Source organism: Dactylosporangium sp. NPDC049140 (genome assembly GCF_040648435.1).
The window spans coordinates 154409-208416 of sequence record NZ_JBEZDS010000004.1; the positions used below are offsets into that span (position 1 = coordinate 154409).

Annotated in this window: 61 protein-coding genes (1 of these 61 cut by a window edge); 36 read left to right on the plus strand and 25 right to left on the minus strand. The window is 73.6% G+C overall.

What is annotated here, in order from left to right; all coding sequences use genetic code 11:
- The first annotated feature begins 210 nt into the window (after positions 1-210).
- Positions 211-741 carry a YbfB/YjiJ family MFS transporter gene (locus AB0B76_RS09585; protein ID WP_360372732.1) on the plus strand — a complete coding sequence of 177 codons (531 nt, stop codon included), beginning with the start codon at positions 211-213 and terminating at the stop codon, positions 739-741.
- 491 nt (positions 742-1232) lie between these two features.
- Here the strand turns inward: AB0B76_RS09585 and AB0B76_RS09590 are convergent, their stop codons facing one another.
- Together AB0B76_RS09590 and AB0B76_RS09595 are read right to left on the minus strand one after the other, a co-directional pair.
- Positions 1233-3128, minus strand: coding sequence for an RICIN domain-containing protein (locus AB0B76_RS09590; RefSeq protein ID WP_360372149.1), 1896 nt, complete (start codon positions 3126-3128; stop codon positions 1233-1235).
- A gap of 50 nt (positions 3129-3178) precedes the next feature.
- The gene (locus AB0B76_RS09595; protein WP_360372152.1) at positions 3179-5095 is read right to left on the minus strand and encodes a discoidin domain-containing protein; all 1917 of its coding nucleotides are present in this window, start codon (positions 5093-5095) and stop codon (positions 3179-3181) included.
- Positions 5096-5454: 359 nt separating this feature from the next.
- Here AB0B76_RS09595 and AB0B76_RS09600 point away from each other — a divergent pair, with 359 nt between their 5' ends.
- The 10 genes from AB0B76_RS09600 (at position 5455) to AB0B76_RS09645 (ending at position 14572) form a co-directional block, all read left to right on the plus strand.
- Positions 5455-6111 carry a maleylpyruvate isomerase N-terminal domain-containing protein gene (locus AB0B76_RS09600; RefSeq protein ID WP_360372155.1) on the plus strand — a complete coding sequence of 219 codons (657 nt, stop codon included), beginning with the start codon at positions 5455-5457 and terminating at the stop codon, positions 6109-6111.
- 13 nt (positions 6112-6124) lie between these two features.
- The gene (locus AB0B76_RS09605) at positions 6125-6346 is read left to right on the plus strand and encodes a hypothetical protein (protein WP_360372158.1); all 222 of its coding nucleotides are present in this window, start codon (positions 6125-6127) and stop codon (positions 6344-6346) included.
- Positions 6347-6421: 75 nt separating this feature from the next.
- Complete coding sequence (locus AB0B76_RS09610; protein WP_360372161.1) at positions 6422-6973, plus strand: SigE family RNA polymerase sigma factor; 552 nt, start codon at positions 6422-6424, stop codon at positions 6971-6973.
- On the plus strand, positions 6973-8157 hold the full coding sequence (locus tag AB0B76_RS09615; RefSeq protein ID WP_360372164.1) for a hypothetical protein: 1185 nt from the start codon (positions 6973-6975) through the stop codon (positions 8155-8157). Before AB0B76_RS09610 ends, AB0B76_RS09615 begins: the two co-directional genes overlap by 1 nt.
- Positions 8158-8333: 176 nt before the next feature.
- On the plus strand, positions 8334-9731 hold the full coding sequence (locus AB0B76_RS09620) for a hypothetical protein (RefSeq protein WP_360372167.1): 1398 nt from the start codon (positions 8334-8336) through the stop codon (positions 9729-9731).
- Positions 9728-10864 carry a hypothetical protein gene (locus AB0B76_RS09625; RefSeq protein ID WP_360372170.1) on the plus strand — a complete coding sequence of 379 codons (1137 nt, stop codon included), beginning with the start codon at positions 9728-9730 and terminating at the stop codon, positions 10862-10864. The genes AB0B76_RS09620 and AB0B76_RS09625 overlap by 4 nt, the downstream gene beginning before the upstream one ends.
- A gap of 802 nt (positions 10865-11666) precedes the next feature.
- A complete protein-coding gene (locus AB0B76_RS09630; RefSeq protein WP_360372173.1) occupies positions 11667-11888 on the plus strand; it encodes a hypothetical protein in 222 nt (73 codons plus the stop codon).
- Positions 11889-12078: 190 nt separating this feature from the next.
- A complete protein-coding gene (locus AB0B76_RS09635) occupies positions 12079-13311 on the plus strand; it encodes a GNAT family N-acetyltransferase (RefSeq protein WP_360372176.1) in 1233 nt (410 codons plus the stop codon).
- Positions 13312-13669: 358 nt separating this feature from the next.
- Positions 13670-13948 carry a GlsB/YeaQ/YmgE family stress response membrane protein gene (locus AB0B76_RS09640; protein ID WP_345127949.1) on the plus strand — a complete coding sequence of 93 codons (279 nt, stop codon included), beginning with the start codon at positions 13670-13672 and terminating at the stop codon, positions 13946-13948.
- 81 nt (positions 13949-14029) lie between these two features.
- Positions 14030-14572: a GNAT family protein gene (locus AB0B76_RS09645; RefSeq protein ID WP_360372180.1), complete on the plus strand. Its 543-nt coding sequence runs from the start codon at positions 14030-14032 to the stop codon at positions 14570-14572.
- A gap of 1 nt (position 14573) precedes the next feature.
- Here AB0B76_RS09645 and AB0B76_RS09650 read toward each other — a convergent pair whose 3' ends face one another.
- Together AB0B76_RS09650 and AB0B76_RS09655 are read right to left on the minus strand one after the other, a co-directional pair.
- A complete protein-coding gene (locus AB0B76_RS09650; RefSeq protein ID WP_360372183.1) occupies positions 14574-16034 on the minus strand; it encodes a DNA polymerase ligase N-terminal domain-containing protein in 1461 nt (486 codons plus the stop codon).
- A 193-nt stretch (positions 16035-16227) separates the two neighbouring features.
- A complete protein-coding gene (locus AB0B76_RS09655) occupies positions 16228-17067 on the minus strand; it encodes an NUDIX domain-containing protein (protein ID WP_360372186.1) in 840 nt (279 codons plus the stop codon).
- Between the two features lie 184 nt (positions 17068-17251).
- Between AB0B76_RS09655 and AB0B76_RS09660 the strand changes: the two genes are divergently transcribed.
- A complete protein-coding gene (locus AB0B76_RS09660; RefSeq protein WP_360372189.1) occupies positions 17252-17755 on the plus strand; it encodes an FBP domain-containing protein in 504 nt (167 codons plus the stop codon).
- 52 nt (positions 17756-17807) lie between these two features.
- Positions 17808-18200, plus strand: coding sequence for a hypothetical protein (locus tag AB0B76_RS09665; protein WP_360372192.1), 393 nt, complete (start codon positions 17808-17810; stop codon positions 18198-18200).
- Between the two features lie 12 nt (positions 18201-18212).
- Here AB0B76_RS09665 and AB0B76_RS09670 read toward each other — a convergent pair whose 3' ends face one another.
- Both AB0B76_RS09670 and AB0B76_RS09675 read right to left on the minus strand, forming a co-directional pair.
- On the minus strand, positions 18213-19181 hold the full coding sequence (locus AB0B76_RS09670; protein WP_360372195.1) for a YafY family protein: 969 nt from the start codon (positions 19179-19181) through the stop codon (positions 18213-18215).
- A 3-nt stretch (positions 19182-19184) separates the two neighbouring features.
- Positions 19185-20075, minus strand: a complete 891-nt coding sequence (locus tag AB0B76_RS09675; RefSeq protein WP_360372198.1) for an SDR family oxidoreductase — start codon at positions 20073-20075, stop codon at positions 19185-19187.
- Positions 20076-20137: 62 nt separating this feature from the next.
- Here AB0B76_RS09675 and AB0B76_RS09680 point away from each other — a divergent pair, with 62 nt between their 5' ends.
- Together AB0B76_RS09680 and AB0B76_RS09685 are read left to right on the plus strand one after the other, a co-directional pair.
- Positions 20138-20923 carry a GNAT family N-acetyltransferase gene (locus AB0B76_RS09680; protein WP_360372201.1) on the plus strand — a complete coding sequence of 262 codons (786 nt, stop codon included), beginning with the start codon at positions 20138-20140 and terminating at the stop codon, positions 20921-20923.
- 19 nt (positions 20924-20942) lie between these two features.
- A complete protein-coding gene (locus tag AB0B76_RS09685) occupies positions 20943-21824 on the plus strand; it encodes a fructosamine kinase family protein (RefSeq protein WP_360372204.1) in 882 nt (293 codons plus the stop codon).
- 250 nt (positions 21825-22074) lie between these two features.
- Here AB0B76_RS09685 and AB0B76_RS09690 read toward each other — a convergent pair whose 3' ends face one another.
- Positions 22075-22677, minus strand: coding sequence for a YciI family protein (locus AB0B76_RS09690; RefSeq protein WP_360372207.1), 603 nt, complete (start codon positions 22675-22677; stop codon positions 22075-22077).
- 26 nt (positions 22678-22703) lie between these two features.
- On the opposite strand from AB0B76_RS09690, the gene AB0B76_RS09695 reads away from it, so the two are divergent.
- Positions 22704-23084 (plus strand): hypothetical protein, encoded by a 381-nt coding sequence (locus AB0B76_RS09695; RefSeq protein ID WP_360372210.1) that lies wholly within the window; start codon positions 22704-22706, stop codon positions 23082-23084.
- Positions 23085-23095: 11 nt separating this feature from the next.
- On the opposite strand, the gene AB0B76_RS09700 is transcribed toward AB0B76_RS09695, so the two are convergent.
- Entirely contained in the window at positions 23096-23638 is a 543-nt protein-coding gene (locus AB0B76_RS09700; RefSeq protein ID WP_360372213.1) for a hypothetical protein, read from the minus strand.
- Positions 23639-23755: 117 nt separating this feature from the next.
- Between AB0B76_RS09700 and AB0B76_RS09705 the strand changes: the two genes are divergently transcribed.
- Positions 23756-24211, plus strand: coding sequence for an ATP-binding protein (locus tag AB0B76_RS09705; protein WP_360372215.1), 456 nt, complete (start codon positions 23756-23758; stop codon positions 24209-24211).
- 104 nt (positions 24212-24315) lie between these two features.
- A complete protein-coding gene (locus AB0B76_RS09710) occupies positions 24316-24645 on the plus strand; it encodes an STAS domain-containing protein (RefSeq protein ID WP_360372218.1) in 330 nt (109 codons plus the stop codon).
- On the opposite strand, the gene AB0B76_RS09715 is transcribed toward AB0B76_RS09710, so the two are convergent.
- Positions 24619-25743 (minus strand): ROK family transcriptional regulator, encoded by a 1125-nt coding sequence (locus AB0B76_RS09715; protein ID WP_360372221.1) that lies wholly within the window; start codon positions 25741-25743, stop codon positions 24619-24621. The genes AB0B76_RS09710 and AB0B76_RS09715 overlap by 27 nt on opposite strands.
- A gap of 42 nt (positions 25744-25785) precedes the next feature.
- On the opposite strand from AB0B76_RS09715, the gene AB0B76_RS09720 reads away from it, so the two are divergent.
- On the plus strand, positions 25786-27021 hold the full coding sequence (locus AB0B76_RS09720; protein ID WP_360372224.1) for an MFS transporter: 1236 nt from the start codon (positions 25786-25788) through the stop codon (positions 27019-27021).
- Here AB0B76_RS09720 and AB0B76_RS09725 read toward each other — a convergent pair.
- The 7 genes from AB0B76_RS09725 to AB0B76_RS09755 form a co-directional block, all read right to left on the minus strand.
- Positions 27006-28109, minus strand: coding sequence for a hypothetical protein (locus AB0B76_RS09725; RefSeq protein ID WP_360372227.1), 1104 nt, complete (start codon positions 28107-28109; stop codon positions 27006-27008). The two genes, AB0B76_RS09720 and AB0B76_RS09725, sit on opposite strands and share 16 nt — an antisense overlap.
- 28 nt (positions 28110-28137) lie before the next feature.
- Entirely contained in the window at positions 28138-28350 is a 213-nt protein-coding gene (locus tag AB0B76_RS09730) for a hypothetical protein (RefSeq protein WP_360372230.1), read from the minus strand.
- 79 nt (positions 28351-28429) lie between these two features.
- Positions 28430-29608, minus strand: coding sequence for a DNA polymerase III subunit beta (locus tag AB0B76_RS09735; RefSeq protein WP_360372233.1), 1179 nt, complete (start codon positions 29606-29608; stop codon positions 28430-28432).
- Positions 29609-29645: 37 nt separating this feature from the next.
- The gene (locus tag AB0B76_RS09740; RefSeq protein WP_360372236.1) at positions 29646-31793 is read right to left on the minus strand and encodes a heavy metal translocating P-type ATPase; all 2148 of its coding nucleotides are present in this window, start codon (positions 31791-31793) and stop codon (positions 29646-29648) included.
- Complete coding sequence (locus AB0B76_RS09745) at positions 31790-32611, minus strand: hypothetical protein (protein WP_360372239.1); 822 nt, start codon at positions 32609-32611, stop codon at positions 31790-31792. Before AB0B76_RS09745 ends, AB0B76_RS09740 begins: the two co-directional genes overlap by 4 nt.
- A 2-nt stretch (positions 32612-32613) precedes the next feature.
- Entirely contained in the window at positions 32614-32817 is a 204-nt protein-coding gene (locus AB0B76_RS09750) for a heavy-metal-associated domain-containing protein (protein ID WP_360372242.1), read from the minus strand.
- Positions 32818-32934: 117 nt separating this feature from the next.
- Positions 32935-33795 (minus strand): AraC family transcriptional regulator, encoded by an 861-nt coding sequence (locus AB0B76_RS09755; RefSeq protein ID WP_360372245.1) that lies wholly within the window; start codon positions 33793-33795, stop codon positions 32935-32937.
- A 72-nt stretch (positions 33796-33867) separates the two neighbouring features.
- On the opposite strand from AB0B76_RS09755, the gene AB0B76_RS09760 reads away from it, so the two are divergent.
- Positions 33868-34737, plus strand: coding sequence for an NADP-dependent oxidoreductase (locus AB0B76_RS09760; RefSeq protein ID WP_360372248.1), 870 nt, complete (start codon positions 33868-33870; stop codon positions 34735-34737).
- Here the strand turns inward: AB0B76_RS09760 and AB0B76_RS09765 are convergent.
- Positions 34727-35647 carry an aminoglycoside phosphotransferase family protein gene (locus AB0B76_RS09765; protein WP_360372251.1) on the minus strand — a complete coding sequence of 307 codons (921 nt, stop codon included), beginning with the start codon at positions 35645-35647 and terminating at the stop codon, positions 34727-34729. The two genes, AB0B76_RS09760 and AB0B76_RS09765, sit on opposite strands and share 11 nt — an antisense overlap.
- Positions 35648-35714: 67 nt before the next feature.
- Here AB0B76_RS09765 and AB0B76_RS09770 point away from each other — a divergent pair, with 67 nt between their 5' ends.
- The 3 genes from AB0B76_RS09770 to AB0B76_RS09780 all read left to right on the plus strand — a co-directional run bounded on the left by AB0B76_RS09770 (position 35715) and on the right by AB0B76_RS09780 (position 36985).
- Positions 35715-36356 (plus strand): hypothetical protein, encoded by a 642-nt coding sequence (locus AB0B76_RS09770; protein WP_360372254.1) that lies wholly within the window; start codon positions 35715-35717, stop codon positions 36354-36356.
- Between the two features lie 92 nt (positions 36357-36448).
- A complete protein-coding gene (locus AB0B76_RS09775) occupies positions 36449-36661 on the plus strand; it encodes a PspC domain-containing protein (RefSeq protein WP_360372257.1) in 213 nt (70 codons plus the stop codon).
- 21 nt (positions 36662-36682) lie between these two features.
- Positions 36683-36985 (plus strand): hypothetical protein, encoded by a 303-nt coding sequence (locus AB0B76_RS09780; protein ID WP_360372260.1) that lies wholly within the window; start codon positions 36683-36685, stop codon positions 36983-36985.
- A gap of 202 nt (positions 36986-37187) precedes the next feature.
- On the opposite strand, the gene AB0B76_RS09785 is transcribed toward AB0B76_RS09780, so the two are convergent.
- Entirely contained in the window at positions 37188-39080 is a 1893-nt protein-coding gene (locus AB0B76_RS09785) for a lytic polysaccharide monooxygenase (protein ID WP_360372263.1), read from the minus strand.
- A gap of 227 nt (positions 39081-39307) precedes the next feature.
- Here AB0B76_RS09785 and AB0B76_RS09790 point away from each other — a divergent pair, with 227 nt between their 5' ends.
- From AB0B76_RS09790 to AB0B76_RS09810, 5 genes are all read left to right on the plus strand, one after another.
- Complete coding sequence (locus tag AB0B76_RS09790; protein ID WP_360372266.1) at positions 39308-40486, plus strand: FAD-dependent monooxygenase; 1179 nt, start codon at positions 39308-39310, stop codon at positions 40484-40486.
- Positions 40487-40560: 74 nt separating this feature from the next.
- Positions 40561-41328 (plus strand): hypothetical protein, encoded by a 768-nt coding sequence (locus AB0B76_RS09795; RefSeq protein ID WP_360372269.1) that lies wholly within the window; start codon positions 40561-40563, stop codon positions 41326-41328.
- A 19-nt stretch (positions 41329-41347) separates the two neighbouring features.
- Positions 41348-42286, plus strand: coding sequence for a serine hydrolase domain-containing protein (locus AB0B76_RS09800; protein ID WP_360372272.1), 939 nt, complete (start codon positions 41348-41350; stop codon positions 42284-42286).
- Positions 42287-42339: 53 nt separating this feature from the next.
- On the plus strand, positions 42340-43020 hold the full coding sequence (locus AB0B76_RS09805) for a DUF998 domain-containing protein (protein WP_360372275.1): 681 nt from the start codon (positions 42340-42342) through the stop codon (positions 43018-43020).
- The gene (locus AB0B76_RS09810) at positions 43017-43574 is read left to right on the plus strand and encodes a hypothetical protein (RefSeq protein WP_360372278.1); all 558 of its coding nucleotides are present in this window, start codon (positions 43017-43019) and stop codon (positions 43572-43574) included. Before AB0B76_RS09805 ends, AB0B76_RS09810 begins: the two co-directional genes overlap by 4 nt.
- Here AB0B76_RS09810 and AB0B76_RS09815 read toward each other — a convergent pair.
- Together AB0B76_RS09815 and AB0B76_RS09820 are read right to left on the minus strand one after the other, a co-directional pair.
- Complete coding sequence (locus tag AB0B76_RS09815) at positions 43564-44085, minus strand: GNAT family N-acetyltransferase (RefSeq protein WP_360372281.1); 522 nt, start codon at positions 44083-44085, stop codon at positions 43564-43566. The genes AB0B76_RS09810 and AB0B76_RS09815 overlap by 11 nt on opposite strands.
- An 8-nt stretch (positions 44086-44093) precedes the next feature.
- Entirely contained in the window at positions 44094-44654 is a 561-nt protein-coding gene (locus AB0B76_RS09820; RefSeq protein ID WP_360372283.1) for an XRE family transcriptional regulator, read from the minus strand.
- 74 nt (positions 44655-44728) lie between these two features.
- Between AB0B76_RS09820 and AB0B76_RS09825 the strand changes: the two genes are divergently transcribed.
- The 4 genes from AB0B76_RS09825 (at position 44729) to AB0B76_RS09840 (ending at position 48097) form a co-directional block, all read left to right on the plus strand.
- On the plus strand, positions 44729-45448 hold the full coding sequence (locus tag AB0B76_RS09825; protein ID WP_360372286.1) for a dienelactone hydrolase family protein: 720 nt from the start codon (positions 44729-44731) through the stop codon (positions 45446-45448).
- A gap of 166 nt (positions 45449-45614) precedes the next feature.
- Positions 45615-45896, plus strand: coding sequence for a hypothetical protein (locus AB0B76_RS09830; RefSeq protein ID WP_360372289.1), 282 nt, complete (start codon positions 45615-45617; stop codon positions 45894-45896).
- Position 45897: 1 nt separating this feature from the next.
- Positions 45898-46200, plus strand: coding sequence for a hypothetical protein (locus AB0B76_RS09835; protein WP_360372292.1), 303 nt, complete (start codon positions 45898-45900; stop codon positions 46198-46200).
- Positions 46201-46423: 223 nt separating this feature from the next.
- A complete protein-coding gene (locus AB0B76_RS09840; protein WP_360372294.1) occupies positions 46424-48097 on the plus strand; it encodes an AMP-binding protein in 1674 nt (557 codons plus the stop codon).
- Here the strand turns inward: AB0B76_RS09840 and AB0B76_RS09845 are convergent.
- Complete coding sequence (locus AB0B76_RS09845) at positions 48087-48677, minus strand: LysE family translocator (protein WP_360372297.1); 591 nt, start codon at positions 48675-48677, stop codon at positions 48087-48089. The genes AB0B76_RS09840 and AB0B76_RS09845 overlap by 11 nt on opposite strands.
- Positions 48678-48759: 82 nt before the next feature.
- Between AB0B76_RS09845 and AB0B76_RS09850 the strand changes: the two genes are divergently transcribed.
- Complete coding sequence (locus AB0B76_RS09850; RefSeq protein WP_360372300.1) at positions 48760-49212, plus strand: Lrp/AsnC family transcriptional regulator; 453 nt, start codon at positions 48760-48762, stop codon at positions 49210-49212.
- Positions 49212-49985 (plus strand): SAM-dependent methyltransferase, encoded by a 774-nt coding sequence (locus AB0B76_RS09855; RefSeq protein ID WP_360372303.1) that lies wholly within the window; start codon positions 49212-49214, stop codon positions 49983-49985. Before AB0B76_RS09850 ends, AB0B76_RS09855 begins: the two co-directional genes overlap by 1 nt.
- On the opposite strand, the gene AB0B76_RS09860 is transcribed toward AB0B76_RS09855, so the two are convergent.
- Entirely contained in the window at positions 49982-50554 is a 573-nt protein-coding gene (locus tag AB0B76_RS09860; RefSeq protein WP_360372306.1) for a GNAT family protein, read from the minus strand. The two genes, AB0B76_RS09855 and AB0B76_RS09860, sit on opposite strands and share 4 nt — an antisense overlap.
- A 16-nt stretch (positions 50555-50570) precedes the next feature.
- On the opposite strand from AB0B76_RS09860, the gene AB0B76_RS09865 reads away from it, so the two are divergent.
- Positions 50571-50861 carry a hypothetical protein gene (locus AB0B76_RS09865; RefSeq protein WP_360372309.1) on the plus strand — a complete coding sequence of 97 codons (291 nt, stop codon included), beginning with the start codon at positions 50571-50573 and terminating at the stop codon, positions 50859-50861.
- Here AB0B76_RS09865 and AB0B76_RS09870 read toward each other — a convergent pair.
- Positions 50842-51351, minus strand: a complete 510-nt coding sequence (locus AB0B76_RS09870) for an AAA family ATPase (RefSeq protein ID WP_360372312.1) — start codon at positions 51349-51351, stop codon at positions 50842-50844. The two genes, AB0B76_RS09865 and AB0B76_RS09870, sit on opposite strands and share 20 nt — an antisense overlap.
- A 23-nt stretch (positions 51352-51374) precedes the next feature.
- Here AB0B76_RS09870 and AB0B76_RS09875 point away from each other — a divergent pair, with 23 nt between their 5' ends.
- Positions 51375-52232, plus strand: a complete 858-nt coding sequence (locus AB0B76_RS09875) for a 2-dehydropantoate 2-reductase (protein ID WP_360372315.1) — start codon at positions 51375-51377, stop codon at positions 52230-52232.
- Between the two features lie 43 nt (positions 52233-52275).
- On the opposite strand, the gene AB0B76_RS09880 is transcribed toward AB0B76_RS09875, so the two are convergent.
- Both AB0B76_RS09880 and AB0B76_RS09885 read right to left on the minus strand, forming a co-directional pair.
- Entirely contained in the window at positions 52276-53754 is a 1479-nt protein-coding gene (locus AB0B76_RS09880; protein ID WP_360372318.1) for a hypothetical protein, read from the minus strand.
- 32 nt (positions 53755-53786) lie between these two features.
- Positions 53787-54008, minus strand: the end of a protein-coding gene (locus tag AB0B76_RS09885; protein ID WP_360372321.1) for an MFS transporter. It continues 978 nt past the right edge of the window; the window shows 222 of its 1200 coding nt (coding positions 979-1200); the start codon falls outside the window, past its right edge; it ends in the stop codon at positions 53787-53789.

Genomic DNA, 54008 nt, shown 5'->3' on the forward strand with positions numbered 1-54008 from the left:
TGCGGGCCGTCCGTGCCGTGCGGGCCGTCCGTGCCGTGCGGGCCGTCCGTGCCGTGCGGGCCGTCCGTGCCGTGCGGGCCGTCCGTGCCGTGCGGGCCGTCCGTGCCGTGCGGACCGGCCGTGCCGTCCGTGTCGTTCGGACCGTCCGTGCCGCGGGTGCTGTCTGGACCGCTCGGGCCATCGGGGCCGTCCGTGCCACTCGGGCCGGCCGTGCCCCTCGGGCGCGTTGCTGTGGCCTATGCGTTGTTCGCGGCCGGGTATCTCGCCTATCTGACGTTTCTCTCGGCGTACCTCGACAGTCGCCACGCCTCGGCCGGGCTTGTCGCTGTCGTTTGGACGTTGCTCGGGCTGGCCGTACCCGCGGGGCTGCCGTTGTGGGGGCGGATGGGGCTTGCCGGGCCGCTGGTCGTCGTCGCGTTGGCGGCGCTCGGGGCGTACCTGTGGCCGGTGCCGGGGGTTGTTGTGCTGTCGGCGGCCGCGTACGGGGCGGTGTTCATGGCTGTGCCCGCTGCCGTCACCGGGATCGCCAAGGCTTCGGCGGGGCCGGGCCGGGCGACCGTCGTGGTTGCGCGGCTCACCGTCGTCTTCGCGCTCGGGCAGGCCGCCGGGCCGTGGCTGGCTGGGCTGGTCGCCGATCGGACCGAGCCCGCCGCGGCTTTGCTGTGGACCGCGGGCCTGTGTGCCGTGGCCGCCGCGGCCGGGGCCACCCGGGCCCAGGCAGTGACCAGAACGGCCGGATAGACGTGCGACCCTGTGCTCAGAGTGGGATCGAGCGGAGGATGACGTGCGCCTGTGCCCTGAGTGGGACCGAGCACGGGGATGAACGTGCGGCCCGTGCCCGCGTGGGACCTGGCACGGGGATGAGCATGCGACCCGTGCCCCAGCGTGACCTGGCACGGGGATGAACGTGCGGCCCGTGCCCGAGTGGGACCTGGCACGGGGATGAGCATGCGACCCATGCCCCAGCGTGACCTGGCACGGGGATGAACGTGCGGCCCGTGCCCGACTGGGAACGGGCACGGGGATGAACGTGCGGCCCGTGCCCGACTGGGAACTGGCACGGGGATGAGTGGGCGGCCCGTGAGTGGGATCGAGCACAGGGGTGATCGTGTGTCCGTGTGATGACTGGGAACTGGCACGGGGATGGGTGTGCGGCCGTGTGATGACTGGGATCGGGCACGGAGATGAGAGAGCCCCAGGGCCCGGCGGACGCGTGCCGGGCCCTGGAGCGTTTACGGCTGGGCGACCAGGCGGAAGGTCTGGGCCGGGCCGCCGGTGCACGACCACTGCTGCAACTGGGCCCCGTCCGCCGTCGACACGTCCTTCACGTCCAGGCATTTGCCGCTGTTGCGGGCGATGAACCGGTACGTCCCGTTGCCGTTCGACACCGCCTGCCACTGCTGGTTCGTCGCGCCGCCGTACGACCACAGGTGGACCTGGGCGCCGTCAGCGGTTGCGCCCGTGCCGCCGTTGACGTCCCACGACAAGGGTGTGTAGCGGTTCACGACGTTGTAGTAGCCGCCGCCGGTCGCGCGGAACTGCCACTCCTGGTTCGTCGTGGCCGGGCTGCTGCACGACCACTGCTGCAGCGCCGTGCCGTTGGCCGTGCCCCAGCCCGTGTCGTCCAGGCACTTGGCGCTGTTGGTGTTGATGACCTGGTACCACGCTGCCGGGTCCGGCTGGGTGAGGCCGCCGGTCGTGGGCGGGTTCGAGGTCGGGGTCACGGTGCCGCCCGGCCAGGTGAAGGTGGCCATCGCGCCGGCCGGCAGGTTGTAGCCGAACGACGAGCCGCCGTAGGAGACCTGGAAGTTCTGCGCGCCGCCCGAGTTGACCGCGACCAGCACGATCGAGCCGTCCGGGTTGCGGAAGGCGACGTTCTCGATGCCGCCCTGGCCCTGGTTCGTCGAGTCGATGCGCACCGCGCCCGGCTTCACGAACTTCGACAGGTGCCCGAGCACGTAGTACTCGGCGTTGTACGTGACGCTGCCGCCGTTCACGGTCACGACGCCCATGCAGTTGGTGCACGAGCCGATGACCGGGCCGTGCGATGCGTCGAGCGCCATGTTCCACGTCGTGACCGTGCGGGCCCAGTTGCGCACGGCCCCGACCGTGAGGTTGCGGCCCTGCCACAGCAGCGAGTCCGCGAACGTGTTGCCCGACTCGGTGCCGGAGCACTCGGTGAAGAAGATGTCCTTGTTCGGGTACGCGTTGTGCACGGTCGTCTGCCCGCTCGGGGTGCCGCCGTAGCAGTGCCACGCCGTGCCGGCCACGTTGTTGCCGGCGCTGGCCAGGACCTGCTGGGGGAACGACGTGTTGTCCCAGTTGTGGTCCCAGGCCAGGATCTTCGTGCCCGTGCCGGCCGCGGACAGCTTCGGGGCGAGCGAGTTGATGATCCGGGCCTGCTGGTCGGACTGCATGAGCATGCCGGGGTACCCGGCCGGGGAGTACTGCGGCTCGTTGGCGATGCTGAGGTACTGCACGGGCACGCCGGCCGCCTGGTACGCCTGGATCGACTTGACCAGGTAGTCGCCGAACGCGCCCTCGTAGCCCGTCGACAGTGAGCCGCCGACCATGTTGCCGCTGGTCTTCATCCAGCCCGGGGCGCTCCAGGGCACGCCCATCACCTGCACCTGCGGGTTGATGGACCTGGCCTGGGTGAGCAGCGGCAGGATGTACGCCTGGTCGTGCGCGACGGAGAAGCGGGACAGGCCCGGGTCGGCCGCGCCCTCGTCGTAGCTGTAGAAGCTGCGCGCGAAGTCCGAGGCGCCGAACGGCTGGCGCAGCCAGTTCAGCCCGATGCCCGACGACGGGCTGAACAGGTTCGTCATGACGGTGTTACGGGCCGGGGAGTTGTAGATGAGGTACGCGCTGGAGTCGGTCAGCGAGGCGCCGAAGCCGACCATCGACTGGTACGTGCTGTTCGGGTTCACGGCGATGACGGCGCCGCTGCCCGCGGTACCGAACGGGACTGCGCTTTTCTGGGACAGCAGGTTGGCGCGGTCGGGGGTCGTCAGCCAGACGCTCGCCGAGGTGGCGGCGAGTGCGGGGGCGGGCCGGGCGACCAGGTAGGCCACGCCGGCGACGAGCACGGTGGCGGCCGTGCTCATCGCCAGCAGACGGAGGCGCATGGCGGTGCTCCTTCGTGTGGAGGGAGCGTCCACAGAGGACGCTCGGGGGGCTAGGCGTACAGGCGGATGTCGGCGAGGCTCCACCAGTTCCCGGTCGTCGCGGTCGAGGTGATCCGCACGTACCGGGCCCGGGTCGGGCGAACGTCCACATTGGTCAGTTGTCCGGCCCCGGCGCCCTCGGCGAGCGTTGCCCAGTGGGTGCCGTCGGTGCTGGTGGACAGCTGCCAGCCGCGGGCGTAGTCGCCGACGCTCGCGCCGCTGTCGATCGCGACACGGCGGAAGGTGCGCGCCGAGCCGAGGTCGACCTGGAGGTACTGCCCCGGCTCCTGCGCCGCGCCGCTGGACCAGCGGGTCGTGGCGTCCTCGTCGACGGCGAGGGCGGCGTCGGGGCTCGCGGGCGACGACGACGCCGTCGCGCCCGCGATGGAGAGCAGTTTCAGGCCGTCGTCGAGCACCTTGCTCCGGGGCCAGGTGAACGTGGCGAGCGAGCCGCCGGGCAGGGTGTAGTCGAACGAGTGGCCGCCGACCGCGACCGTGAACGTTCTCGGTGCGTCGTTCTCGTTGTGGGCCACCAGGACCGTGGAGCCGTCCGGGTTGCGGAAGGCCACGTCGGTGACCTCGCCGTTCCAGGCGGGGTTGCCGAAGCTGGTGCTGGCGATGCGCACGGCGCCGGGCTTCACGAACTTGGACAGGTGCCCGATCGTGTAGTACTCCGCGTCGGTGGTCCAGGATCCGTCGGACTGCACGGTGATGAGGCCCGTGCAGGTGCCGCAGCCGCCGAGGTGCGGGCCGCCGGTCGAGTCCAGCGCCAGGTTCCAGGTGACGGCGGACCTGGCCCAGTTGCGGGTGACGCCGACGGTGATCGTGCGCGCGTGCCACTTCAGGGTGTCGGTGAAGTACTGCGCCGGGGTGTCGTTCGCGCCGTGCGATCCCGAGCACTCGGTGAACCAGATGCCCTTGTCCGGGTACGCGTTGTGCAGCGCCGTCATCGCGCTCGGGTCGCCGTAGTAGCAGTGGTACGCCGTGCCCGCGACCCAGCGGCTCGCCGGGTTCTGCAGCAGCCTGTACGGGTAGTCGGCCTCCGGGTCCTGCCCGGGCGGGGTGTTGGCGATGTCGTTCGGGTGGGTCTGCCAGTTGTGGTCGTACCCGAGGATCTTCGTGCGCGGGCTCACCAGCCGCAGCAGCGGCCCGAGGATGTCGATGACCTTGCCGGCCTGGGTGGTGTTCAGGCCCATCACCGGCCCGCCGCCCGCGTCACGGTTCTGCGGCTCGTTCTGCACGGTGATGTAGTCGACCGGCATGCCCGCGGCGGAGTAGGCGAGCACGAACCGGGTGAGGTAGAAGGCGTAGGACGCGTACACCTTCGGGTCGTCCTTGAGCTCGCCGCTCGCGAGGGAGTCACCGGTCTTCATCCACGCCGGCGGGCTCCACGGCGTGGCCATGACCTTCAGCTGCGGGTTGAGCTGCTTGGCCGTGCGCAGCAGGGGCAGGATCTGCGCCTGGTCGTGCGCGATGCTGAAATGGGTGAGCAGATAGTCCGTCTGGCCGGGCGGCATGTCGTCGTACGTGTAGTGCTCCGGCTCGGCCGTGAAGTCCGACGCGCCGATGGGCTGCCGCAGGAAGCTCACGCCGACGCCCCGGCCCGGGTCGAACAGCGCCTGCATCGCCTCGGCCCGCTTGGCCGGCGAGAGCCGGTAGAGCACGGCCGCCGACGAGTCGGTGATCGACGCGCCGAAGCCGTCCATGCTCTGGTACGTGCGGCTCGGGTCCACCGTGATCGTGGTCTGCGTGCTCGTGTTCGAGGTGAACGGGACGGCGGCCCGCTCGTGCATCAGCTCGGCCCGGTCGATCGTGGTGACCCAGACGCGGGCCGAGGGGGCGGCGCTCGCCTCGGCCGAGGTGGCCCCGGTGAGCCCGGCCGCGACCGCGGCGCCCGCCGCGACGAGACATAACACCCTGCGCTGCATACGCATCTCCCGCATGTAACAAATGAAACGAGAATGTAACGTGATGCAGGAAGCACAGCATCGGCAGCTACGGATGTCAAGCAGTGCCAGCTGCGCCTGCGGCGCGGCGGGGGTTCCCACCCCACACCCCCCACGGCCACGCGATCGGGGGCGCCGGAAATCCCTGTGCGCCCTTCCGGCAGGCCCTGCTACGGTCGTCGCAATGCGGCCGGGGGCCCGGTGCGCAGGCATCGGATACTTCTAATCCAAGGGTCGCGGGTTCGAATCCCGCCCGCCGCATGCGGCGGTAGCTCAGACGGCAGAGCATTGGGCAATCCACCGGTGCCGCTCGGATCTCGGGCCACCCCTACCGTGTCGTCATGGACATCGAGCCGCTGGATGCGTGGGCCGCCGAGACCGGGCGGCTCGTCGAGGAGCTGCGCGGCGTGCCCGCCGGGGACTGGGCCCGGCCGAGTCCGTGCCCGCCGTGGAGCGCCGCCGAGCTGCTCGGGCACGTCGTCGCCGGAGTCGCGCGGGTGCCCGGCATGCTCGACGCCCCCGCGCCCGGGCGGGCCGAGGTCGACGCGGCCGGGTACTTCCGGGCCGACGAGCGCTTCTCCGGCGGTACCAATGCGGAACGAATCGACGCGGGACGGCGCACGGCGGCCGAGGCCGGCGGCCCCGAGCTGGTGCGGCGGCTCGGCGCGGCCCGTGCGGACGCGATCGGGCGCTGCCGCCGCGAGCCGGCCGGGCGGGTCGTGCGCACGCGCCACGGCGATGCCATGCTGCTCACCGACTTCCTGGTCACACGCGTGCTGGAGGCCGGGGTCCACGGGCTCGACCTCGCCGCCGCGCTCGGCCGGGAGCCGTGGCTGACCCCGCCGGCGGCCGGGCTGCTGGTCGCGCTGTACGGCGGCGCGGGGCTGGACTGGGACCCGGTCGCGCTGCTGCGCGTCGCCGCCGGCCGGGCCGAGGCGACGCCGGAGCAGGCCGCCGACCTGGAACGGCACGGGCTGCGGCGGCTCGCACTCGGTTAGGCATACTGCTTGGGTGGTGTTGTCGCGGCGCTGGTCGGTCTTTCTCGTGCTCGTCGGGGTCTGGAACTGGGTGATCTGGCCCCGGTTCCTCGTCGCCATCTGGAAGGACGACCGGGCCTGGGACGTCGCCGGGCATCCCACCGGGTTCTTCTGGGTCCACGCCGCGCTCATCGCGGTCTCCCTGGCCGTCGGTACCGCCGTCGGCGTGCTCGGGGTGCGCGGCTGGCGCTCCTGAGATCCCGCGGAACCTTTCGCGCCCCTGCGCAGTAGAGGAGGGCGAAGGGTCACGACGGGGAGGAGCGATCGGCACATGCGAAGATCGATCGAGGCGCCGCCGGGGGACCCCGGGGGCGACCGGGACACGCAGTTCCAGGCGTTCATGGGCGGGGCGACGCAGCGGTTGTACCGCGTCGCGTACCTGCTCAGCGGGGACGCCGGCGAGGCCGAGGAGCTGACCCAGCACACGCTCGTGCGCACGTACGCGGCCTGGGAGCGGCTCGACGACGGGGACGCATACGCGTACGCCCGCCGGATCCTGGTCAATCTGCACAGCGACTGGTGGCGGCGGAGGCGCCGGCGCGAACGGCCGGTGCCGCAGGTGCCCGAGCGCGTCGCGCACGGCGCCGACCCGGCCGAGGCCGCGCTGGACCGCACCAGCCTGGCCCGGGCCATGCGGCACCTGTCCCGGCGGGAGCGGTCGGTGATCGTGTGCCGGTACTACCTCGACCTCACCGAACAGCAGACCGCCGCCGAGCTCGGCGTCGCCCTGGGCACGGTCAAGAGCGCCTGCGCGCGGGCCCTGCGCAAGCTGCGCGTCGACCCCGACCTGAGCCCGATCGTCCACCACCAGGGAGCGCAGTGATGCACACGACCGACGACCTGCGCCGCGCCCTGGCCGAGGCGGCCCCCCCGCAGAGCACCCGGCTGACCTTCGCCGACGTCAAGCGGGCCGCGCACCGGCGCCGGCACCGCACATTCCTGGCCGGGGTCGCCGTGGCCCTGACGCCCGTGCTCGCCGCCGGCGGCGCCATCGCGCTCAGCCCGGCCGAGCCCGGCCCGTCGCCGACCCCCGACGCGCGGAGCACGGTCACCCCGCGGGTGCTCACCTCGGCCCCGGTCTCGGCCTACCCGCCCGACCCGTCGTTCCCGGTGCACGCCGAGAACATGGTCGCCACCGGCCTGCGCTTCGGCGACCACGAGGAGCTCGTGCTCTGGCTCGACGACATGGTCAACGGCGTCCGCGGCGGCCTGTACGACGCGAGCAACGGCCGGCTGCGGCCCATGTCCTGGTCCGGGCTGCCGACGAAGGGTTTCGGCCTCATCGGCGAGCTCGACGACCGGCACGGCGGCATCCTCGACTACGGCGTCGTGGGCGGCGACGGCGTCAGGGTCACGGTGGCGGCCGGCGGGAAGACCGCCGACGCGACCACCGCGCCGGTGCCGGGCCTCGCCGGGCGCACGATGTTCTGGAGCCGCCGCGGCGGGGTGATGGCCGGCACGACCGCCGAGCCGAACCCGGCGGTGCCCGACGCCGTGTTCACCGCGTACGGGTCGAACGGCTCGAAGCTGGCCCAGTCCGACCCCTCGCTCATCCAGCGGGCCGACACCATCGTCAACCGCGACGACAACACGAAGCCGATCGGCGAGCAGATGCGCACCGGCATCACCCTGCCCGGCGGCGGCGAGCTCGTCCTGTACTTCGACGGCGACGAGCACACCGCCCTGCTGCACGCCGGCAGCCGCGACGCGGGCGGTGCAGTCACGGCGCTCAAGGTGCTCACCTGGGTGAGCCGGCCGCCGACCGACCCCGGGGGCTTCTACCTGGGCCGGTTCACCGTCGACGGCGCGGGCGTCACGGCGTGCATCTACGTCGGGTCCGCGGCGCGGGTGGAGATGGGCGGCGAGGGTGGCGGGCAGCGCGGCTCGGCCGCCTGGACCGCGTACCCGCGGCTGCACGTCGCCTGGGTGCAGGGCGTCAAGGGGAGTCCGTCGGCCGTCGCCTACGACGCGGCCGGCCAGGTGGTTGCGGCGACCGACTTCCGCTGAGGGCTCGGCGGTCCCCGCCCGAAACTCGAGGGCGGGGGCCGTACCTCCGGCGGTACATTGATGCCGCCGGTCGCGGGACTGTCCGTGCGACTTCCGGAACCCGCCTCTGAAGCGATGCTTCGCAGCTCGCGCGTCGAACTCCCCGACCGGCTCCTAAGACACCGTTGGGGGAGGCCGTGGAGCTGTCGGAGCTGACCGCGTGCGAGGACGTCGTCATGTTCGTGAACGCCGCCGTCGCCGCGACCGGGCAGCGCGAGTTCTACGGCGAGGCGCGGCTCTCGCTGGAGTTCCTGCACGACTACGTGCGCACCAACTACCGCGAGATCTACGCCGCGACCCTGGCCCTGGACATCAACGAGCGCAACGCCGCGGCAATCGTGCTCGGGCTGCTGCGTACGGCCCAGGAGGTACCGCTGCCGCAGCGCCGGCGCGAAGGGCAGCTCATCGCGGCCCGGCTCGCACGGATGGCGCCGCAGCGGGTGTACCGCCTGCTGGCCACCCTGCGCGCGGAGGGCATCAACAACCGGCGCACCCGCGCGATCGTGCGGGACTGGGTCGCGGCCCGGCCCGACATCGCCTTCGACGCCGTGAAGTACCGCCGCGGGCTGGCGACCGCGGCCGGCCACGCGCACCTGCGCCTGCCCGCCGAGGTCGGCACCGTGCTCTTCGACTGGCGCCGCCCCGCCCGCTACGACACGCCGATCCTGGAGACCTGGCGCCGCGCGCACTACGACAAGCAGGCGCTGTTCGACCTGCCGTACACCGTCGCCGAGGGCCTCGCCTCGACCCGGCTGCGCACCCACGACCGGGCCCAGTTCCTGCGCGCGATCGCGCCGCGCCTCACCGAGCTGGAGCGCCTGCGGCTGCAGACCTCCGGCGCCCGGGTCGACGGCGTCGGCGGGATGGACCTGCGCCGCGTGCCGCTCACCCGGCTCGCGCTCTACGCGCTGTCGCTGCCCCGCCCCGAGCGGGCCCGCCGGCGCGAGGAGCTCACCGGGGCGCTGCGGGCCGCGGCGCGCCGGGCCGCCGGGCGCCGCGCCGGCACCTGGGGCGACGTGGTCGGGTTGCTCGACGACAGCTACTCGGCGTCGGGCTCGGCGGTGAAGCGCCGCCGGCCGCTCGCCGTCGCGCTCGCCGCGCACTACCTGCTGGAGGCGCTGGCTTCGCGGTACCGAACCATCTGGCTCAACCACGAGGGCGACCCGCTGCTCGTGCACCCGCTCGGCGCCACGCCGCTGGGGGAGCGGCTCCTGGACGCGCTCGCGCTGCGGCCGGAGCGGCTCGTGGTCGTCTCGGACGGCTGGGACAACGCGCCGCCCGGGCAGGCCGCCGAGGTGCTGCGCGTCTGGCGGCAGCGGCTCGACCCGGCTGGGCACACGTCGATCGTGCACCTCAACCCGGTGTACGACGGCTTCGACGTGCGCCGCCTCGCGCCGTCGGTGCCCACCGTCGGCGTGCGCGACGCCGAGGACGCCGCCGCGCTGGTGGAGCTGGCGCGCTTCGCCACGGGTACCGCGACGTTCGCTGCTTTGAAGGTGTTCCTGGACGACCTCGTGGAAGGGTTCCTGCCGTGATCGAGGGCCTGCGCACGGGCCCCGCGCAGACGTGGGGCGCGGTGCGGCTCGTGCCGCTGCTGCGCGACGAGCCGATCACCGACCTGCGCCTGCACGCCCGCCTGCACGACGACGAGCTGTCCATTGTGGACCTGGGTGCGCGCGCGGCCTACCTGGCCTACGTTCCGCACGCGTTCGTGGCATCCTGGACGGGCGACGGTACGCCGGCCGCCGCCTTCGGCACCCAGCTGCTCGACCCGCGCGACCCGGGCCTGCCGCGCGTCGCCGGCCTGCGCTTCCGCCGCCGCATGGCCCGCCGCGAGGACCGCCACCGGCTCCGGTTCCTGCCGCTGCACCTGGCCCTGGAGGGCTACCTGAACCTGCAGTTCGGCGGCCCGCCGATCGCCTGGCAGGAGTGGACCCGCGCGGCCGTCACGCGCGGCCTCTCCCCGCGCGTCGAGGAGGCCTACCGCGGCGCGGCGGTGCAGGGGCTCGACGACGCCCTGCGCGTGTTCGAGGTCCACCCGGGACAGTGCGGGGTCGTGGTGTACCTGGCCGACGCCCTCGCGAGCGCCTTCGTCGTCCCGCACCCGGACGACTACCGGGCCCTGCACGCGACGCTCCTGCAGGACTTCTACGGCGAGCTGCTGTACCACTACACCCAGCTCTACCCGGCCGTGCCCGGCTTCGACCAGCCCGTGAACGCCGCGCGCGTGCACACCGTCGACGACCTGCGCGCCGAGCTCGCCCGAGTCCGCTCCGAGTGGGCGGCGTTCCACAACGACGTGATGTTCACGGTCCGAGCCCAGACGAGCCTGCGGGTGTACCGCATGGGCCGCTTCACGCTGTCGCGCTTCCTGCCCCCGATGAACCCCGACACCGACAACCACATCGGCGAGACGATCACGACGGAGGACGGCACGGTGGCGTACCTGAAGACGTACCGCCTCTCGGCCGCCCAGGCCCGCCGGGGCCACCTGCTGTCGCGCCTGGCCGAACACGACTGGTCCCTGGACCGCACGGCGGCGGCACTGGGCACGGACCGCCCGGGCCTGGCCCTGCGGCTGGACCGAGCGGGCTTCGGCTACCTCCTGCGCCCCGACATTCTGGACGCAGCCCGCAACGCCGCCCGCACACCACGCCGCGACGGTTGAGTGGGGCCGGCGGTCCGTCGGAAGAATGGACCGCCATGGCTCCGGCGGAATGCACAATGCGCCGGGCTCCGGTTGACCGTTCCGCATTTCGGCGAAATGGCGGGGCGGCGCGATCGTGGCGGCGGCCTGTTCAATCGAGGGTTCCGGTGGCTTCGGCGCGAGGGCCTCCCGGGCCCGCTGCGCGAAGTAGGCGTCCGCCGCCTCGACACTGCCGAACTTGTCGCAGAGCTTCTTCCGATGCCGCTCTTCAAGCCCCCAGTCGCGACGCCGCTGGTGTTCCTTCCGAAACTCCTCACCGGCAGGCGAATAATTACGCCGCCGAGATAGCGTCATACATAGCGGTAATTTCGGCCCGACTGAACAACCCCCGCTGCCCCAACACATATCGATTATCCAAAGAACGGAAGCAAACAGGATCCCGTTTCAAATAGCGCGAGACAGGAACCACCGAATGACGACCCGCACGAACCCGGCGGCAAACAACGGCCAAGAGGCATAACCGCAAGCAACAACGAACAGGGACCACGCTTACCCGTTGCGGGCGCCGGAGGCGCCCGCGCACCATCGGCCGAGCGTCCTTTGTCAGCCCCCCGTCCAAGTAAGAGGACGCCAGCCCGGGTGTCTCAGGATCAGTGACTTCGCCACGACGCGTCGGCCCGCGAGGCGATATGGCGACGGCTGACCGGCCGCCGCCCCAACAGCACGCGACGCTGGTGTTGCGCTTCTACGAGGGGCCTCTCCGACGCCGGGATCGGAGATGTGCTCGGCTGCCGCCCGGCCACTGTGCGCAGCAACGCGACGCGTGCCTTGGCGGCTCGCCGTGGGGCAGCAGTTCACGCCGCCGGTGATCGCCCCCGGAGCGCCGTACAACCGGGGCCCGTTGCAGCTCACGGCAGTTGTGACGCCGGACAGCGGATTCGAGCTGCAGGGCTACGACGCATCCGGCGACGTGCAGCGCCTGGTCCTCGGCGGCGACGTGCTGGCGGAGGTCCACGATCCGGGTGGCAGCTACGATCCCAGCTGAAGTCTCGGCAGGCATTATCCGCGCCCGACGGCAGACCGCGACCGCACGGATGGTCACACAAACCGCGCCGAACCTGGCCGGCTCCCGAGCCCTGCCGAATTCACTTGACCCGGCCAAGGGTCAACGCTGCACTGTGGGCCGGACACCACCGGTCGTGGTGCCCGAACCCCCGGGGGAGGCAGCAGCAACAATGGAAATCCGTCCCACGACCGACCAGGACCTCGACGTCTTCGTCAACACACTCCATTCTGCGTTCGGGCTCGACCCGGATACCCCGAACGAGGATGGCAGCGGCGTCTGGTGGTCGGCGTTCGAGATGGACCGCGGGCTGCTGGCCGTGGCCGCGGACGGGCGGCCCGTCGGGACCGCCGCCGCGTACTCGTTCGAACTGACCCTGCCCGGCGAGATCCTCGCCCCGGCCGCTGGAGTCAGCGCCGTCGGCGTCCTGCCCTCGCACCGACGCCAGGGCGTGCTCACCGCGATGATGCGCAACCAGCTCACCGAGCTGCGGGCACGCGGGGAGTTCCTCGCCGTCCTGCTGGCCTCCGAGGCCCCGATCTACGGCAGGTTCGGCTACGGACCGGCGACCTACACGGGACGGATCACGGTCGCACGCCACCAAGGCGCCCTCGCTGCACCGCGGGCGCACGGACGGGCAGACGCTCCGGCGGCCGGCTCGAACAGCAGCTCGGTCGAGGTGATGCGCCGTGCCGAATGCGGCGAGATCCTTGAACAGGTCTATGACCGGTACCGCCGTGCACAGCCTGGCGCACTGTCCCGGCCGCACCGCTGGTGGACCCTCGGCGCGGGGCAACCCCCGATCGCTCGGGCGCCGCGCCACGTCGCCGTCCACCGGGACGCCGGCGGCGTCCCGGACGGGTACGCCAGCTATTCGCTCAGCGACGGCACTTTGACGGTCGACGAGACCATCGCCACCGATGACGCCGTCTCCACCGCCCTGATCGCATTCCTGCTCGGCCACGACCTCGTCACTCAGGTCGCGTTCAAGCACTTCCCGCCCGGGCACCCGCTGCGCTGGCAACTGGCGGACCTCCGTGCCGCCCAGGTGAGCAGCGACTCCGACTGGCTCTGGGTGCGGCTACTGGACGTACCGCAGGCGTTGACCGCGCGCGGCTGGTTCACGGACGGCGAGCTCGTCCTCGACGTCGACGATCCGTTCCTCGGCGAGCACCACCGCTACCTGCTGACCGTCCGGGACGGCAAGGCCGACTGCGTCCCTACGGATCGGGACCCCGACCTCTCCCTGGACGTGAGCGACCTCGGCTCGATCTACCTCGGCGGCACTGCGCCCAGCACGCTCGTCCGTGCCGGACATATCCGCGCCCACCGATCGGACGCGGCCACCCTCGCCGACATCCTCTTCCACGCCGAGCGGCACCCGCACTGCCTGCACTGGTTCTGATCCCGGCCGGGCGCTCACCAGACCAGCCTGCGAAGCCTCCAGGACAGCCGTCCCGGGGGCTTCGCCGTCGGTTCCGGCGGGCCGAACGTCGGGCATGGCGCCGGTCGCGGGCCGTGGGTGCGGCCGGCGCCATACCGCCGTGTCGTGCCGTCCCCCGCGGTCAACGGGGGAGGTCACCTGGCTGCCGGTGAGCTTGTGCGATCGCATGCTTCGCTTCCGGTACCACCAGTCTCGGCAGGACGCACCCGCCACACCGCCGGTTTGCCCGGAAAGCCACCCGATCGAAGTCGTGTTTGGCCGGACGCGCACAGGGGCATCAATGAGTCGACCAAGAAAACGAGCTTTTCGAGGAGGAGCAGTGACTGTCACCGGAATCATCACGGCGCTCATCGTCGGTCTGATCGTCGGTGCGCTGGGTCGGCTGGTGGTTCCCGGCCGGCAGAGCATGTCGATCCTGGTCACGATGGTCGTCGGCGTCATCGCCGCACTTCTGGGCACGGTACTTGCGAACGCCATCGGCATCTCCACCGACACCCCGGGTGTCGACTGGGGCGAGCTGCTGGTCCAGGTCCTGCTCGCGGCGGTCGGTGTGGCGCTGGTCGCCGGCCTGAGCGGCCGCGGTCGCCGGGCTCTGTAACCGGGCAACGCCGCAGTACCACCTCACGATCCCCGGCCCGTGTGGGCCGGGGATCGTTGTGCCTGCGTACAGTTCCGGGCTATGGCCGCCGTCCCCGCGCATCCCGTCCCGATCGAGCTCGGGGACCTGGTGCTGCGCGCACCCCTCGAGGCCGACGCGCCCGCGGTCGCCGCGGCGTTCGCCGACCCGCCGCTGCAGCAGTGGAGCCCGCCGCCGGCCGGCACCGACGTGTACGCCTGGATCCGCGACCGCGCCGACTGGTCGAGCGGCGCGCGGGTCGGCTGGGTGGTCGCCGCGGCGGACGGCGGGCCCGTGCTCGGCTCGGTCTCGGTGCGGGTCGACGCCACGCTGGACCACGGCATGATCGGCTACTGGACGGTGCCGGACGCCCGCGGGCGGGGCATCGCCACGCGGTCGGTGCGGGCCGCGGCCCGGTTCGCGTTCGACGTGGTGGGGCTGCACCGCATCGAGCTGTGCCACGCGGTGGACAACCCCGGCTCGTGCCGCGTGGCCGAGGGCGCCGGATTCCCCCTCGAGGGCATTCTCCGGGAGTCGTACCCGTACGGCGACGGCCAGCGCCACGACGAACACCTGCACGCGAAGCTGCGCACCGACCCCGACTGAGTCAGTGCAGCGGCGGGAGGGACTGCTTTGTGTGCAGTACACCCGCAAACAAATCGCCGTGGGTGGACAGTCGTGCACGGATTGAGCGAATGGTGAACGCATCCGGGCGCAGCGCGGGATCGTCGAGCTCGTCCCAGGCGATCGGCGCGGAGACCGGCGCGCCCGGGGCGGGCCGCGGGCTGTACGGGGCCACCAGCGTCTTGTTCACCGCGTTCTGCGTGAAGTCGAGCCGCGCCCGCCCGCCCCGCTCGGCCTTCTCCCAGGCCCAGCTCACGAGGTCGGGTACCACCGCGCCGATCGAGCGCGACAGCCCCTCGACCCAGGCCCGCGTCTCGGCGAACCCGGGCCCGCGCTCGACCGGCACCCAGATCTGGATGCCGCGCCGCCCGGTGACCTTCGCGTACGCGGCGACCCCGAGGTGCTCGAACGCGGTGCGGTGCAGCCGGGCCAGCACGAGCAGGTCCTCCCAGGCCGTGCCGGGGCCGGGGTCGAGGTCGACGAGGGCGTACGTCGGGGCGCCCGGACGGTCCACCTTGGACGTCCACGGGTGCCACTCGAGGCCGCCGTGGTTGGCCGCCCACACCAGCGCCGCGGCCTCGTCGGCGACCAGGTACTCGGTGCCGGATTCCGGTTCCCGCCACCGCGGCAGCCATTCCGGCGCGTGCGACGGCAGCGCCTTGTGCCAGAAGCCCTTCGAGTCCGAACCGTTCGGGAATCGATGCAGGTTGAGCGCCCGCCCGGCGAGATAGGGCAGCACGGTCGGCGCGATTTCCGCCGTGTACCGCAGGAATTCGCGCTTCGTCACGGCCTCCTCGCCGCCGCGCCCCGGGAACAGCACCTTGCCCAGGTTGGTGACGCGCAGCCGGCGCCCGAAGATCTCCCAGGTGCCGTTGTCGCCGATCGCGTCGAGCGCGGCGAGCTCCTCCGCGTCGCCCTTGAGCGCGACAGCGGCCCGCTCGGCGGGCAGGTCCGAGTGCCACTCCCACTCCGGGTCGGCCCGCACCTCGTCGCTGGTGCGTCCACTGAGGACAGATCGCGGATGCGCGGCCGGGTCCCACCCGTCGGCGGCGTGCTCGTCGCGCTTCTTGAGCAGCAGCCACTCGTCGCCGCGGGTCCGTACGACGACGAACCGCCCGCGCAGCTTCTCCCCGTGCAGCTCGATGTGCAGCTCCCCGGCCCGCAGCGCGGCCGCGGGGTCCGGGTCCTTGTACGGCACCCAGTCCCCGGCGTCCCACACGATGACGTCCCCGCCGCCGTACGTGCCGGCCGGGATCACGCCCTCGAACGCGACGTACTCCATGGGGTGGTCGCCGACCTTGAACGCCGCCCGGCGCACCTTCGGGTCGAGCGTCGGCCCCTTCGGCACCGCCCAGCTGACGAGCGCCCCGTCGACCTCGAGCCGGAAGTCGTAGTGGAGCCGCCGGGCCCGGTGCAGCTGCACCACGAACCGCAATTCGGACACCCGTCCAGTGTCGCGCCCCATAAGCGCTTCGCGATACGAATAGTCGACGCATAACGAACATTACGGGGCACTGTCTTCTGGATCGGCCAGCCGGTGAGCCGGGGCCTCCCCGGCCTGCTGGCGGTCGCCGCGGGCCGGGTCTTCGCCGTGCACGACTACTCCGGCATCGTCGCCCTGCGCACCCGACCCGCGCTCACGCCGGCGTCGAGCGGCGGCCCGTCTCCGCGCGCACGGGGCTCGCCCGGCTGCTTTTGATCAGGGCCTGCAGGCACACCGCGGCCGTCGGGGACAGGTCCGTGGCGGCCAGGTCGTCGGCCAGGATGCCCGCGTCGCCGAGGTCGTGGCGGCCCGCGAGGACCGTGAGCTCCACGTGCGGGGCGCGGCCCGTCACGTCGGGCAGGGTGCCGTGCCAGTGGTGGTGCAGGCGTTCGGCGTATTCGATGCCGGCCTCCTCGGCCAGGGCGCGCCGCGCGGCCTCCTCCGCCAGGCCGCGGCGTGCGAAGGCGTTGTCGCCGGGGTCGACGGGCTGGACGGCCGCGACCGGCGGCGCCCACTGGCCCGGCTCGAAGGCGGCGCTGCGGGAGCGGCGGCGCAGCAGCACCGCGCCCGCCGGGTCGACCAGCAGGGCCATCGCCAGCCGTAGCGGCGGGGCGGCCGGGTCGGGCGCCGGCCGGTGGCCCAGGCCCGTGAGGACGCGGTGGCGCAGGATCGCGTGCTGGCCGCGGCAGCGTGACGGCGGGCCCTCGGGCGGTACGACGACGGTGCCCGGGCCGACGAGCTCGCCGGGCCGGAACTGATCACGGGTCAGGTCGAGCTCGGTGCCGTCGGGGAGGCGGTTCCAGTAGTGGTGGCGGGCCTGGGCCCCGCCGGCCGTGACCCGACCGAGGAGCAGGTCGCCGCCGAGGACCTCGCGCACGACCAGCGCGGTCGCGCCGCACTGCCCGCGGGACGGGTTGCCGGGGTGCCAGTCGGCGAGGTCGGACGGGTCGCATGTCTCGGGACCCCAGGAGCGCAGCAGGAGGGGGAGCAACATGGCCGCATCATGCCGGAGGGGTACGACAAAAACGCATCGCCGCTGGTCAACGCCCTGGCAACGGGGATAAGTCGCCGGTCAGGGTATAAATCCGAAATGTCGGTCATGGGGGGGCGGACATTTCGGCAGCCTAAGTGGTTTAATGAGTTGCCTAATGGGTTTAGGGAGTCGTACCGTTGACCCTGTGCAACCAGTCACCGAACCCGGCCTCCGCGCCGCCTTCGTCAACTGTTCCAAGGGCGAGGCGCAGCGCGCCCACGTCCCGCGCGACCTCGCCGAGCGGCCGTGGGACGACCTCGACTTCCTGGGCTGGCGCGACCCGGGCACCCTCGACCGCTCCTACCTCGCGGCCGAGCACGGCGGGCGCCTGATCGCGCTGTCGCTGCGGGTGGCGCAGCAGCAGCGGCGGTTCATGTCGCGCAACATGTGCTCGCTGTGCCTCACCGTGCACCCCGGCAACGGCGTGTCGCTCATGACCGGGCGCCGCACGGGCAAGGCCGGGCGCAACGGCGACTCGGTCGGCGTGTACCTGTGCTCCGACCTCGGCTGCTCGCTGTACGTCCGCGGGCTGCGCAAGCCGAACATCGGCGGGCGGCTGGACGAGACGCTCACCGTCGCCGAGCAGGTCGACCGGCTCAACGGCAAGCTCGCGGCCTTCCTGAACCGGATCGCCGAGGCGGCTGAGTAGATCCACAGGTTTCCTCAGCCTGGTCACAACGGGCGGGGGGAGCCTGAGCAGTATGGCGATCGGGGAAGCATCGAACATCGTGCGCTGGTACGCGTACGCGGGCTGCCTGGCGGTCGTGCCCTTCGTCGTGGCCGGTTTCCGGCTGCCCTGGTACGGCACGGCTGTGGTGCTCGGCGCGGCGCTGGCCGCGTGGGCACTGCTGCTGACCCTGGTCCGGCCCACCGCGGCGGCGGTTCCGCTGCCGGTGGTGTGGGTCGCGGCCGGGCTGCTCACGGTGTACGGCACGGGCGCGCTCCTGCTCCACGGCACGGTGAGCGCGGGGGCGGTCGCGGCCGGCGGCTACGGCTGGGCCCTGCTGGTCGCGGCGCTGTCGCACCAGCGCCGCCTCCGGGCCGCGACCCGCACGACGGCGGCCCGCGGCATGGCGACCCGCGCGAGCGCGTGAGGCGTCAACCAGTCAGGACCGGTACAAGGCAACGGTGCGCGACGCCGCCTCGGCGAGCATCGCGCGCAGCTCGGCCGGCGCCAGCACCTCGGCGTCGGGGCCGAGCGCGAGCATCTGGGTGTACGCGACCGCGACCGACTCGACCGGAAGCTCGACGGTGACCCAGCCGTCGGCGTCCGGCGGGCCGGCGCCGTCGGACGCGTCCCGGTACGCGACCGCCTCCACCGCGAACCGCAGCATCCGCCGGCCGTGCGGGCTCAGCCGCAGCGTCACCGTCGCGGTCAGTACGCCCCGCTCGAACTCGGCCGCGCGTTCCGCCCAGAACGCGGGCAGGTCGAACGCGTCGTCGCGGCCGAAGTGCTCCTCGGTGACCGTGGCGGACCGGATCCGGTCCACGCGGTAGGTGCGCGGGGTGGCGTCGGCGCGGCCCACGAGGTACCAGACCCCGTTCTTGAGGACGAGCCCGAGCGGCGCCACGGTGCGGGTCACCTCGCCCTTGCGCCCGGCGTAGGTGAGCGCGACGACGCGGTCCTCCCAGACGGCCCGGGCGAGCCCGGCCAGCCCGGGCGGCGGCTCGGCGTCGCGGAACCAGCCGGGCGCGTCGAGGTGGAAGCGCTGCCGGGCGCGGGCCGAGGCCTCCCGCAGCGGGTCGGGCAGCGCCGCGGCCACCTTCAGCTGCGCCGTCGTGAGCGCCTCGCCGAGCCCCATGTCGCGGGCCGGCCCCGGCAGCCCGGACAGGAACAGCGCCTCGGCCTCGGCGCGGCTGAGGCCGTTGAGCCGGGTGCGGTACCCGTCCAGCAGCCGGTACCCGCCCGCCCGGCCCTGCTCGGCGTAGACGGGCACGCCCGCGGCCGACAGGGCCAGGATGTCGCGGTAGATCGTGCGCTCGGAGACCTCGAGCTGCCCGGCGAGCTCGGCCGCCGTGCGCGGGCCGCCGGACTGCAGCAGCAGCACCAGCGAGATGAGCCGGGAGACGCGCACCGGCTAACGGTAGTCCTCGGGCCGGGTGAAGCCGCCCTGCTCGTACCGCCAGAAGTCGGGCGCGCTGCCGTCGGCGTCGGTGAGGCCGTACTCCCGGGCCAGGTCCGCGCTGGACAGCGACGCCCCGTTGAAGCGCGCCTTCTGAGGGTCGAAGGCCAGCGCCGCGACGCCGCGCCCGACGTACACCGGCGACTCCGACATCGCGAAGTGCTCGTCCTTGGCGATGCCGTCGCGCCAGGCCGGCTCGGTGACGCCGAAGTGCTCGAGCATGAGCTCGGAGCGCAGGAAGCCGGGCGTGACCGACACCGCGGTGCCGCCGACCGGCTTCAGCTCCTCCGACAGCGCGAACGCCATCCGGTTCACCGAGGCCTTGGCCAGGTCGTAGAAGAAGGAGACACGGTACCGCCGGTGGTTGTACTCGGCCGTGCCGTCGGTCATCTCCACGACGAGCCCGCCCGGGTGGCGCACGAGCAGCGGCAGCGCGGCGTGGCTGGTGATGATGTGGGTGTCGACGGCCAGGCGCAGCAGCCGCTGCCCGCGCTCGAGGTCGTCCTCCCACAGCCTCTTGTCCCACGCGAACATGCCCTCGGCGCCCCAGATGTCGTTGACGAGCACGTCGAGCCGGCCGTGCTCGGCGTCGATGCGCGCCACGACGGCACGGACCTGGGCGGGGTCGAGGTGGTCGGCGGGGATCGCGATGCCCGTGCCGCCCGCGGCGGTGACGAGGTCGGCGGTGTCCTCGATCGTCTCCGGCCGCCCGTACTCCGACTGCCGGGAGCGCGTGGTGCGCCCGGTGCAGTAGACGGTGGCGCCGAGCGCGCCGAGCTGGACGGCGATCTGCCGCCCGGCGCCGCGGGTGGCCCCGGCGACGAGTGCGATGCGGTTCGTGGTCATGCCCTCAACGTTGCAGAAAACCCTGACAAGGTACGTCGGGTTTTCTGCGACACTTCCAACTCGTGCTGACCGTCACCTCCGCGGCCGATGCCGCGCCCGCGCTGCCCTGGCTCCTGCGCGACCCGGTGCGCAACACCGTGCCGGGCGCCGTCCTGTCCGGTGGGCCGCTGCCGGCGGCGACCCGGCTGCTGCTGGCCCGCGACGGCGGCGGCGACGTGCACGGCGTCGCGTTCCTGGCGCCCGGCCGCGCCTGGTTCGTGGCCTCCGGCTCGCCCGCCGGGGCGGCCGCGATCGGCGCGCACCTGCGCGATGCCGGCCCGCTGCGGGCCGACGGGCTCGACGAGGACGTGGAAGCATTTCGCGGCGGCGGTACCGTCGTGACGCGCACCCGCCTGTACGCGCTCGGCGAGCTGGTCCCGCCCCGCGGGGTGCCCGGCGAGCTGTCGCCCGTGACCGCGGCGGATCGCGACGTCGCCGTCGCCTGGGTGCGCGAGTTCGGCCAGGAGGCCGGCACCGGCGGCGAGGGCGCCGAGGCCGCCGTCGACAAGCGGCTCGCGGTGCCGGGCCGGTGCTGGTTCTGGCGCGTCGGCGGCGAGCCGGTGTCGTTCCTGTGGCTGACCGTGCCGTTCGGCGGGGTGGTGCGCCTGAGCGCCGTGTGCACCCCGCGGGAGCTGCGCGGGCGCGGATACGCCTCCGCGTGCGTCGCCGCCGCCTCCGCACACGCCCTGGCCGGCGGCGCGCGGCGGTGCGTGCTCTACACCGACCTGACCAACCCGCTGTCGAACCGCATCTACACGCGGCTGGGCTACGAGCCGGTGGCCGACGGCGGCATCCGCTCGTTCGAGTGAGCAGGCTATATTTGCACACATGGATCTGCTCCGGCGGCGGTTGCGCGAGGCCGGGATGCCCGTCGCGGCCGTGACCGCGACGACCGGCGGGGTCGTCGCGCGCGGGGGCGTGGTCCGGTTCGCGGACGGCTCGTCGCTGTTCGCCAAGACCCTGCCCGACCCGGTGCCCGGCCTGTTCGAGACCGAGGCCGACGGCCTGCGAGCGCTGCGGGATCTGGGCGGAGCGACGGTGCCCGACGTGTACGCGGTCACGCCCGCCCTGCTGATCCTGGCCCGCCTGTTCCCGCGCCCGGCCGCGGACGCGTTCTGGGAGCGCCTCGGCCGGATGCTGGCCGCCCTGCACCTGTCCACCCGCGACGCCGCCGCGGGCCGGTTCGGCTGGCACCGCGACGGCTTCCTGGGCCGGATGCGCCAGGAGAACGGCTGGGACGTCGACGGGCACCGCTTCTTCGCCGAGCGCCGCGTGCTGCGCTGGCTGGCCGAGCCGGAGGTGGAGGCCGCGCTGAGCCCCGCCGACCGGGCCGCCGTGGAGCGCTGCTGCGCCGCCCTGCCCGAGCTCGTCCCGGTGTCGGCGCCGGTGCTGACCCACGGCGACCTGTGGACCGAGAACGTGCTGGCCACCGCCGACGGGGCCCCGGCGGTCATCGATCCTGCGGTATCCTTCGGATGGGCCGAGAACGACCTGGCGATGCTGTGGTGCTCGCCGCGGCCGCCGGAGTCGGGGCGGTGCTTCGACGCCTACGAGGAGCTGGCCCCGCCCCCGCCCGGCTGGCGCGACCGCATGCGCCTGCTGTACGTCCGTGAGCTGCTGAGCACCATCGCCCACGGCGACGACACCTGGGGCGCCGCGGCCATGCTGCGCGAAATCACCGCACCGTTCCGGACCTCGCTCCGCAGCTAGCGAGCCGCCGGGCCGTCCAGAAGAGAGAAACCCCGGTTTCGCCTGAGGGAAGCCCCGCGGCCGCCGCTGAGCAGAAGGCCTCGGCCGCCCAAAGGAAGGCCCGCGGCCGCCGCTGAACAGAAGGCCTCGGCCGCCCAAAGGAAGGCCCGCGGCCGCCGCTGAACAGAAGCCCACGCCCGTCGGTCAGCACAGCCCTCGGCCGCGCTGAACAGAGGCCCTCGCCCGCCGGTGAACGGACGTCCCGCGGCCACTACTCCGTGGCGGCCGGCCGGCCCCCGAAGCGCCACGGCCGGACGGAAACCTCCCGCGCCGCGAACCCGGTAAGCATCGCGCCCGCGGCAACGTCATCCGGCGCCTGCACGCACGCCGCGACCCCGACCGCCGCCCCGTCCTCGCCCGCCGCCCTGTCCCCGCCCAGCGCTCTGTCCCCGCCCAGCGTCCCGTCCCCGACCGCCCGCAGCCGCCCGAGCACGATGAGCCCGTCCTGGTCCCGGTCGATCCCCCCGGCGTCGCCGTCCCCCAGCGCCACCACGAGAAACCGCGGCCCCTCCGGCCCCCGGAAGTCCCACATCGACCGCCCGAGCAGGTCCTCGAATCGGTACACCTCCATCGCCGCGTACACGCCGGCCCGCCAGTTCGGCTCCAGCTCCCCGAACTCGCGCGCCGCCGCGTCCGAGGGCAGGTCGACGACGTGCAGGCTCCCCGTGGCGGTCTCGCCGTCGACGGTCAGCGTCGGCCCCCGCGCGTGCAGCCGCCCCGCGAAGCCGTCCATGTACGCCCAGTGCGCCTCGATCAGCTCGTCCCGCAGCGCGGCGGAGCCGGGCCGGTCGATGCAGTACACGAAGTAGAACATGGCCTCCAAGGCTAAGCTCGACGTTTATGGAACGGAGCCCCGCCCAGCCCGCGATCGTCATCGACCTCGACGACGATCCGGGCGCGGCCGGGCGCGGCACCCCCGCCCGGGCCGCGGCGCGCCCGGGCCGGCCGACCATGGGCCGCCGCACGCCCGCGGTCCGGGTCCTGGTCATGCTCGCGCTGGCGCTCGCCGTCGGGCTGCCCCCGGGCGCGACGCCGAGCCTGGTCAGCGCGGGCCGGACGGTCCCCCTCCCCAGCTTCTGCACCGGCACCCCGATCCCCGGGGGCCGGCTGAACATCGTGCAGGACGACACGTTCGTCCTGCTGGACGCGATCACCGGCACCGTCATCAACAGCGGCCGGTGCCCGCACGGGACCGGCACCCGCACCAACGACGCCAACTGAGCCGGCGCCGGTCACCCGCCGGGCCACTCGCCGAGCAGGTGTAGGCGGATCAGGGCGGCGTGCGAGAGCGGCTTGGACAGGTCGGCGACGTCGTCGTTGGTGGTGTAGTCGAGCAGGGTGAGCGGGCCCGCGGTGGCCAGCCGGCGCAGCTGGGCGAGCTCGGCCGACAGGTGGTGGTCGAGGACGTGGCGGTAGGCCGGGAGGTAGATGCGCCGCCGGGCGGTTTCGTAGTCCAGCAGGCCGGAGCCGTCGAGGCCGGCGCGGTGGCCGAGGACGCGGCCGTAGCGGCGCTCGGTGCGTTTGAGGCCGGTCATGCGGGTCGCCTGCAGCAGGGTGCGGTCCACGCCGGTCGACTCGAAGACCTTCAGCGCCTGCCAGATCGCTTCGACGGAGGTGCCGGTCACGCCCGGGCTCAACGGGACCGGGATGCCGCCGTGGGGGTAGAACGGGCTGAACCTGACCCAGGGGTGCGGGCCGCGCGAGGTGACGTCGACGACGGTGGCGGTGGCCGCGGCGGCGGTGCGGCGACCGTGGTGCACGACCCGGATCTGCATACCCGCATCCTGCCCGAGGGGTACGACATTTTCCCGGCGCCGGCCAGCGCGTGGACGGCGGGCAGTTTTCGGTGTGCGTGTGGTGGGTACGCCGTGGACGCGACGAAGGAGGAAGATGTGCCGCAGCACGATATGCGCCTGCAGTTCTCGCTCGAACTGCCCCGTGACGCCGCCCTGGTCCGCGACGCGCGCCGGACCCTCGACGGGGCCCTCGCCGGCGCCGGCGTGACCCAGGAGTGCCGCGACGACATCCGGCTCGCCCTCACCGAGGCGTGCGGAAACGTCGTGTCCCACGCCAGTCTCGCCAGCGACTACCACATCGAGGTGTCGGTGGACGGCGGCGAATGCGTGATCGAGGTCACCGACGACGGGGGCGGGTTCGACCTGGCCCGGGTTCCGGCGGTCGAGCTCGTGGAGCCCGCCGCCGAGCCGCAGGGGCTCAAGGAGAGCGGCCGCGGCCTGCACGTGCTCGCCGCCGTGGTCGAGCGCCTCGACGTGGTCTCCGTCCAGGACACGGGGACGCTGGTGCGCTTCAGCAAACACCTCGAGTGGGACCCGTCCGGACGAGAGTAATCCGCCGTTCGGACGTATGCTTTGCCCGGAAGTACGGATAGTGCACATACACATGACAGCAGCCACGCCCAGGATGGGGCGTACGGAGAAGGGGCGGGACGCCGATGCAGGTCACCTCGACGGTCGAGGGGTCGCGCGCCGTGGTCACGGCGAGCGGCGAGCTGGATGTCGCCACCGCCCCGGAGCTGCGCGCCTACCTGCACAAGGTGGTCGACGACGGTGCGACGACGCTGATCGTCGACCTCAGTGACGTCGGGTTCCTCGACTCCACGACGCTCGGCGTGCTCATCAGCGTGCACAAGCGCCTCGCGGAGGCCGGCGGCGTCGTCGAGCTCGTCATCCCGCACGCGCGGCTGCTGCGCATCTTCCAGATCACGGGCCTCGACCGGGTGTTCACGATCCACAGCTCACTCACCGGTGCCGCCGCCCAGTAGCCCCCCGGCCGGCCGGACCGGCAGGCCGTAGGCGGCGTTGAGCACCTGCATCGCCGCCCCGGCCGCGATCACGTCGCCGCCCAGCGCCGACACGGACACCGACACCGTGAGCCAGTCGGCGCGGGGCACCTCATGACGTACCGCCGAAGCCACCGCATCCACGTAGACCTCGCGGTGGCGCAGCAGGTCGGCGCCGGCCAGCACCACGTGCCCGACGTCGGTGATCTGCAACAGGTTGACCACCCCGACCGCCAGCAGCCGCGCCGCCCGGGGCACGTCCCCGGCGGCGACGGCCGCGTCGTGCAGCACCTCCAGGCAGCCGTGCCGCCCGCACACGCACCGCGGGCCGTCGACCTGCATGACCGCGTGCCCGAACTCGCCCGCGTTCGTGTGCGCCCCGCGATAGGCGGCCCCGCCCAGCCACAGGCCGGCCCCGATGCCGGACTCGACCATGATGAGGACCCCGTCGCGGAAGTCGCGGCCGCGCCGCCAGGCCTCCGCCGTCACGCCCGCGGTCACGTCCTTGTCCAGGTGTACCGGCAGGCCGAGGCGCCGGGTCGCGACCTCCCGCAGCGGCACGTCGTGCCAGTGCCGGAGCCGGTGGGCGTCGCGCACGATCCCGTTGGCGTGGTCGAGCGGCCCGACCATGCCGAGCCCGAGCCCGGCGATGCGCGCCGGGTCGGCGGGCCGGTCCCGCAGCAGCTCCGTGCGTGCGGAGTCCACGGCGTCGAGCAGCTCGCCGGGCGTGAAGTCGTCCGGCAGCGGCGCCCGGGCCCCGGCCACCACCGTGCCGAGCAGGTCGGTGAGGACCAGCCGGACGCGGGTTCGGGCGACGTGCGCGCCGATCGCGTACCGGCTCGCGGCCACGATCCGGTAGATGGTCGCCGGCTTGCCGACCCCGCGGCGGCGCACTCCGGCCGGCTCGATCAGCCCGTCGCCGGCCAGCCGGGCCAGCACCTTCGACACCGCCTGCGGGGTGAGACCGGTCGCGGCGGCGATCGAGGCGCGGTCGAACTCGGGCGTCGTGCGGGCGAGGCCGACGACGAGCGCGTCGTTGTAGCCGCGCAGGTAGCCGAGGCCGGCGCCGGGCGTGTCCATGACCACAGTCTATAACGCAACACTGTTGCTAAACTGTCGCGCATGGACGACCTCACCGCGGTGCGCCGCTGGACCGCGCTGACGGCCCTGTCCCTGGGCGGCTTCGGCATCGGCCTGACCGAGTTCGTGGCCATGGGTCTGCTGCCCGACATCTCCCAGGACCTCCTGCCGCGGTTGTACGCCGACTCGCCCGCCCGGGCCGTGGCGCACGGGGGCTGGATGATCACCGCGTACGCGCTGGGCGTGGTCGTCGGCGCGCCCACGATCGCGGCCCTGACCGCGCGGCTGCCCCGCAAGACGCTTGTCGTCGGGCTGCTGGGGCTCTTCACCGCCGGTACCGTCGCATCGGCTCTTGCTCCTGGTTTCGGACTGGTGCTGGTCGCGCGGTTCGTGGCCGCCCTGCCCCACGGCGCCTACTTCGGCGCGGCCGGGCTCGTCGCGGCGGCCATCCTCGGCCCGGGCAGCCAGGCGAAGGGCTTCGCCGCGGTGCTCGGCGGCCTCACCGCCGCGAACGTCTTCGGCGTCCCGCTCATCACGCGGCTGGGCCAGGCCGCGGGCTGGCGGACGGCGTACCTCGCGATCGCCGCGATGTTCGCCCTGACCCTGGTCTTCGTCGCGCTCACCGTGCCGCACCAGCCCGCCGACCCGGCCGGCTCGCCGCGCGCCGAGCTGCGGGCGTTCCGCAAGCCGCAGGTGTGGCTCGTCGCGGTCACCGCGGCCGTGGGCTTCGGCGGGTTCTTCGCCATCGACAGCTACATCGCGCCGGTGACCACGCACGTGTCCGGGCTCGGGACGGGCGCGGTGCCGTGGGTGCTCGTCGCCGTCGGCCTGGGCATGACGGTCGGCAACGCGCTCGGCGGCTGGGCCTCGGACCGCAACCTGCGCCGCAGCCTGCTGATCGGGTTCGTCGTCTTCATCGTGAGCATGGCGGTGTTCGCGGTGCTCGCCCACAACCGGTACACGCTGTTCGCCGGCGCCTTCCTCATCGGCGCGGCCGGGCTGTTCCTCGGTCCGGCGCTGCAGTCGCGGCTCATCGGGGTGGCGCCGGGCGCGCAGCTCATGGGGGCGGCGGTCAACCAGTCGGCGATGAACGTCGCCAACAGTCTCGGTGCGGCCCTGGGCGGGCTGGTCATCGCGGCCGGCTGGGGGTACGTCGCGCCGAGCTGGGTGGGCGTGGGGCTGGGCGTGCTCGGGCTCGGGCTGGCGGTGGTGAGCTTCCGGCTGGAGCGGCGCGTGGCCGTGGAGGAGCCCGCGGGCGTACTTCAGCCGGCTCGGTAGCGGACCCGCTGGGTGGGCCGGAACGGGCCGAGGACCAGGCCCCGGGCCGCGCCGCCGCGCACCGCGAACTGGGTGCCGGCCCGCATCGAGACGCCGTAGATACGCACCGGGCGGCGGACCTCGTACAGCGGCGAGAACGGCGGCTCGAAGTAGCACGTGTCGCCGGCCGCCGGCACGTGGTACCACAGGTCGCCCGTCTGCAGGCACGTGTCGATCTGCGCCTGGATCGCCAGGGTCGCGGCCGGGTTGGGGTCCGTGCGCCACATCTCGTCGAGCGCGAGCCGGGCGTGCGGGTCCTGCTTCCAGCGCGACAGCGTGGCCCGGTCGGTCATGCACCACACGTCGAACCGCGGCCCGGCCAGCAGCGCGGGCATCGCGGCGAGCTGCCCGACCCGGAACCACAGCTCGAGGGCGCGCTTGAGGTTCTGCTCGATGAGCTCGTGCAGGCCCGCGTGGTGGCGCCCGGTACGCAGCCCGGCCGCGTAGTCAACGGCCGCCGACGCCGCCGCGGTGTCCTGGCGCAGCCGGTTGACGGCGGACTCGTACTGCGGCGGCACCCCGGTCTTCACCAGCGCGTGCAGGGCCACCTCGACGTGCTCGCGCACCGGCGCCACCGCGGCCTGCAGCGCCGTCAGGTGCTCGGGCGGGCACGTGGCCACCTCCGCCCACGCCGGCAGGGGCGCGGGCAGCACCGTGTGCATCGCGATGTCGTACTCCGGGTTGGCCCGCGCCTGCCGGGCCCGCGACACCCAGTCGCCGACCGCGTGCAGCCAGGCGGCCGCCTGGTCGTAGGTGACGGGCGGCACGTAGCCGGCGGTGCCCGGCCGCGCCGCGTAGTCGGTGTCCAGGAACGTCTCGCCGAGGGTCTGCAGCACGAACGCGTTCCACGCGGCCAGCAGCTGGCTCGTCGCCGCCGGGGGCGCGTTCCAGAGGCTCGGCAGCTGTTCGCGCAGCGTGTCGGCGGCGAGGATCTCGTCGTACGCCGCCCGCCCGGCCGCGCGCAGGGCCTCCAGGTAGACCGTGTCCCGCTCGCCGGCCAGCCCCGCGCGAAGGCGCGTCAGGAAACCGGGTAACTGGGGATCGGACACCACCACAAGGTAACGCCCGGTGGCCACCTCAGCTCGCGCGTGCGGAGGTGGCGTCCACCTCCGTGAGCTCGCCCATGTCGACCCCGGCCTGCGACAACAGCTCCGCGACCCGCCCGATCGTCAAAAAGTCGACGGTGTTGTCGCGATGGATCAGCCGGTACCACCGCGAGCCGCTCGGATGCCGCACGACCTCGACGCGCCAGTCGCCGCCGGGCGTCTGCATCGCGCCGATGACCTTCACGCAGCGAGGCTACTTCGCCCCCTGACCTGCACAAAGGCAAGATCGGTAAGTACATCGGTGTAATTCGGGGCGGGGCGGCTCAGGTGGGTTCGGCCGGGCGCATCGGCACGATCAGGTAGCGCAGGCCCGACGCGGGCGTGGTCACTTCGGTGGCGCGCAGGGCCGGCTGGATGTGCAGGGTCACCGTCTCGCCCGGGAAGGCGTGCAGGGCGTCGGCGAGCAGCCGGGCCTGGTAGGCGCGCGTGGCCCGGCCGGCTCGTAGGGCGGCCTTGACGGTCTCCTCCGACTCGCCGCGCAGCGGGTCGGCCGCCCGGACCAGGACCGCGCCCTCGACGGTCTGCAGCGTCAGGCGGCCGTGCTCCCCGGCGTAGGCGGCGGCGCGCTCGACCGCGGCGGCCAGCGTGCCGGCCTCGAGCTCCACCACGCACTCGGGGGTCACGTCGAGGAGGCGGTCGAACTGGGCGTCGGGGTACGCGTCGCCCAGGGTCGGGGTGACGGCTGAGCCCCCGGGCCAGGACAGGGCGAACCGGTCGCCGCTCGCGTGCAGGCCCACGGACTCGGCCCGGCCGAGGACCGGGGCGATGCGGGCAAGGAGGGCGGCCGGCACCAGCGCCTCGAACGGGGCGCCGACGGCCGGGACCGTGGCGGCGGCGAGGCGGTAGCGGTCGGTGGCGAGCAGGGTCAGGGCCTCGCCGGTGGCGCGGATCCGCACGCCGGTGAAGATGGGCAGGGCATGCTCGCGCGAGGCGGCCCCGGCGACGGCGGCCGCCGCGGCCCGCAGCGACGGCCCGTCGACGCGAACCGCCTCGGGCGGCAGCGACGCGGCCGGGAACCAGGCATCGGCGACCCGCGAGGTGGGCCCGGACGGCGGTGACAAGGCGCCCGCTGGGGACCCGGCGCCGGCCGGGGACCCGGCTTCGGCGAGGATCGGCAGCGCGAAACGGGCGCCGGGCACCGTCACCGCCAGCCGGGCGCCCTCCACCGCCAGCCGGGCCTCGGGCGACGGCAGCCCGCCCACCGTGTCGGCCAGGCCGCGCCGGGAGACCAGCGCGCGGCCCGGCGTGTGCACGGTTGCGGCAACGTCGAGGCGCACGGTCAGCGAGCCGTCGGTGGCCGTCAGCGTCAGCCCGGCCTCCCCGCCGTCGAGCAGGACCGCGGCGTGGACCGGCTGCGGCGAGCGGGCCGTGAGCAGCCGCACGGCCAAGGCGGCGGCGTCGGCGAGGGCCCGGGCCGCGACGGTCACGTCAAGGAAGCTCATGCCCGCACCTTAGCGACGGGGTACGACAAAAAATCGGCTACCGGAAGGCCCGCAGGCGCAGCGAGTTGGCCACCACGAAGACCGACGACAGGGCCATCGCCGCGCCCGCCAGCATGGGGTTGAGCAGGCCGAGCGCGGCGACCGGCAGGCCCACGACGTTGTACGCGAACGCCCAGAAGAGGTTGCCGCGAATGGTCGCCAGGGTCGCCCGCGCGAGGCGGATGGCGTCGACGGCGGCGAGCAGGTCCGGGCGTACCAGGGTCAGGTCCGCCGCCTCGATCGCCGCGTCGGCGCCCGTGCCCATCGCGAGCCCGAGATCGGCCTGGGCGAGGGCGGCGGCGTCGTTGACCCCGTCGCCGGCCATGGCCACGACGCGCCCGCGGGCCTGCAGGTCGCGTACCGCGGCGACCTTGCCCTCCGGCAGCACCCCGGCGATGACCTCGTCGATGCCGACCTCGGCGGCGACGGACCGGGCCACCTCGGGCGAGTCGCCGGTGAGCAGGACGGGGGTAAGGCCGAGGGACCGCAGCCGGCGTACCGCCTCCGCGCTCGTCGGCTTCACGGCGTCGGCGACCCGCAGCGAGCCCCGCACGGCGCCGTCCCACGCGACGAGGATGCCGTCGGCGTCGGCGTCGAGGCCGTGGGAACGCAGCAGCCCGGCGCGGCCCACGAGGACGGTGCGGCCCTCGACGGTCCCCTGGACCCCGAGGCCGGGGGCGTTGCGGAACCCGGTGACCTCCGGCAGTACCGACGCATCGGCCGCGGCCCGGGCCACCGCCCGCGCGACCGGGTGCTCCGACGCGTGCTCCACGGCGCCGGCCAGCCGCAGCACCTCGGCCGCGTCCTCGCCCGGGCGGGGCTCGACGGCCAGCAGCGTGAGGCGGCCGGTGGTGACGGTGCCGGTCTTGTCCAGCACGATCGTGTCGACCCGCCGGGTCTGCTCCAGGATCTCGGGGCCCTTGATGAGCACGCCGAGCTGGGCGCCGCGGCCGGTGCCGACGAGCAGCGCGGTCGGCGTGGCCAGGCCCAGGGCGCACGGGCAGGCGATGATGAGCACGGCGACGGCGGCGGTGAACGCGGCCGTGGTACCGCCGCCGGTGCCCAGCCGGAAGCCGAGCGTGGCCACGGCGAGGGCGATCACGACCGGGACGAACACGCCGGAGATGCGGTCGGCGAGGCGCTGGACGGCGGCCTTGCCGCTCTGCGCCTTGCGGACCAGCTCGGCCATGCGGGCGAGCTGGGTGTCGGCGCCGATGCGGGTGGCGCGCACGACGAGCCGGCCGCCGGCGTTGACGGTCGCGCCGGTGACGGCGTCCCCGGGGCCGACCTCGACCGGCACGGACTCGCCGGTGAGCAGGCTCGCGTCGACCGCGGAGCTGCCCTCCTCGACGACGCCGTCGGTGGCGATCTTCTCGCCGGGCCGGACCACGAACCGGTCGCCGACCCGCAGCTGCCCGGCGGGCACCCGGTGCTCGGCACCGTCGCGCAGCACCGCCGCGTCCTTGGCCCCGAGCTCGAGCACCATGCGCAGCGCGGACCCGGCACGGCGCTTGGCGCGGGCCTCGAAGTAGCGCCCGGCCAGCAGGAACAGGGTCACGCCGGCGGCGGCCTCGAGGTAGATGTCGCCGCTGCCGTCGGTGCGTTCGATCGCGAACGTGAACGGGTGCGTCATGCCGGGCTCGCCGGCCGAGCCGAGGAAGAGCGCCCACAGCGACCAGCCGAACGCGGCCAGGGTACCGACGGAGACCAGGGTGTCCATGGTGGCGGCCGCGTGCCGCAGGTTGACGAACGCGGCCCGGTGGAACGGCCAGCCGCCGTAGACGACGACGGGCGCGGCGAGCGTCAGGGAGGCCCACTGCCAGTAGGTGAACTGCCACGCGGGCACCATCGCCAGCAGGATCACGGGCACGGCGAGCACGGCGGTGACGAGCAGGCGGGTGCGCAGGTCGTCCGTCGGGTCCGGGGTTTCGACGACCGCCGCCGCCGTGTATCCGGTCTTCTCCACGGTCGCCACGAGGTCGGCCGGCGTCAGCGGGTCCGGGTACCGCACGCTCGCCGTCTCGGTCGCGTAGTTGACGGACGCGACGACCCCGTCCAGGCGGTTGAGCTTCTTCTCGATCCGGGTGGCGCAGGAGGCGCAGGTCATGCCGCCGATGGACAGCTCGATGTCGTGTACCGCGCTCATGTCGCCTCCGCGGTGAACTCGGCGGTGTGCACGGACCCGCCGTGCTGGAAGTCCAGGTAGAGCCGGTACCGCCCGGCCGAGGGCACCTCCGCGGTGAACCGGACCTCGGGGCCGGCCGGGCCCGTCTCCGGGTGGACGTGCAGGTAGGCGAGGTCGCCGGAGCGCAGCGCGACCAGGTGGCCGTAGGCGCCCAGGTACGGCTCCAGGTCGCTCACCGGCACCCCGGCGCGCTCGACGCGCAGGGCGAGCGGGGAGGCGGCCCCGGCGCGCAGGTCGCCCTTGAGCGTGACCGTGTACCCGTCGACGCTCGCGGTCCGGGCGGGCGCCGGCAGCGGGGCCGGCCGGTAGTCGCCGGGCGCGTCGATGTCGGCGCCGAGCGTGAGGCCCTCGGCGCGGCCGGCCGGCACGAAGTCGGCGAACGCCCGGTACGGCCCGGCGCCGGTGACCCGCACCGGAGCGCTCCACACCCCGCTCGCGTCGCGGACCGGGTGCAGGTGCTGGAAGCCGCCCAGGTCGCGGCGGACTACGATGAGGTGCAGCTCCTTGCCGTGCGCGGTGGTGTACGCGGTGACGGGCCGGCCGTCGGGGCCGTCGATGCGGAACCGGAGCTCGTCGCCGAAATCCAGCGGCACCAGCGAGTACCCCGCCGCGCTGATCTGCAGCCCGGCCGGGAGATGCTCGCCCATGTCCGCGTGCGCCGGGGCGGGCGGGGGCGCCACGGGCCCGGCCAGGTGACCGGCGCCGAGGGCGACCGCGAAGACGCCCGCCAGCCCGGCGGCGTACGCGCCGAGCCGTGCCGGCGCACTCAGGGTGGGCATGCTCAGGCCGCCACCGCGTAGCCGGCCTCGTCGACGGCGTCACGTACCGCCGCCGGGTCGAGCGGGCCGGCGCTGGTCACGGTCACGGCGCCGGTCGGCAGGTCGATCGCCACGGCGGAGACGCCGTCGAGGTGCCGCAGCTCCTCGGTCACCGCCTGCACGCAGTGCGAGCAGGTCATACCGGTCACGGTGTAGGTCGTCTGCATCGGGCGCTCCCTCGTCATTGTTACCCCCTGGGGGTACCTTCAAGGCTACGCCACGATAAACCCCAGGGGGGTATCCGCGTCAAGCGACGTACGTCACGCGTACGGCCGGTAGACCGCTCAGACGGCGCCCCGGTACCGCCCGGGCGCGGTACCGAAGCGGCGCTTGAACGCGGCCGCGAAGGCGAACTCGGAGGCGTACCCGACCCGCCGGGCCACGGCCCGCAGCGGCGCGTCGGACTCGCGCAGGAGGCGTGCGGCCAGCGTCAGGCGCCACCAGGTGACGTACGCCAGCGGCGGCTGCCCGGTGAGCTCGGCGAAGCGCCGCGCGAACGGTGCCCGCGACAGGCCGGCCAGCTGCGCGAGGGCCGCGACCGTCCACGGGCGCTCGGGGCCGGCGTGGATGGCGTCCAGGGCGGCGCGCACGGCCGGGTCGGTGAGCGCGGCCGGCTCGCCGTGCTCGGCGGACCAGGCGCGGAGGGTGTGCAGGAACAGCAGGTCGACGAGGGCGGTGACGCCGATGCTTGCGGCGTCCCCGCCGTCTTCCAGCTCGGCCGCCAGCAGTTCGATGAGGGTGCGGACGGCCCGGCTCCCGGTCCGGTGGATCAGATCGGGGACGGTGCGCAGGAGTGGATGCGTGCGAAGGTCAGTGAGCTCGTAGGCGGCGCAGAGGACGAGAGTTTCACCCCCCGAATCGGATATTTCACGATTTGTCGGCATCTCGCAGGGCTGCAGCGGTGTCCGCGGGTCGTCGGCCAGGGCGTGGCCGCGGCCGTCGGTCAGCAGCACCACGTCCCCGGCCCGCAGGCGGATCGGGTCGCCGTCCGGGATCAGCCAGCACTCGCCGCGCACCACGACCTGGAGGCCGACGGCGCCCGGGACCGCGGCGAAGCGCTGCCCCCACGGCGCCGCCCACGACTGCGCCGCCGCGACCGGGCGGCCGGTGCGCATCGCGGTCACCGCGTCGCTGAGTACGTCCATCGAGACGCGATCGTATGCGTCCGGGACGCGTACGCATGGGCGCGGCCCGCTCCCGCTCGTAGGTTCACAGGCATGAAGGCGATACGGATCCACACGTACGGGGACGCGTCGGTGCTGCGGCTGGACGACGTGCCGGTGCCCATCCCGGGCGACGGGCAGGTGCTGGTCGAGGTCGCGGGGACCTCGTTCAACCCCTCCGAGGTCGGGCTGCGCAACGGGTGGCTCCGCGGGGTGGTCGAGCTCTCCCTGCCGTACACCCTGGGCTGGGATCTTGCGGGAACCGTCGCGAGTGCCGGCGGCGGGCTCACCCCCGGCGACCGGGTGCTCGGGCGCGTCGACGGGGGCGCGGCCGCCGGGTTCGCGGTGGCCGACCCGGCGCTGCTCGTGCCGGCCCCGGCCGCCGTGCCGCTCGCCCACGCGGCCGCGCTGCCCGTCGCGGGCGTGACCGCGTGGCAGGCGGTGGTCGAGCACGCGCGGGTCGCGGCCGGGCAGACGGTGTTCGTCAACGGGGCCGGCGGCGGGATCGGCGGCTTCGCGGTCCAGCTGGCCCGGCGCGCGGGGGCGCACGTGACCGCGACGGCGAGCCCGCGCAGCGCCGCGGCGGTACGCGCGCTCGGGGCCGACGTCGTGCACGACTACGCGCGGGGGCTGCCCGCCGGCCCCTTCGACGTCGTGCTCCACCTGGTGCCCGGCGGCGCCGGCGTGCCCGGACTCGTCCGGCCCGGCGGGGTCCTGGTCTCGGTCACCGACCGGTTCCCGCCGCCGGCCGTGCACTTCGTGGTGCGCAACGACCCCGGCGACCTCGCCGCGCTGGTACGGCTCGTGGACGCGGGCGAGCTGCGGCTGGACATCGCGGCGGTGCGCACCCTGGCCGAACTCCCGGACGTGCACCGCGCCGCGGAGGCGGGCCGGCTGCGCGGCAAGACGATCGTCACCGGTTGAGCCGGGGCCGCAGCAGCGCGGCCACGTCGAGGGCGCGGCTCGCCGGGGACCGGGGATCGCCGGGTTTCCAGTTCTCGGCCGTCCACACGTCGCAGAGCACGGCCTTGACGAAGCCCCACGCGACCAGCCGGTCCGGCGGCTGTCCCAGCAGTTCGGCGAGCCGCTCGAGGCGGCCCGGCACCAGGGCGAGCAGCGCCGGGTCGCGGTCGGCGGGCTCGGGGTTGAAGAGCCAGGAGCCGATCTCGTACCCGGGGTCGCCGGTCAATCCGTGCGGGTCGATCGCCAGCCAGGGCGCCCGCCCCGCCGACAGCACGTTGTCGTGGTGCAGGTCGCCGTGCAGCAGCACCCGCGACGGCGCCGACGCGCACAGCTCGCGCATGAGACCGGCCGCGGTGGCGACGAACGCGCGGGGGAGCGGGTCGTCGCCCGGGAAACGGGCCAGGTGCCGGTCGAACGCGCGCACCTGGCCGAGCACGTCGGGCAGCAGGGGTTCGGCCGTGTCGTGCGGAACGGGCACGTGCAGCTCGCGCATCACGCCGGCGACGGCCGCGGTCGCCTCGGCGTCCGGCACGTCCCGGGCCCGCACGCCCGGCTCGGCCCGCTCCAGCAGCAGGGCCCCGCGCCCGGGGTCGGCCCGCAGCAGCCGTACCGCCCCCCGCCCCCCGAACGCCGCCAGCGCCCGCGACTCCTCCGCGAGCGAGTCCCCGCCCGGCACCCCGAGCTTGAGCACGACGGGCTCGCCCGCGGCGGTGGTGGCCGCGGCGACGAAGTGGAACGTGAGGTCGTACGGCGCGCCGACGGCCAGCCCCCACCCGGCGGCGACCTCGCCGAGGGTCGCGGGCAGCGTATCGAGCCAGCGGGCCCCGGCCTCGCCCCAAACGGCGGTGACGTTCCGCCGGAATACCGACATGCCGCCCATCCTGTCAGGCGTGCGTCAGTCACGACCCTCGGGCGGGTTCGGCCCCCATCATGGGCCCATGTTCGGACGCTTCCGGCAGCAGCCCGGCGACCTCGGCGGCCCGCCCGACCTGTTCGCGCTGCCCCCCGTGCCCGTCGGCGACCCGCAGGGGCTGGCCGCCGTGCCGGTCGACCTGCTCGGCGCGTACCTGCGCCACCCCGTCGAGTCGATCGGCCCCCTGGACCCGCTGGGCCCCGAGGCGACCGGCTTCCTGGGCAACGCCATCCGCAAGGGTCTGCGCGAACGCGGCGCCGGCGCCCCCGAGCCCGTGCCCGGCCTGCACGAGGCGCGGATGCGCGCCCAGGGCATGAGCGAGGAGCAGATCGAGCAGCTCCGGGCGACCCAGGCCGGGCAGCACCCGCCGGCCGGCTGGACGGTGCGGTTCACCGGCGACACCTACGCGTCGGTGCTCCCGCAGCCGCACGGCGTCGACGGCACCGCGTTCCGGAGCATGCGGCAGCGGTACCGCCGGCAGCCCCCCGCGCCCGGCGTCCTACCGGTGCCGGGCACCCCGTACGAGTCCTACCACGACGGAGGCGCCCTGACCGCGGGCGGCCGCGCGCACGACGTCGCCGTGCAGTCGCCGGGCCTGCACGCCCGGCACTTCGTCGAGATCCTCGCCGGCCTGGCCGCGGTGACGCTCCGGGTTCTGGGCAGCTGAGCCTCAGGGGCTTGCCGGGGCCGTTCCCTGATGCGGCTGGGGTCCACGCACGCCGATGCTGGTGGTACACCAATCGTGATGGGAGAACGACAATGGACAGCGTGTACGGCTCGATGCGCCGGCAGGGTCTCGTCCGGCCGATGCACGGCCGGCTCCTCGGCGGCGTGTGCGCGGGCCTCGGGCAGCGCTTCGGCCTGGACCCGTGGATGGCGCGCCTGCTCTTCGTCCTGGTCCTGCTGATCATCCCCGGCAGCCAGATCCTGATCTACCCGATCCTGTGGCTCCTGATGCCGTCCGAGGCCTGATCGCCTGGCTACCCTTCGCGGGTGGATGATCGCGACTTCGGACCGGCCGGCCCCTACGAGATCGGCTCGTCGACGTGGCCGGGTCTGGCCAAACTGGCGGAGGAGGCCGGCGAGCTCGTACAGATCCTGGCGAAGCTCGTCGGCGCCTCGGGCCGCGACACCTACTACGACGGTACCGATCTGCGGGCGCGCCTGGTCGAGGAGTGCGGCGACCTGCTCGCGGCCGTCACGTTCTTCACCGAGACGAACGCGCTGGGGCCGGCGGTGGACGCCCGCGCCCGGGCCAAACTGGAGCTGTTCCGCCGCTGGCACGCGGAGGGCTGATCTTCGCGGGCTTCTTCGAAAGCGAAAAGTCCGACATCCAGGACGCGATCGAAAAGTCCGACACTTCGTGATCGGACTTTTCGCATTTATCGCCGGACAGGGTATAAATCCGAAAAGTCGGGGCGCGGAGCGCCCGACTTTTCGCGCCAAATGGTGCGCCCGGCCCGCAGGGGAGCGAGCCGGGCGCCTTGTACAAAAGACCTCAGCAGCCGATGCGCGAAGCGCCGACCGCCACGTCGTCGTACCACAGCGTGTCCGAACCGTCGCCGTAGGCCTCCCAGCCCAGGCGCAGGTCGGTCACCTGCGGCTTCCACGAGCGTGCCAGCCACTGCTGGTCGATGTCCGCCGTCGGCGTGCCGTCCACGGTCAGGCCGGGCACGGCCGTCCCGTCGAGCCACGTCGACAGCGTGCCGCGCCCGTCGACCATGAACTCCACGCAGTTCCAGGAGTTCGTCGGCAGCGGCTTGGACGTGGCCACGCCGGCCGGGCTCTGGGCCGGCAGGGTGGCGTCGTCCGACTCGCGGTTCCACTGCAGGGCGCCGTTCTGCCCGCCCATGCGCAGGTCCTTGCCGCCGTCGCCGTTGTCCTTCAGCGCCGCGAACGCGACGTGCTGGGCCGGCAGGGCGGTGGTGTGGCGCACGTAGAACCGGCCGTACCACACCGACCCGAGGCCGCTGAGGTCCTTGGTCGGCTTCACCAGGACGTGGTTGCAGTACCCGGCCGCGCCGTTGATGCGCACCGACTTGCCCCCGCTGTGGGCGACGGACGAGTCGACGGTGGCGGTGCCGGAGCCCTGGCAGTTGGCGAACGACGTGGTCCAGTCGCCGGACACGGCGGTGCCGGTCTGGTTCTCGAACCCGTCGCAGAACGCGGCCCCGGTGCAGCCGGCCGGCGTGCCGCCGCCCGGGCTGGTGCTCGGGGTCGGACCCATCGAGCGCGAGGGCGAGACCGACGCGGTCGGTGAGGTCGGGCTGCCGCCGTTGGCGGCGCAGGACAGCGTGGGGGCGGTACCCGCGTTGCCGTTGCCGAGCATGCCGAAGTTGGTACTGCCGCCGGCCGGGACGGTGCCGTTCCAGGCCACGTTCGCGGCGGTCACCGCCGTGCCGGACTGGGTGACGGTGGCGTTCCAGCCCTGGGCGACGGTCTGGCCCCCGGTGTAGTTCCAGCCGACCTTCCAGGAGGAGATCGGGGCCGAGCCCGGGTTGGTGACCTTCACGTCGGCCTGGAAGCCGCCCTGCCAGCTGCTGGTGATCGAGTACGTCGCCGTGCAGCCCGCGTTGCCCCCGTTGCCGGGGGGCGAGGAGGACGCCCCCGGGCTCGACGGGCTCGACGGGGGCCTCGAGGTCGGACCACTGGAGGTGGGGCCGCCCGTGGAGCCGCCGGTGCCGTCGCCGACGCCGGTGACCTGGCCGTTGCCGCCGTCGAAGGTGACGTCGGAGCAGCCGTAGAACGTCTCCGTGCTGTCCGAGCGGGACCAGACCGAGTAGATGATGTGCCGGCCCGACTTGGCCGTCGGCAGCCTGCCGCTCCAGTAGTAGTGCCCGTCAGTGGTACCGGGCGATCCGACCTGTGGCGGGTTGGTCGCCTGCAGGAACGGGGTCGACTCGAGGTCGTTCCAGGTGATCTGCCTGCTCGGGTCGAAGCCGTCCTTGGTGACGTACAGCGAGAACGTGCCCGGGTGGGCCGCCCAGTTGCTGTAGTCGAACTCCATCGTCGCGCCCGCCGTCAGGTGCGTCAGCGGCCAGTCGGTGCGGACCAGGTCGAAGCCCGAGAAGTCGTACACCTTGGCGTCGGCGCTGCACAGCTTCCCGTCGGGGATGAAGCCGGACATGCGCCCGGCCCCGTCGGAGCGCAGCATCGCGAACCAGTTGTACAGCGCGTTCGGGCCCATCTGCGCAACGGCGGCGGCGCAGGCCGGGTTCTTCGGCTGGATCGCTCCGGTGGTGCTGAGCCCGTCCTTCCAGCACAGGTACTGACGGCTGCCCGGCTGCATCAGCGCGCCGTGCGCGGAGGCCGGGGCCGCGAACACCGCGACCGACCCGGTTCCGGCCAGGACCGCGGCAAACCACAGCGCGAGCCTTCTTCGTCGGTTCATGCCCAACCTTCCATCCCATCGAGGGCAATCCATTTACCGGATTGAAGGTCGGTGAGCAGCGAAGTGACAATTCCGAAACACGTTTCGTGCGTGGGTGCTGGCAAATGCGATGAAAGATTCATCACGGGACGCTGGCTACCCGCATGTGCGGGTGGATAGGCTCCTGTCGCCCGATGGGCCATTTGTCCGTGCCACATTGTCGATATCTCATATACGTGGAGTACTCGATGGGTTCGTCACCGCTGCGCGTCGCCATCGTCGGATCCGGCATCGGCGGCCTCGCCGCCGCGGTCGCCCTGCAGGCCAAGGGCTTCGAGGTCGAGGTGTTCGACCAGGCGGGCGAGCTGAGCGCGATCGGCGCCGGCATCGCGCTCGGCGGCAACGGCATGCGCGTCCTGGACGACCTCGGCGTCGGCCGGGCCGCCCGCGACGTCGCGAGCAACCTACAGCGCATCCAGTTCCACCACTGGCGCTCCGGCGAGATCTTCTACGAGCACCCGATGGGCGACTGGTACGACGAGCGCATGGGCGGCCCGTTCCTGGGTATCCACCGCGCCGACATGCACCAGGTACTCCTCGACGCCTACCAGGGCGAGCCGCAGCTCGGCCGGCGCGCCGCGGCCGTGCACGAGTCGCCCGACGGCGCCGAGATCGAGTTCGCCGACGGCACCAAGGTGCAGGCCGACATCGTCGTCGGCGCCGACGGCCTGCGCTCCGCGGTGCGCCACCACGTCGCCGGCCCAGACGAAGCCGTGTTCTCGGCAATGAGCTGCTTCCGCGGCCTCGTCCCGGCGCAGAAGGTGCCGGGCTCGGAGTCGATGGGCCTGACCTTCATGCTCGGCCCCGGCCGGCACCTGGTGATCTACCCGGTCCGCGGCGGCGAGCTGGTCAACTTCGTGGCGTACGTGCCGGACCCCGAGTGGACCCTCGAGTCCTGGTCGTCCAAGAGCGAGCCGGCCGAGGCGGTCGCGGCGTTCGACGGCTGGAACGACACCGTCGTGTCGATGCTGTCCAACGTCGAGGAGGTCGGCCGCTGGGCCCTCTACGACCGCGAGCCGCTGCGCAAGTGGAGCACCGACCGGGTCACGCTGCTCGGCGACGCCGCGCACCCGATGCTCCCGCACGCCGGGCAGGGCAGCAACCAGGCGATCGAGGACGCCGCCGCACTGGCGTTCTACCTGACCGCCGACGGGCTGTCGGTGGCCGAGGCGCTGCAGCGGTACGAGCACCTGCGCAAGGCCCGCACGCGGAAGATCCAGATGGGCTCGCGTGGCAACGCGGCCTGCTTCCAGGTGCCCGACGGCCCGCCGGCCGACGAGCGCAACGCGCGCCTGCAGTCGCTGCCGGACAACGTGGCCTGGATCCACGGGTACGACATCTTCGCCGACCTGCAGGAGACGAAGTAGACCTCGAGTGCCCGCCGGGCCTGGACCCCGGCGCCCTCCCCGCCCAGCTGCACCGCTGGGCGGGGTCACCGGCGATGCGGGACCTGGTGTCCGCGTTCGGCGGCGAGCTCCCGGGCGAAGATCTCCTCGCCTGGCTCGACGCGTTCTCCGACGCGCACTGGAACTTCCGCGGCCGCCTCGGCGGCGTGGAGCGCGACCGCATCCGCGTCGACCTGCCGCCGCAGCTGGCCGCGGCGGCCCTGGACGCGGCGGCGGGGCTCGGGCTGACGGGCAGCGCCGAGCCGCCCCACGACGAGTACGCCCACGTGCTCGTCCTCGGCGGCCTCGCCCGTGCCTGCCTGCAGCGCACCGAGCACGCCGCCCGCCTCGCCGCCGCCCGGCGGATCGGCTCCGTCGCGGCCCTGGGCAGCCTCCGCCCGCTCGGCCCCGAGGAGCGCGCCGTCCCCGGCGTCGAGGGCTGCGCGACCGAGGCGGACGCGCTCGCCGCTGGGGTGAAGGCCGCGTTCGGCGGTGACGTCCCCGTGCTCGTCGCGCCGCCGCGGGCGCCGGGCGCGGGCCGCGCGAACACCGCCGACACCTACGAGCACTGGGCCGCCCTCGCCCGCCCGCGGGCCGACCAGCGCATCCTCGTCGTCACCTCGCCGCTGTACGTGCCGTTCCAGCACTGCGACGCGATCCGGATCCTTGGGCTGCGGTACCGCTGCGGCATCGACACCGTCGGCTTCGACCCGCTCCGGGCGAGCACGCCCCAGCCGCCCGGGGCCGCGGGGCCGGACCGCTGCCTGCAGGAGATCCGCTCCGCGATCCGCGCCGCCCGCGCCCTGCTCGCCGCGGTCGCCTGAGATGCCGCCGTCGCCTCAGATGCCGCCGTCGCCTGGGACGTGGCTCGACGAGCTCGCCGCGCGGTCGCCCACGCCCGCCGTCGCGGTGGCGGTGTTCGACCGGGAGCGGGTGCTCGCGCACGCCGTGCGCGGGGTCGCCGACCTGGGCACGGGGCGCCCGGCCACGCCCGCGTGCTGGTGGGACCTCGCGAGCCTGACGAAGGTCCTGGTGACGCTGCCGGCCGTGCGGGCGCTCGGCCTGCCGGGGGACCGGGCGATCGGCGAGCTGTGGCCGCGCGCCGCCGGGCGGGCCGCGGGCCGGGCGAGCGTCGACGACCTGCTCGCGCACCGCTCCGGGCTGCCGGCCACGGCGCGCTACTACGAGACGCTGCGCGGGCCGGCGATCGTCGACGCGGCCCTCGACACCGAGCCTTGCGAGCCGGGGCCCGTGTACAGCGACCTCGGGTACATCATCCTCGGCGCCCTCGTCGAGGACCTCACGGGCCGGCCGCTCGACGGCGGCGGCCTGCGGATGGGCGGCCCGGTGGCGCCCGCGGTCGCGACCGAGCGGTGCCCGTGGCGGGGCCGCCTCGTGTGCGGCGAGGTCCACGACGAGAACGCGTACGCGATGGGCGGGTACGGCGGCCACGCGGGTGCGTTCGGCACCCTCGGCCGGGTCGTCGCCGCGGCCCGCCCGTTCCTCGGCCCGCCGCCGCCGTGCCTGGCCGAGAGCGCGGCGGGGGAGCGGTTCGCGGCCGGGTGGTGGCTGCACCCGACGCGCGGGATCGGCGGGCCCGGCGCCGGCCCGGACGGGTTCGGGGCGACCGGTTTCGTCGGCAACCGGCTCTGGTTCGAGCCTTCGCGGGGGTACGGCGTGCTGGTGCTCAGCAACCGCATCCACCCGGTGCGCGGCGACCGGGGCCCGTTCGCGGCGTGGTGCGACGAACTTTTCTCCCGCGTCGCCGTCGAAATCCGCTGACCCTCTTCGACGCGTTGGCAGAAGCATCCAACGCCTCGAAGGGAACCACCACCATGACCCGGTACTCGCTCGCGGCCGGCACCGCCGCCGCGCCGCTGTTCGCCGTCGTCGCCCTCGCCCAGGCCGCCACCCGCGACGGCTACGACATCACCCGCCACCCGGTCAGCATGCTCAGCAACGGCGACCTCGGCTGGGTCCAGATCGCCTCGTTCCTGGCGACCGGGCTGCTGTCGATCGCCGCCGCCCCCGGCACCCGGGCCGCCCTGCGCGGCGGGCCCGGCGAGCGGTGGGCGCCGCGGCTGCTCGTGCTCATCGGCGCCGGCATGCTGATCGCGGCCGTGTTCCGGCTCGACCCGGCCGACGGCTTCCCGGTCGGCACCCCGCTGGGTCAGCCGACGTCGTTCAGCTGGCACGCGATCGTGCACAACATCGGCGGCAGCCTGTCGTTCTTCTCGATGATCGCGCTGTGCTTCGTGCTGGCCCGCCGCTTCGCCGCCGACGGGCAGCGCGCGTGGGCGTGGGCCGGGCGGGTCTGCGCGGTCGCGTTCTTCGCCCTCCTCGCGTGGGCGTTCACCGGCGGCGCGGACGGCGCCCTGACCCTGTTCGCCGGCGTGCTGCTCGCCTGGGGCTGGATCGCGGCCACCTCAGGGATCCTGCTCCGGCGGAGCTCCGGGTCGCGTCGGGGTTCTGCCCGGATGTCCGCAACGGCGCGGGCGACGACGCTCGTGGCATGACCTCCTCCTCGCTCGTGCGCACCGGCGCCATCGCGGCGCCGGTGCTGCTGTTCGGCTACGGCGCGCTGCGGCTCATCGACGGCCTCGACGGCCACCACGACAAGGGCGCCTGGATGTGGAACACCGGCCACGTCATGTTCTTCGCCGCGATGGCGCTGCTCGGCGCGTTCGCCGTCGCGGTGCGCCGGCTGCTGCCGTTCCGCGACTTCCGCAACCGCCTCGCCGCCAACCTCGCGGTGATCGCCACCCTCGCCGGCATGGTGGCGTTCCTGTGGGTCATCGTCGGCGACCTCGCGCCGCGCTTCGCCGACGCCGCCCCGCTGCCGTTGCCGCTGCAGATCGTCGGGCAGGCCGCGCTCGTGCTCGGCCTGGTGACGCTGCTGGTGCAGCTCGTCCGCGCGGGCCGGGCGCCGGCCTGGAGCCCGATCGCGGCGCTGTTCGCGTTCCTGATGATCCCGGTGAACCTCGACCTGATCCCGGTCGCCGCGGCCCTGCTCTTCGTCGGCCTGCTGCCGCTGGCCGGCGCCCGGCGCGGCACCCCGGTCAGGGCCTGAGCCGCTTGAAGAAGAAGCTGCAGTCCTCCAGGGTGCCGGCCGGGTCGGTGGCGTACTCGGGCACGATGCCGTACCGCGTCCAGCCCGCCGTCTCGTAGAGCCGCTCGGCGGGGCTGCCGGTCGCGGTGTCGAGCAGCAGCAGGCTGGCGCCCGCGCCGGCGGCGGCCGCCTCGGCGGTGGCCAGCAGCGCCCGGCCCAGGCCGCGTCCCCGTTCCCGGCTGTGCACCATGAGCTTGAGCACCTCGGCCCGGTGCCGGCCGTTGGGCTTGGGTTCGAGGGCGAGGCTGACGGTACCGATGACGGCGCCGTTGTCCTCGGCCAGCCAGACGTGCAGGGCGCCGTCGCGCACGGCCGCCTCGCGGGTGCGCCACCACGCGGCGGCGTCGCCCGGGCCGAACGGGGCCCGGAAGCCGACCGAGGCGCCGTGCGCGACGGCGTCGGCGAGGACCTCGGCGAGGGCGTCGACGCGGCCGGGGTACGCCCGCGGGGTGAGCCGGGTGATCGTGGGCATGGCGCTCCTCAGGGCATGACGATGAGCAGGACGTAGCGGACCGCCGCCGGCCCGGGGTTGACGAACCGGGAGGGGCCCCAGAGGCGGTACCGCAGGCAGTCCCCGGCCCCGACCGCGTGCCCGGCGCCGCCGACGGTGAGCTCGAGCCCGCCGTCGAGGACCCACAGGTGGTGCTCGAGCCCCGCGACCGGCGGCTCCTCGTAGGTGATGTCGGCCCCCGGCTCCAGCACCGCCTCGACCACCTCGCCGCGCAGCCCCGGGTGCGGCGGGGAGACCGAGCGGCGGGTGTACCCGGTCACGCGGTCCCGCCACACCGGCTGGGCCCCGGCCCGCACGAGCTGCGGCGGCTCCGGCTCGACCTCGGCGAGCAGGCGCGACATCGGCCGCCCGTACGCCGCGCACAGCCGGCCCAGCAGCGCCGCCGTCGGGCTGATCTCGCCGCGCTCCAGCCGCGACAGCGTCGAGCGGCTCACCCCGGCGCGCCCGGCGAGGTCGTCGAGCGACCAGCCCCGCTCGGCGCGCAGCTCGGCGAGGCGCCCGGCCAGCTTGGTCTCGAGATCGTCTCCCACATGCGGGACGATATCCCAGATCCGGGAGATGCGGCGGTGTGGTGGTCGTCACCGCGGGCTGGGACGATCGGCGCATGAGCGAGGTGTCCATCGACAGCGTCCACGGCGCGATGCCCGCGTACCTGGCCGTGCCGGCGGGTCCCGGCCCGCACCCGGGCGTCGTCGTCATCCACGACGCCATGGGCATGGGCCAGGACACCCGCGACCAGGCCGACTGGCTGGCCGGGGAGGGGTACCTCGCGCTGGCCCCGGACCTGTTCTTCTGGGGCCGGCCGATGACCTGCCTGCGCACCATCTTCGCCGACGTACGCCGCCGCTCGGGCCCGACCTTCGCCGACGTCGAGGCGGCCCGCTCGCTCCTGGCCGCCGACGAGCGCTGCACCGGCCGGATCGGCGTCATCGGCTTCTGCCTGGGCGGCGGGTTCGCGCTGCTGCTGGCGCCCGGGCACGGTTTCGCGGCGGTGAGCGCCAACTACGGCAGCGTGCCGAAGGACGCCGCGGACCTGCTGCGCGACGCCTGCCCCGTGATCGGCAGCTTCGGCAGGCGCGACCTGACCCTGCGCGGGGCGGCGACGCGGCTGGAGGCGGCGCTGACCGTGTGCGGGGTGCCGCACGACGTGAAGGAGTACCCGGACGCGGGCCACGGCTTCCTGAACGACCACGTGCGGGCGGGCGACCCGATCCCGCTGATGGTGCGCCTGGGCAAGCCGTTGCTGCGGTACGGCCCGCACGAGCCCTCGGCCGCCGACGCGCGCGAGCGCATAACGACCTTCTTCGCCGAGCACCTGGCGTGACGTACCCGAGCGTCATTACCGGGCGCGCAGGTGGTCCGGGGCGGCCGGGCGGGGGCCGAAGATGAACCCTTCCGCGCAGGTGAAGCCGGGTCACGCGCCCGGCGGCGACCGTTGGGCCCGTAACCGCCCCGTGCCTGGGGCGACACCCCGATACGAGGAGACTTCCGTGACCAGTTCGACCGCTGAGCGCCAGGAATCGGGCATGGAGCAGCAGGGCATGGGCATCGACCATCCGCTGCTGCTCGCCGCGCTCATGTCCCGCCGCGAGGAGCACGACAGCATCATGGACCACCCGTTGATGCTCGCCGCCCTCACCCGCCGCCGCGGCCGGCGCTCGGGCATCGAGCACCCGCTCTTGCTCGCGATGCTCATGCAACGCCGCGAAGAGGAGGGCGAGGGCATGATGGACAACCCGTTGCTGCTTGCGGCCCTGCTCTCGCGCCGCTGACATGGCCCAGGACGACAACGGGGGCGGCCAGCCGGTCGACGGCATGATCGACGACCTGATTCTCGACATCCTCAACGACGCCGGGCGGGGGGTGGGCGCACCCGCGTCGATGGTGCCGCAGCTGCCGCGGGGCACGCCGCTGCTGGAGCGGGTGCTGCTCGCCGAGGCCGTCGCCGGGGCGCTCGCCGACGCGCTCGCCCCGGCCCTGGCCACCGCCCTCACGCCGCGCATCCTGCACTTCATGGAAGGCTCCGAGCCGGCCCCGGCCAAGCGCCCGGCGGCCCGCTCGAAGCCCGCGAAATAAAGCCCTGCTGAAAGGCCGCGACAAAGCGGGCTCGAAGCCCGCGAAACAGACAGCGCAGCAACGCACGGCGCCTCCCGGCGGTTGAACCCGCCGGGAGGCGGCCGTGGCCGCGCCCTCGCCCGAGCGCCTCGCCGCCGGGCCACCCCGGAGGAGGCGGCGGCCGCGGAGCACGTGGCGTCGTCGCCGGAGGTGCAGATGTGCCGCCGGAAGTAGGCTGCGGGGCATGTCGTACGCGTTGTTCAAAGAGGCCCGCGATCTCCTGCTGGCCACGCGGGAGGACTACGCCGCCGCCCTGGAGCGGTTCCGCTGGCCCCGGCTCGGCGAGTTCAACTGGGCGCTGGACTGGTTCGACTCCGTCGCCGCTGGAAACGACGCGCCCGCACTGTGGATCGTCGAGGAGGACGGGCGCGAGGAGCGGTACTCCTGGGCCCAGATGTCCGAGCGCTCCAACCGCCTCGCCAACTGGCTGCGCGCCCAGGGCGTGGCCCGCGGCGACCGGCTCGTGCTCATGCTCGGCAACCAGGTCGAGCTGTGGGACACGATCCTCGCCGCGATGAAGCTCGGCGCGGTCATCATCCCCGCCACGCCCCTGCTCGGCCCGGCCGACGCCCGCGACCGGGTGCTGCGCGGCGGCGCCCGGCACGTCATCGCCGGGGCCGCGTCCGCGGGCAGGTTCGCCGGCGTCGACCCGGAGGTGACCCGGATCGCGGTCGGCGGCGAGGCCGAGGGCTGGCTGCCGTACACCCTCGGCGACGACCCGACGTTCACCCCGGACGCGCCCACGAACGCCGCCGACACCCTGCTGCTGTACTTCACCTCCGGCACCACCGCCCGCCCGAAGCTCGTGGAGCACACCCACGCGTCGTACCCGGTCGGGCACCTGTCCACGATGTACTGGATCGGCCTGCAGCCCGGCGACGTGCACCTCAACATCTCCTCGCCCGGCTGGGCCAAGCACGCCTGGAGCAACGTCTTCGCCCCCTGGAACGCCCAGGCCTGCGTGTTCATCTACAACTACACGCGCTTCGACGCCGCCGCGCTCATGCGCGAGATGCAGCGCTGCGGCGTGACCAGCTTCTGCGCGCCGCCGACCGTGTGGCGGATGCTCATCCAGTCCGACCTCTCCGCGCTGCCGTCCCCGCCGCGGCTGGTCGTCGGGGCCGGCGAGCCGCTCAACCCGGAGGTCATCGAGCGGGTACAGCAGGCGTGGGGAGTGACGATCCGCGACGGCTTCGGCCAGACCGAGACGACCGTGCAGATCGCCAACCCGCCCGGCCAGCCGGTCAAGCCGGGCTCGATGGGCCGCCCCGTCCCCGGGTACGCCGTCGCCCTCATCGACCCCAACACCGGCGAGCCCGGCGAGGAGGGCGAGATCTGCCTCGATCTCGCCGCGCGCCCGCTGGGCCTCATGACCGGCTACCACGGCGACGAGGCCCGCACCGAGGAGGCGATGGCCGGCGGCTACTACCACACCGGCGACATCGGCTCCCGCGACGCCGACGGGTACATCACCTATGTCGGCCGCGCCGACGACGTGTTCAAGGCCTCCGACTACCGCATCTCCCCGTTCGAGCTGGAGAGCGTCCTGATCGAGCACGACGCCGTGGTCGAGGCCGCGGTGGTGCCCTCGCCCGACCCGGTGCGCCTGGCCGTGCCCAAGGCCTACGTGGTGCTCGCCGCCGGCTGGGAGCCCGGCGAGGAGACGGCCCGGTCGATCTTCGAGCACTGCCGGGCGCACCTGTCGCCGTTCCAGCGCATCCGCCGCCTCGAGTTCGCCGAGCTGCCCAAGACCATCTCCGGCAAGATCCGCCGGGTGGAGCTGCGCGGGCAGGAGCGCGACAAGCACCCCGACCCGACGGTGCCGGCCGAGGGGGAGTACTGGGACGTCAGCCGGTGAACCGCTGCACCAGCAGCGCGGCGCCGAGCCCGAGCATCGCCGCCCCGGCCAGGCGGGTCGTCCACGCGGCGACCCCCGGCCGGGCCGCGGCCACCGCGCGCGAGACCGACCCCAGCGCCAGGTAGAAGGCCACACAGGTCAGCACGAACGTCAGCCCGAGCGCGGCGAGCTGCAGCCACACCGGCCAGGCGGAGGACGGGCGGCTGAACTGGGGCAGCAGCGCCACGAACAGCAGCAGGCCCTTCGGGTTGAGGGCGCTCACGGCGACGCCCTGGCGGAACAGGCCCGTCGTCGCCGCCCGTTCGAGCGGCCCCGGGCGGCGGACCAGGGTGCGGGCGCCGTGCCAGATCAGATAGCCGCCGCCCGCCACTGTCAGCGCCGTCATCGCCACGGCCGAGCGGGCCACGAGCGCGCCGACGCCGGCCGCGACCAGGACGGTGAGCGCCGAGTACCCCGCGGCGAGGCCCGCCACCGCCGGAAGGACCCGGGGCGCGCCCAGCACGAACGCCCAGTCGGGGCCGGGCACGGCGATCAGCAGCAGGGACAACAGCCAGAACGCGGCGAGGGCGCTGACGGGCATGCCGGCAACGTATCGACTTTTCCGCCGAAGGTGCTTCCAACTTCTGCCCCGTCCGGGCGCAAAAGTGGAAGGATCTGCCCCCGTGGACGCCATCGACCGGAAGATGCTTGCGCTGCTGCAGGACGAGGGGCGGCTGACCGTCACCGAGCTCGCCGCGCGGGTCGGGCTCAGCCTGTCGCCGTGCCACCGGCGGCTGCGGGACCTCGAGGGGCGGGGGGTCATCAAGGGGTACCGTGCCATCGTCGACGCGGATGCGGTCGGGCTGACGTTCCAGGCGCTCGTGTTCGTGACGATGCGGCAGGAGGACCGCGAGACGCTGCTCGGGTTCGAGGCGGCGGTCGCGCGGATCCCCAACGTCGTACAGGCGCAGCGGCTCTTCGGCGACCCCGACTACCTGCTGCGGATCGTGACCGCGGACCTCGCGGCCTACCAGCGGTTGGAGGACGATGTGCTCGCGGTCCTGCCCGGCATCCAGCGGCTCAACTCCACGCTGGTCATGAAGCACGTCGTGGCCGACCGGCCGCTGCCCGCCTGATGGCCGGGGACCAGCCGCACCCGGCGCGGGTGTACGACTACCTGCTGGGCGGGCGCGAGCACTACGCCGTCGACCGGGCCGCGGCCGAGGCCGGGCTCGCCGCCAACCCCAGCAGCCGCGTCCCGCCCCGGGAGAACCGCGGCTTCCTGCGGCGGGTCGTGCACCACCTCGCGGCCGAGCACGGCGTGCGGCAGTTCCTCGACATCGGCACCGGCATCCCGACCTCGCCGAACGTGCACGAGGTGGCGCAGGCGGCCGACCCCGGGGCGCGGGTCGTCTACGTCGACAACGACCCGATCGTGCTCGCCCACGCCCGCTCGCTCCTGCAGGGCCGCACCGCCTACGTCGACGCGGACCTGCGCGACGCCGAGCGGCTCCTCGCCGCGCCCGGGCTGCGGGCGACGATCGACCTGCGCCGGCCCGTCGCCCTCATGCTCGTCGCGGTCCTGCACTTCGTCGAGGACGACGACAAGCCGCACGACGTCGTGCGCCGCCTCGTCGACGCGCTGCCGCCCGGCAGCTTCCTCGCCCTGTCGCACCTGACCGGCGACTTCGACCCGGCGGCGTGGGAGCGGGTCGCCGCCGTGTACGCGCGCGACGGCGTCGCCATGCGCGTACGGTCGCGGGCCGAGATCGCCGCCTTCTTCGACGGCCTCGACCTGCTCGAGCCCGGCCTGACCGTGGTGACCCGCTGGCGGCCGGACGCCGAGGTGGACCGCCGCGCCACCGACGCCGAAGTTTCCGTGTACGGCGGCGTGGCCCGCGTCCGCTAGAGGTCCGCCCGGATCAGGCTGTACACGGCCATGTCGGCCCGGAGGCCCTGGCGGGTCGGGGCGAGGCTTCGCAGTACACCTTCGAATTGAAAGCCCGCGGCCTCGGCGGTGCGCCGCGATGCCGCATTCGTCGTGTCCGCCTGCAGGTGGACCCGCTCCAGGCCCACGTCCCGCAGCGCCCACCGGGCGACCGCCGCCGCCCCCTCGGCCGCGTAGCGGTGCCCCCGCGCCCACGGCGCCGTCCAGTAGTGGATCTCCGCGGTGCGCGCGTCCCAGTCGGCGCCGAACAGCGCCACGTGCCCGGCGAGCCGCCCGCCGGCCCGGGGCGCCAGCGCGAACCCGACGCCCTTGCCGTCCAGCCGCCGCTGCTCGATCCCGCTCGTGCACCACGCCACCGCCGTGGGCAGATCGGCGCCCGCGTACGGGTAGCCGACCGGGGCGCTGCCGACGAACGCCGCGTCCTGCCAGGCGGCGTGCACGTCGGGCGCGTCGGCGGCGGTGAACGGGCGCAGCAGGAGCCGTTCGGTGGTGAGCACGGTGCTGGGAAAGATCTCGCCGGGCCGGAGCATGCCCGAAAGATAGCCCGTGTCCGTCTCAGGAACCGGACCGCGGTGCCGATCGGGCCGGTATGCGACTGCGTCATCGGCTGCGCTGCTGCTCGCCCTCGTCGTCGGCGCGGTCGCCTGGTTCTGGGCGGGCCGGGTCGCCGGGCAGCTCGCCGGGCTCACCGGGGCCCTCGCACGCGTCGCCGAACGGGACCTGGCCACCACCGTGCCCGCCCGGCAGCGGGCGGTGGAGACGTCCCGGGAGGCAGCCTCGCGCCTGAACGCCAACGCCGCCACGCTGACCGCCCTGGTCAGCCGATTCCGGCTATGACCGTGGCCACTCGGTTTTCTACTACTCCCGGCGGCACCTCGACGAGCTCGTAGCCGAGCTCCCGGTACACCGCCGCGTGGATCCGCTCGAAGCGACGGGAGTCCTCGAGGCTGATGCGCCGGGCCCGGGTCGGCACGATGAAGCCCATGAGTCCCACGAAGAAGACCGTCCGCTCGTACGTCCCGTTGTTCTCGGCCGCCTTCCGCAGCGCTCGGCTGGGCGTCACGCCGAGGTAGACCGCGAGCGCGAGCGTGCAGGCCGGCGCGCGGTCGTGGATCTGCAGCGCGCTGCGCTGCGCCAGCCGCCGTTCGTTCTGGACCTGCAGGATGCGCGCGAGGAACGCGGGATGGTCCGTCTCCAGCTCGGGCGACTCCCCGATGACGTCGGTGGCGGCCTCGTCGACGACGGCGTACCCGAGCTCGCGCAGCGCGAGGGCGATCGTGGTCTTCCCGGCTCCCGGGGCTCCGGTGAGCACGTACCGGCGGGTCATGGCGGCTCCTATAGGTTTGGGGCATGGCAACGGTGGCGATCGTCGGCCCCGGCGGGGTCGGGGGACTGGTGGGTGCCCTGCTGACGCGGGCCGGCCACGACGTGGTGTACGTGGCGCGCCCGGAGACCGCGGCCCGGCTGAACGCGGACGGCATCGCGGTGCACAGCGTGCGGTTCGGGGATTTCACCGTGTCGGCGCGAGCGGTCTCGACCCTGCCCGCACCCGTCTCGCTCTGCGTGGTGGCAACGAAGGCCACGACACTCGGCGACGCTCTGGAACGCGTGCCGGCGGACGGTGCTGAGCTCATACTGCCACTGCTCAACGGCGTCGACCACATGGGGGTGCTGCGCGCCCGGTACCCGTCCGCGCGCGTGACGGCGGGCTCGATCCGCGTGGAGAGCACGCGGGTGGCGCCCGGGCGCATCGAGCACACCAGCCCGTTCTGCCTCGTCGAGCTGGCCGGCCCGGGCGCCGAGGACGTAGCCGCCGTGCTGTCCGGCTCGGGCCCGGACGTGCGCATCCGCCCCGACGAGTCCGAGCTGCTGTGGGACAAGCTGTCGATGCTGGCGCCACTGGCCCTGATCACGACGGCGGCCCGGGCGGGGGTGGGCACGGCGCGCGCACTGCGCCGCGACGACCTCGTCGACATGGTGTCGGAGGTGGCCGCGGTGGCCCGGGCCAACGGAACCACGACGTCAGCGGCGGCGCTCCTGGACGTGATCGACCAGATCCCGGCCCCGATGAAGTCCTCGATGCTGCGCGACGCGGAGGCGGGGCGGCCTTTGGAACTGGACGCGATCGGCGGGGCGGTCCTGCGGGCCGGGGTTGCCTTGGGCATCCCGACGCCGGCCACCGCGCGGGTGGTTCGCGAATTGAGCTGACAGCACGTTTGTGACTACGCTTGGTATTTACGGGCGTGATCGGTTAGGAGGGCTGTGGTACGGTTTTTGAAGACGGAACGGCCCGACCGACCTGGCCGCGTTTGTAGTGGTTGGCGACCGCGTGGAACGCCGCTTTCTTGACGTTGCTGGCGTTGTTGCCCTTGGGTCGGGTCGCGTGGTCGAGTTTAGCGGTCGCGTGCGTCTCGGCGTCGGCGCTGGTGGGGCTTGCGCGTTGGATCGTGGCGTGGACGTCGGCTTCGGCGTTGGCTGGGGTGTGGATCTCGCCTGCGGTCGTCGCGTTGCCCTCGGTCGTCGCGTTGGCTTCGGCCGCCGGGTCGCCCTCGGTCGTCGCGTTGGTTACGGTTGTTGTGTTGCCTTCGGCCGCCGGGTCGCCCTCAGCCGCCGGGTCACCTTCGGTCGTTGTGTTGGCTACGGTTGTTGTGTTGGCTACGGTTGTTGTGTTGGCTACGGTTGTTGTGTTGGCTTCGGGTGTCGGGTTGCTCTCGGTCGTTGTGTTGCTCTCGCCCTCGCTTCGGCCGTCGCCGTCGCCGTCGCCCGCGCCCTCGGTTCGCGTTCGCGTTCGCGTTCGCGTTCGCACAAGGCTGAAGCCGCTCATGTCGAGGTCGTAGCGAGGGTCCGGGCTGTATGGCAGCATCGGCTCGGCGTACTGGCACACGAACGCGCCCTCGACCCCGGCGCGCTCGAAGATCTCGAGGTCCTCCGCGATGCGCCGAGCCTGCAGCGCCTCGTCGCGCACGTGATGCCCCCGGACCAGCCGCGGCCGGACGAAACGCCCGAGCGCGGGGAGTCGGTGCAGCGCGACCGAGGGCCAGTTGATCAGGCCGATGCTGAGCAGGTTGGGGTCGCGGTCGGCGCCCTCGTACGCGCGCATGCCGAACTCCGTGATCACGACCGGCTTGCCGTGGCGGAACTGGCGCTGCAGGACGCGCTCGAAGTGCGGCTCCGAGGTGACGTAGCGGTAATGATCGACACCCACGAAGTCGAACAGGGACCAGTCGACGCGTTCGAACGGCAGGGACGCGTACGTCAAGGGGCCGCCGAAATTCGCGCGTGCTACCCGTGCCGCCGCGGCCAGGAAGTCGGCCAAGGGCTCCGTGTGGCGGCCGGATCGGATTGCCGGCGCCGGGTTCTTCGTGCGTGCGGCGAACGTTCGGCCCGGCAGAATGCCGCGCAGGAAGAACGTCGCTTCCGTCGCGACGCTCAAAATAACGTGATTTTTCCGGACTTGTCGTAATTGCTCGGCGACCTCCGCGGCCGCCGACAAGTATGTCAGTGTGCGCGCCGGAGGCTGGTTCCACAGCTCCGGGGACAGCCATACCTCCAGGCCCAGCGCCAAGGCATCCTCCGCCGCGGCGGTCAAGCGGTCCAGGTCGCGGCCGCACAGCTTGACGGCGTTGCAATGCAGCTCGTCGCGTATCACCTTCAGGTCGCGGCGGGTCTCCTCGCGGTCGAAGACCGGGCGCCAGTTGAAGCCGAGCACGCGGCCGGTGTCGTAGAGCACCCCTCGTCGATTCATGCGGCAACCGTGCGCTCTCACCCCACGTGAAGGTCAACCAGCGCGGGCGCGGAGGGCGTCGGCTGGGTGCGGTACGACCGGGCCAGCAGTACCGACACCACGATCGAACCCAATGCCATCACCGCCATCGCCCGCCCCGCCGGCATCACCTGCGCCACCGCGCCGGCCAGCGTCGCGCCCACCGCCTGCATCGTGAACATGCCCGAGCTGTGCAACCCCAGCGAATGCCCGCGCAACGC

Excerpts from the sequence above, each read along its gene's own strand:
- AB0B76_RS09590 (WP_360372149.1), bottom strand. The coding sequence starts at position 3,128 with ATGCGCCTCCGTCTGCTGGCGATGAGCACGGCCGCCACCGTGCTCGTC.
- AB0B76_RS09595 (WP_360372152.1), bottom strand. The coding sequence starts at position 5,095 with ATGCAGCGCAGGGTGTTATGTCTCGTCGCGGCGGGCGCCGCGGTCGCG.
- AB0B76_RS09600 (WP_360372155.1), top strand. The coding sequence starts at position 5,455 with ATGGACATCGAGCCGCTGGATGCGTGGGCCGCCGAGACCGGGCGGCTC.
- AB0B76_RS09610 (WP_360372161.1), top strand. The coding sequence starts at position 6,422 with ATGCGAAGATCGATCGAGGCGCCGCCGGGGGACCCCGGGGGCGACCGG.
- AB0B76_RS09615 (WP_360372164.1), top strand. The coding sequence starts at position 6,973 with ATGCACACGACCGACGACCTGCGCCGCGCCCTGGCCGAGGCGGCCCCC.
- AB0B76_RS09635 (WP_360372176.1), top strand. The coding sequence starts at position 12,079 with ATGGAAATCCGTCCCACGACCGACCAGGACCTCGACGTCTTCGTCAAC.
- AB0B76_RS09645 (WP_360372180.1), top strand. The coding sequence starts at position 14,030 with ATGGCCGCCGTCCCCGCGCATCCCGTCCCGATCGAGCTCGGGGACCTG.
- AB0B76_RS09655 (WP_360372186.1), bottom strand. The coding sequence starts at position 17,067 with ATGTTGCTCCCCCTCCTGCTGCGCTCCTGGGGTCCCGAGACATGCGAC.
- AB0B76_RS09665 (WP_360372192.1), top strand. The coding sequence starts at position 17,808 with ATGGCGATCGGGGAAGCATCGAACATCGTGCGCTGGTACGCGTACGCG.
- AB0B76_RS09675 (WP_360372198.1), bottom strand. The coding sequence starts at position 20,075 with ATGACCACGAACCGCATCGCACTCGTCGCCGGGGCCACCCGCGGCGCC.
- AB0B76_RS09685 (WP_360372204.1), top strand. The coding sequence starts at position 20,943 with ATGGATCTGCTCCGGCGGCGGTTGCGCGAGGCCGGGATGCCCGTCGCG.
- AB0B76_RS09690 (WP_360372207.1), bottom strand. The coding sequence starts at position 22,677 with ATGTTCTACTTCGTGTACTGCATCGACCGGCCCGGCTCCGCCGCGCTG.
- AB0B76_RS09695 (WP_360372210.1), top strand. The coding sequence starts at position 22,704 with ATGGAACGGAGCCCCGCCCAGCCCGCGATCGTCATCGACCTCGACGAC.
- AB0B76_RS09700 (WP_360372213.1), bottom strand. The coding sequence starts at position 23,638 with ATGCAGATCCGGGTCGTGCACCACGGTCGCCGCACCGCCGCCGCGGCC.
- AB0B76_RS09710 (WP_360372218.1), top strand. The coding sequence starts at position 24,316 with ATGCAGGTCACCTCGACGGTCGAGGGGTCGCGCGCCGTGGTCACGGCG.
- AB0B76_RS09715 (WP_360372221.1), bottom strand. The coding sequence starts at position 25,743 with ATGGACACGCCCGGCGCCGGCCTCGGCTACCTGCGCGGCTACAACGAC.
- AB0B76_RS09720 (WP_360372224.1), top strand. The coding sequence starts at position 25,786 with ATGGACGACCTCACCGCGGTGCGCCGCTGGACCGCGCTGACGGCCCTG.
- AB0B76_RS09735 (WP_360372233.1), bottom strand. The coding sequence starts at position 29,608 with ATGAGCTTCCTTGACGTGACCGTCGCGGCCCGGGCCCTCGCCGACGCC.
- AB0B76_RS09740 (WP_360372236.1), bottom strand. The coding sequence starts at position 31,793 with ATGAGCGCGGTACACGACATCGAGCTGTCCATCGGCGGCATGACCTGC.
- AB0B76_RS09745 (WP_360372239.1), bottom strand. The coding sequence starts at position 32,611 with ATGCCCACCCTGAGTGCGCCGGCACGGCTCGGCGCGTACGCCGCCGGG.
- AB0B76_RS09750 (WP_360372242.1), bottom strand. The coding sequence starts at position 32,817 with ATGCAGACGACCTACACCGTGACCGGTATGACCTGCTCGCACTGCGTG.
- AB0B76_RS09755 (WP_360372245.1), bottom strand. The coding sequence starts at position 33,795 with ATGGACGTACTCAGCGACGCGGTGACCGCGATGCGCACCGGCCGCCCG.
- AB0B76_RS09760 (WP_360372248.1), top strand. The coding sequence starts at position 33,868 with ATGAAGGCGATACGGATCCACACGTACGGGGACGCGTCGGTGCTGCGG.
- AB0B76_RS09765 (WP_360372251.1), bottom strand. The coding sequence starts at position 35,647 with ATGTCGGTATTCCGGCGGAACGTCACCGCCGTTTGGGGCGAGGCCGGG.
- AB0B76_RS09770 (WP_360372254.1), top strand. The coding sequence starts at position 35,715 with ATGTTCGGACGCTTCCGGCAGCAGCCCGGCGACCTCGGCGGCCCGCCC.
- AB0B76_RS09775 (WP_360372257.1), top strand. The coding sequence starts at position 36,449 with ATGGACAGCGTGTACGGCTCGATGCGCCGGCAGGGTCTCGTCCGGCCG.
- AB0B76_RS09785 (WP_360372263.1), bottom strand. The coding sequence starts at position 39,080 with ATGAACCGACGAAGAAGGCTCGCGCTGTGGTTTGCCGCGGTCCTGGCC.
- AB0B76_RS09790 (WP_360372266.1), top strand. The coding sequence starts at position 39,308 with ATGGGTTCGTCACCGCTGCGCGTCGCCATCGTCGGATCCGGCATCGGC.
- AB0B76_RS09795 (WP_360372269.1), top strand. The coding sequence starts at position 40,561 with ATGCGGGACCTGGTGTCCGCGTTCGGCGGCGAGCTCCCGGGCGAAGAT.
- AB0B76_RS09800 (WP_360372272.1), top strand. The coding sequence starts at position 41,348 with ATGCCGCCGTCGCCTGGGACGTGGCTCGACGAGCTCGCCGCGCGGTCG.
- AB0B76_RS09805 (WP_360372275.1), top strand. The coding sequence starts at position 42,340 with ATGACCCGGTACTCGCTCGCGGCCGGCACCGCCGCCGCGCCGCTGTTC.
- AB0B76_RS09810 (WP_360372278.1), top strand. The coding sequence starts at position 43,017 with ATGACCTCCTCCTCGCTCGTGCGCACCGGCGCCATCGCGGCGCCGGTG.
- AB0B76_RS09815 (WP_360372281.1), bottom strand. The coding sequence starts at position 44,085 with ATGCCCACGATCACCCGGCTCACCCCGCGGGCGTACCCCGGCCGCGTC.
- AB0B76_RS09825 (WP_360372286.1), top strand. The coding sequence starts at position 44,729 with ATGAGCGAGGTGTCCATCGACAGCGTCCACGGCGCGATGCCCGCGTAC.
- AB0B76_RS09835 (WP_360372292.1), top strand. The coding sequence starts at position 45,898 with ATGGCCCAGGACGACAACGGGGGCGGCCAGCCGGTCGACGGCATGATC.
- AB0B76_RS09840 (WP_360372294.1), top strand. The coding sequence starts at position 46,424 with ATGTCGTACGCGTTGTTCAAAGAGGCCCGCGATCTCCTGCTGGCCACG.
- AB0B76_RS09845 (WP_360372297.1), bottom strand. The coding sequence starts at position 48,677 with ATGCCCGTCAGCGCCCTCGCCGCGTTCTGGCTGTTGTCCCTGCTGCTG.
- AB0B76_RS09855 (WP_360372303.1), top strand. The coding sequence starts at position 49,212 with ATGGCCGGGGACCAGCCGCACCCGGCGCGGGTGTACGACTACCTGCTG.
- AB0B76_RS09860 (WP_360372306.1), bottom strand. The coding sequence starts at position 50,554 with ATGCTCCGGCCCGGCGAGATCTTTCCCAGCACCGTGCTCACCACCGAA.
- AB0B76_RS09870 (WP_360372312.1), bottom strand. The coding sequence starts at position 51,351 with ATGACCCGCCGGTACGTGCTCACCGGAGCCCCGGGAGCCGGGAAGACC.
- AB0B76_RS09875 (WP_360372315.1), top strand. The coding sequence starts at position 51,375 with ATGGCAACGGTGGCGATCGTCGGCCCCGGCGGGGTCGGGGGACTGGTG.